42 protein-coding genes, 1 tRNA gene and 2 pseudogenes (1 of these 45 running past the window's edge) are annotated in these 57,671 nt (G+C 46.7%); 16 read left to right on the forward strand and 29 right to left on the reverse strand.

What is annotated here, in order from left to right; genetic code table 11:
* Nucleotides 1-136, forward strand: a pseudogene (locus tag ACFW2W_RS21610) (RNA-guided endonuclease TnpB family protein); the annotation flags it as partial.
* Between the two features lie 228 nt (nt 137-364).
* Here ACFW2W_RS21610 and tgt read toward each other — a convergent pair.
* Both tgt and ACFW2W_RS21620 read right to left on the reverse strand, forming a co-directional pair.
* A complete protein-coding gene (gene tgt / locus ACFW2W_RS21615; protein ID WP_378183076.1) occupies nt 365-1,468 on the reverse strand; it encodes a tRNA guanosine(34) transglycosylase Tgt in 1,104 nt (367 codons plus the stop codon).
* A gap of 113 nt (nt 1,469-1,581) precedes the next feature.
* Nucleotides 1,582-2,031: a hypothetical protein gene (locus tag ACFW2W_RS21620; protein WP_378183079.1), complete on the reverse strand. Its 450-nt coding sequence runs from the start codon at nt 2,029-2,031 to the stop codon at nt 1,582-1,584.
* A 228-nt stretch (nt 2,032-2,259) separates the two neighbouring features.
* Between ACFW2W_RS21620 and cobS the strand changes: the two genes are divergently transcribed.
* Complete coding sequence (gene cobS / locus ACFW2W_RS21625; RefSeq protein WP_378183082.1) at nt 2,260-3,060, forward strand: adenosylcobinamide-GDP ribazoletransferase; 801 nt, start codon at nt 2,260-2,262, stop codon at nt 3,058-3,060.
* A 250-nt stretch (nt 3,061-3,310) separates the two neighbouring features.
* Here cobS and ACFW2W_RS21630 read toward each other — a convergent pair.
* Together ACFW2W_RS21630 and ACFW2W_RS21635 are read right to left on the reverse strand one after the other, a co-directional pair.
* Nucleotides 3,311-3,382: transfer RNA gene (locus ACFW2W_RS21630), tRNA-Gly, on the reverse strand.
* Between the two features lie 110 nt (nt 3,383-3,492).
* Entirely contained in the window at nt 3,493-5,151 is a 1,659-nt protein-coding gene (locus ACFW2W_RS21635; RefSeq protein ID WP_378183085.1) for a DUF1565 domain-containing protein, read from the reverse strand.
* Nucleotides 5,152-5,556: 405 nt separating this feature from the next.
* Between ACFW2W_RS21635 and ACFW2W_RS21640 the strand changes: the two genes are divergently transcribed.
* A complete protein-coding gene (locus ACFW2W_RS21640) occupies nt 5,557-6,111 on the forward strand; it encodes an alpha/beta hydrolase (RefSeq protein ID WP_378183088.1) in 555 nt (184 codons plus the stop codon).
* A 49-nt stretch (nt 6,112-6,160) separates the two neighbouring features.
* Here ACFW2W_RS21640 and ACFW2W_RS21645 read toward each other — a convergent pair whose 3' ends face one another.
* The 8 genes from ACFW2W_RS21645 to ACFW2W_RS21680 all read right to left on the reverse strand — a co-directional run bounded on the left by ACFW2W_RS21645 (nt 6,161) and on the right by ACFW2W_RS21680 (nt 15,432).
* Nucleotides 6,161-6,367 carry a hypothetical protein gene (locus ACFW2W_RS21645; protein ID WP_378183090.1) on the reverse strand — a complete coding sequence of 69 codons (207 nt, stop codon included), beginning with the start codon at nt 6,365-6,367 and terminating at the stop codon, nt 6,161-6,163.
* A gap of 526 nt (nt 6,368-6,893) precedes the next feature.
* Nucleotides 6,894-7,559, reverse strand: a complete 666-nt coding sequence (locus ACFW2W_RS21650; RefSeq protein ID WP_378183093.1) for a low-complexity tail membrane protein — start codon at nt 7,557-7,559, stop codon at nt 6,894-6,896.
* A 131-nt stretch (nt 7,560-7,690) separates the two neighbouring features.
* Nucleotides 7,691-10,783, reverse strand: a complete 3,093-nt coding sequence (infB, locus tag ACFW2W_RS21655; protein WP_378183096.1) for a translation initiation factor IF-2 — start codon at nt 10,781-10,783, stop codon at nt 7,691-7,693.
* 276 nt (nt 10,784-11,059) lie between these two features.
* Entirely contained in the window at nt 11,060-11,404 is a 345-nt protein-coding gene (locus ACFW2W_RS21660) for a YlxR family protein (protein WP_378183328.1), read from the reverse strand.
* Nucleotides 11,405-11,453: 49 nt separating this feature from the next.
* Nucleotides 11,454-12,785 carry a transcription termination factor NusA gene (nusA, locus tag ACFW2W_RS21665; RefSeq protein WP_378183099.1) on the reverse strand — a complete coding sequence of 444 codons (1,332 nt, stop codon included), beginning with the start codon at nt 12,783-12,785 and terminating at the stop codon, nt 11,454-11,456.
* 120 nt (nt 12,786-12,905) lie between these two features.
* Nucleotides 12,906-13,367 carry a ribosome maturation factor RimP gene (gene rimP, locus ACFW2W_RS21670; protein ID WP_378183102.1) on the reverse strand — a complete coding sequence of 154 codons (462 nt, stop codon included), beginning with the start codon at nt 13,365-13,367 and terminating at the stop codon, nt 12,906-12,908.
* 322 nt (nt 13,368-13,689) lie between these two features.
* Complete coding sequence (locus ACFW2W_RS21675) at nt 13,690-15,105, reverse strand: hypothetical protein (RefSeq protein ID WP_378183105.1); 1,416 nt, start codon at nt 15,103-15,105, stop codon at nt 13,690-13,692.
* 129 nt (nt 15,106-15,234) lie between these two features.
* Nucleotides 15,235-15,432: a hypothetical protein gene (locus ACFW2W_RS21680; protein ID WP_378183108.1), complete on the reverse strand. Its 198-nt coding sequence runs from the start codon at nt 15,430-15,432 to the stop codon at nt 15,235-15,237.
* A gap of 73 nt (nt 15,433-15,505) precedes the next feature.
* Between ACFW2W_RS21680 and ACFW2W_RS21685 the strand changes: the two genes are divergently transcribed.
* Nucleotides 15,506-16,219, forward strand: a complete 714-nt coding sequence (locus tag ACFW2W_RS21685; protein WP_378183111.1) for a peptidoglycan-binding protein — start codon at nt 15,506-15,508, stop codon at nt 16,217-16,219.
* Nucleotides 16,220-16,478: 259 nt separating this feature from the next.
* Here ACFW2W_RS21685 and ACFW2W_RS21690 read toward each other — a convergent pair whose 3' ends face one another.
* The gene (locus tag ACFW2W_RS21690) at nt 16,479-17,369 is read right to left on the reverse strand and encodes a hypothetical protein (RefSeq protein ID WP_378183114.1); all 891 of its coding nucleotides are present in this window, start codon (nt 17,367-17,369) and stop codon (nt 16,479-16,481) included.
* Between the two features lie 177 nt (nt 17,370-17,546).
* Entirely contained in the window at nt 17,547-18,938 is a 1,392-nt protein-coding gene (locus ACFW2W_RS21695) for a malic enzyme-like NAD(P)-binding protein (RefSeq protein ID WP_378183116.1), read from the reverse strand.
* A 152-nt stretch (nt 18,939-19,090) separates the two neighbouring features.
* Between ACFW2W_RS21695 and ACFW2W_RS21700 the strand changes: the two genes are divergently transcribed.
* Entirely contained in the window at nt 19,091-19,525 is a 435-nt protein-coding gene (locus tag ACFW2W_RS21700; protein WP_378183119.1) for an SRPBCC domain-containing protein, read from the forward strand.
* 247 nt (nt 19,526-19,772) lie between these two features.
* On the opposite strand, the gene ACFW2W_RS21705 is transcribed toward ACFW2W_RS21700, so the two are convergent.
* Both ACFW2W_RS21705 and ACFW2W_RS21710 read right to left on the reverse strand, forming a co-directional pair.
* Nucleotides 19,773-19,937, reverse strand: a complete 165-nt coding sequence (locus ACFW2W_RS21705) for a hypothetical protein (RefSeq protein WP_378183122.1) — start codon at nt 19,935-19,937, stop codon at nt 19,773-19,775.
* Between the two features lie 395 nt (nt 19,938-20,332).
* Nucleotides 20,333-20,740 carry a ChuX/HutX family heme-like substrate-binding protein gene (locus ACFW2W_RS21710; protein WP_378183125.1) on the reverse strand — a complete coding sequence of 136 codons (408 nt, stop codon included), beginning with the start codon at nt 20,738-20,740 and terminating at the stop codon, nt 20,333-20,335.
* Between the two features lie 136 nt (nt 20,741-20,876).
* Between ACFW2W_RS21710 and ACFW2W_RS21715 the strand changes: the two are divergent.
* The 7 genes and pseudogenes from ACFW2W_RS21715 to ACFW2W_RS21745 form a co-directional block, all read left to right on the forward strand.
* Nucleotides 20,877-21,071, forward strand: a pseudogene (locus tag ACFW2W_RS21715) (hypothetical protein); the annotation flags it as partial.
* A gap of 657 nt (nt 21,072-21,728) precedes the next feature.
* On the forward strand, nt 21,729-24,026 hold the full coding sequence (locus ACFW2W_RS21720) for a filamentous hemagglutinin N-terminal domain-containing protein (RefSeq protein WP_378183128.1): 2,298 nt from the start codon (nt 21,729-21,731) through the stop codon (nt 24,024-24,026).
* Nucleotides 24,027-24,216: 190 nt separating this feature from the next.
* On the forward strand, nt 24,217-26,853 hold the full coding sequence (locus tag ACFW2W_RS21725; protein WP_378183131.1) for a CHAT domain-containing protein: 2,637 nt from the start codon (nt 24,217-24,219) through the stop codon (nt 26,851-26,853).
* Between the two features lie 291 nt (nt 26,854-27,144).
* Nucleotides 27,145-27,918: a DUF928 domain-containing protein gene (locus ACFW2W_RS21730; RefSeq protein ID WP_378183134.1), complete on the forward strand. Its 774-nt coding sequence runs from the start codon at nt 27,145-27,147 to the stop codon at nt 27,916-27,918.
* A 362-nt stretch (nt 27,919-28,280) separates the two neighbouring features.
* Nucleotides 28,281-33,884, forward strand: coding sequence for a PAS domain S-box protein (locus ACFW2W_RS21735; protein WP_378183138.1), 5,604 nt, complete (start codon nt 28,281-28,283; stop codon nt 33,882-33,884).
* 8 nt (nt 33,885-33,892) lie between these two features.
* A complete protein-coding gene (locus ACFW2W_RS21740; RefSeq protein WP_378183141.1) occupies nt 33,893-35,866 on the forward strand; it encodes an adenylate/guanylate cyclase domain-containing protein in 1,974 nt (657 codons plus the stop codon).
* Between the two features lie 15 nt (nt 35,867-35,881).
* Nucleotides 35,882-37,864, forward strand: coding sequence for a diguanylate cyclase domain-containing protein (locus ACFW2W_RS21745; RefSeq protein ID WP_378183144.1), 1,983 nt, complete (start codon nt 35,882-35,884; stop codon nt 37,862-37,864).
* Nucleotides 37,865-38,080: 216 nt separating this feature from the next.
* Here the strand turns inward: ACFW2W_RS21745 and ACFW2W_RS21750 are convergent, their stop codons facing one another.
* The 10 genes from ACFW2W_RS21750 to ACFW2W_RS21795 form a co-directional block, all read right to left on the reverse strand.
* Nucleotides 38,081-39,607, reverse strand: a complete 1,527-nt coding sequence (locus ACFW2W_RS21750; protein ID WP_378183147.1) for a GH3 auxin-responsive promoter family protein — start codon at nt 39,605-39,607, stop codon at nt 38,081-38,083.
* 125 nt (nt 39,608-39,732) lie between these two features.
* Nucleotides 39,733-40,341, reverse strand: coding sequence for an acyl transferase (locus ACFW2W_RS21755; protein ID WP_378183150.1), 609 nt, complete (start codon nt 40,339-40,341; stop codon nt 39,733-39,735).
* Between the two features lie 51 nt (nt 40,342-40,392).
* Nucleotides 40,393-41,121, reverse strand: a complete 729-nt coding sequence (locus ACFW2W_RS21760; RefSeq protein ID WP_378183153.1) for a sterol desaturase family protein — start codon at nt 41,119-41,121, stop codon at nt 40,393-40,395.
* 323 nt (nt 41,122-41,444) lie between these two features.
* A complete protein-coding gene (locus ACFW2W_RS21765) occupies nt 41,445-42,467 on the reverse strand; it encodes a Rieske 2Fe-2S domain-containing protein (RefSeq protein WP_378183156.1) in 1,023 nt (340 codons plus the stop codon).
* A gap of 55 nt (nt 42,468-42,522) precedes the next feature.
* Nucleotides 42,523-42,822 (reverse strand): 2Fe-2S iron-sulfur cluster-binding protein, encoded by a 300-nt coding sequence (locus tag ACFW2W_RS21770; RefSeq protein ID WP_378183159.1) that lies wholly within the window; start codon nt 42,820-42,822, stop codon nt 42,523-42,525.
* Between the two features lie 345 nt (nt 42,823-43,167).
* Nucleotides 43,168-44,217, reverse strand: coding sequence for a Rieske 2Fe-2S domain-containing protein (locus ACFW2W_RS21775; RefSeq protein WP_378183162.1), 1,050 nt, complete (start codon nt 44,215-44,217; stop codon nt 43,168-43,170).
* A 67-nt stretch (nt 44,218-44,284) separates the two neighbouring features.
* The gene (locus ACFW2W_RS21780) at nt 44,285-45,517 is read right to left on the reverse strand and encodes a P-aminobenzoate N-oxygenase AurF (RefSeq protein ID WP_378183165.1); all 1,233 of its coding nucleotides are present in this window, start codon (nt 45,515-45,517) and stop codon (nt 44,285-44,287) included.
* Nucleotides 45,518-45,673: 156 nt separating this feature from the next.
* Entirely contained in the window at nt 45,674-46,591 is a 918-nt protein-coding gene (locus tag ACFW2W_RS21785) for a ferritin-like domain-containing protein (RefSeq protein ID WP_378183168.1), read from the reverse strand.
* Complete coding sequence (locus ACFW2W_RS21790; RefSeq protein WP_378183171.1) at nt 46,588-47,436, reverse strand: SDR family oxidoreductase; 849 nt, start codon at nt 47,434-47,436, stop codon at nt 46,588-46,590. The genes ACFW2W_RS21785 and ACFW2W_RS21790 overlap by 4 nt, the downstream gene beginning before the upstream one ends.
* Nucleotides 47,433-48,575 (reverse strand): Rieske 2Fe-2S domain-containing protein, encoded by a 1,143-nt coding sequence (locus ACFW2W_RS21795; protein WP_378183174.1) that lies wholly within the window; start codon nt 48,573-48,575, stop codon nt 47,433-47,435. Before ACFW2W_RS21795 ends, ACFW2W_RS21790 begins: the two co-directional genes overlap by 4 nt.
* 553 nt (nt 48,576-49,128) lie before the next feature.
* Here ACFW2W_RS21795 and ACFW2W_RS21800 point away from each other — a divergent pair.
* Nucleotides 49,129-50,598 carry a hypothetical protein gene (locus ACFW2W_RS21800; RefSeq protein ID WP_378183177.1) on the forward strand — a complete coding sequence of 490 codons (1,470 nt, stop codon included), beginning with the start codon at nt 49,129-49,131 and terminating at the stop codon, nt 50,596-50,598.
* Nucleotides 50,599-50,830: 232 nt separating this feature from the next.
* Here ACFW2W_RS21800 and ACFW2W_RS21805 read toward each other — a convergent pair whose 3' ends face one another.
* Together ACFW2W_RS21805 and ACFW2W_RS21810 are read right to left on the reverse strand one after the other, a co-directional pair.
* Nucleotides 50,831-52,462, reverse strand: a complete 1,632-nt coding sequence (locus ACFW2W_RS21805; RefSeq protein ID WP_378183180.1) for a cyclic peptide export ABC transporter — start codon at nt 52,460-52,462, stop codon at nt 50,831-50,833.
* Nucleotides 52,463-52,568: 106 nt separating this feature from the next.
* Nucleotides 52,569-54,404 carry a DUF655 domain-containing protein gene (locus ACFW2W_RS21810; RefSeq protein WP_378183183.1) on the reverse strand — a complete coding sequence of 612 codons (1,836 nt, stop codon included), beginning with the start codon at nt 54,402-54,404 and terminating at the stop codon, nt 52,569-52,571.
* A gap of 246 nt (nt 54,405-54,650) precedes the next feature.
* Here ACFW2W_RS21810 and ACFW2W_RS21815 point away from each other — a divergent pair, with 246 nt between their 5' ends.
* From ACFW2W_RS21815 to ACFW2W_RS21825, 3 genes are all read left to right on the forward strand, one after another.
* Nucleotides 54,651-55,031: a hypothetical protein gene (locus ACFW2W_RS21815; protein ID WP_378183186.1), complete on the forward strand. Its 381-nt coding sequence runs from the start codon at nt 54,651-54,653 to the stop codon at nt 55,029-55,031.
* Nucleotides 55,032-55,097: 66 nt separating this feature from the next.
* Complete coding sequence (locus ACFW2W_RS21820; protein WP_378183188.1) at nt 55,098-56,288, forward strand: cysteine desulfurase family protein; 1,191 nt, start codon at nt 55,098-55,100, stop codon at nt 56,286-56,288.
* Nucleotides 56,289-56,505: 217 nt separating this feature from the next.
* On the forward strand, nt 56,506-57,240 hold the full coding sequence (locus tag ACFW2W_RS21825; protein ID WP_378183191.1) for a DUF1995 family protein: 735 nt from the start codon (nt 56,506-56,508) through the stop codon (nt 57,238-57,240).
* 57 nt (nt 57,241-57,297) lie between these two features.
* Here ACFW2W_RS21825 and ACFW2W_RS21830 read toward each other — a convergent pair whose 3' ends face one another.
* On the reverse strand, nt 57,298-57,671 hold the final stretch of the coding sequence (locus tag ACFW2W_RS21830; protein ID WP_378183194.1) for a diguanylate cyclase domain-containing protein. 2,137 nt of this gene lie beyond the right edge of the window; only the last 374 of its 2,511 coding nucleotides appear in the window; the start codon falls outside the window, past its right edge — the gene reads right to left on this strand; its stop codon occupies nt 57,298-57,300.

The following is a 57,671-nucleotide window of genomic DNA, read 5'->3' on the forward strand; positions in this document are numbered from 1 at the left end:
CCATGACCGGGATGTGAATGCCGCACATAACATACTCGCCGCAGGGCTTGCGGTGAAAGTCTGTGGAGCGAACGTAAGACCGGATAGGCATAAGTCTGATGGCAGTTGCATTGAAGCAGAAAAGTCTAAGAAGTGATTCTTGGAATCCCCGTACCTTTTAGGTCGGGGAGGATGTCAATGATAGGTAAATAATTAAACAGCCATTCAAGCCCTCTCGGCGGAACAATAAGTTCTGCCGGAAACTGGCTAAACATGACTGTTTCAGACATACCAAAACTAAATTTTGAAAAACGCGATCGCACTTTAACCCAAAAAATGCAGACAACGATAGAAAGATTCCGTCTTTCGGAGAGTCGGAAAGTCCTCAAACGTCCAGCCAGTGACCAAATTCCGTAACAAAGCGATCGCCTAAAATTGCCTCCCGAATTCGTTGCGTGAAGCGAATCAATTCAGTAACGTTGTGAATCGAGAGTAAAGTGTAACCGAGGATTTCCCGCGATCGCACTAAATGACACAAGTAAGCGCGGCTGAAGTTCTGGCAGGTGTAGCAAGGACAACTAGCATCAAGGGGAGTGAAATCTTCTCTGTACTGCGCGTTTTTTAGATTCCAGCGTTCTCCCTGTACCATCACAGTCCCGTGACGCGCCCAGCGGGTGGGAATCACACAGTCAAATAAATCGATACCGGATGCGATCGCTTGTGCCATTTCTCGATAAGTGCCTACACCCATCAGGTAACGAGGCTTTTCGGCAGGTAACACTGGCGCAGTCGCCCGCACAATCTGGTGAATCAGTTCCGGCGGTTCTCCCACACTGACACCGCCAATCGCGTATCCTGGCAAATTTAACCCCGCTAATGACTCAGCAGCCGCAACTCGCAAATCCAGATAAACCCCACCCTGAACAATCCCAAACAAAACTTGCTCGTCCGGACGTTGGTGAGCATTTATACACCGCTCCAGCCACCGATAAGTCCGCTCTGTTGCCGCCACGACTTCCGATCGCTCCGCTGGGTAGGGCGGGCACTCATCAAATGCCATGATGACATCCGCTCCCAGTTCGTTCTGAATTTGGATTGACCGCTCTGGCGTCAGATGAAGCATCCGCCCATCGCGGGGAGAGCGAAATGTTACACCGTCTTCAGTAATTTTCCGCAACTCGCTCAAGCTGAATACCTGGAAGCCCCCAGAATCTGTCAGCATCGGCTTCTTCCAGCCCATAAAGCGGTGCAGCCCACCCGCACCCGCCACAATCGCTTCTCCAGGTTGCAAGTGGAGGTGAAAGGTATTCGCCAGAACCATTTGGGCACCCGTTGCCTCCAGCTGATCGATTGTCAGAGATTTGACAGTCGCCAGCGTCCCTACCGGCATAAACTTAGGTGTTTCCACTAAGCCATGCGGTGTCAAAAAAGTCCCGGCTCGTGCCTGCGTATGGCGACAACGCGCCTGACATTGAAACGAAAATCCCACTTACTTTAGCTGCGAGTCTCACTAACAACAGTCTTTAGCCCTTAGTTTTTAGGTGATTAGCCGATTTTTATTGACTAATGACTGATGACTAACGACTTCCTAACAACTACTACTTAGAATAAGCAATCGTCGTCGTCAAGTTGGACATCCCACTTAGCAGACAGAACTTGTGTCACCATCGCTTCTAAAGCGGCGGCATTAATGATCGGCGTGCTTTGCTCTTGGAGTGGACTAGAAAGCGGTATCAAACGTAACTGACGATGATCTTGAATTAAGTCAAAATAAGATTCCTGTTCGCTCGACTGGTGCAGTTGCAGATAATCAAAACTATGGACGTTGAGATAGATTGCCTGGTTAGCAATCATTGTAGACCGCTGTGGCTCGGCAAATACCTCCAGCACGCATCCTTCGCCCTCGCTCTGCACTTTGCCATCGAGGGTGTGGATGTAGCGAACGCGACCTAGATCGGTCAGCAGTCGCCGCATATCTTGTTTATTAAGGATTATGCCGCTGTCAATAATACATGGAGCCGGTAAGCGGGGCGGAGATTGGTCATAAGTCATGGAAACAGCCTCTGGTTCAAACAAGCCCGATCTTGCCTGGTCGCTGCGTAGATGCAACAGAATAAATGCAATATACACTACTTAGGGAAGCAGGTAGCTTTCATAACCTAATGGCTTACGCCTTTGGCAATCGGAACTGCTACGAGACAATCTTAGCCCAACATTTCTCCCCTGTTCATACGCTAATCTGCTGAATCTGCGATCGAAAAGTCATTAAGTTTGTTGGTTGTGCAAATTTTCTCATTTTGGCAAGCATTTCTGGGCGCGATCGCCTTTTACACCTGTATCCCTATTCCATCTGGATGGGCATTAGAATTCCGGGGCATTGCTCGTTGGGCACCTTTGGTGGGTTTATTGATTGGGGGGTTACTCGCTCTTTTGGATACTTGTTTCCAACTGCTGGGTGTCCCGATGCTGACTCGTTCTGCAATGGTGGTTGTTGCTTGGATTGCCCTCACCGGGGGTCTGCATCTGGATGGGGCAATGGATACAGCAGATGGACTGGCAGTGCAGGATTTTTCTGCGGACAAGCTACGCGAACGACAGCGGCGTCTAGAGGTGATGGCAGATAGCGTCACGGGTGCCTTTGGAGCGATGGCAGCGATCGCGCTGCTGCTATTAAAAACATCTGCCCTGACTGACTTAGAATCTTATCGGTGGCTGGCACTAATGGTATCGGCGGGATGGGGGCGGTGGGGACAAGTGGTGGCGATCGCTTGCTATCCTTACCTCAAAGCGGAGGGTAAAGGTGCCTTCCACAAAGAATCGATTCGGACGCCTCAAGACATCCTGCTGGGATTGCTGTTGCTATTTGCCCTGTTGGGATTACAGATCGTTGTGTCACCGAGTCGGTGGCTGGCAGCGGTGGGAACAGCAGCCGCAGGATGCGCGATCGCGCTTTTAACAGGAGCCTGGTTTCACCGCCAGCTAGGCGGGCATACCGGCGATACCTACGGGGCAGTTGTAGAGTGGACAGAAGCTTTTTTATTGTGCGCGATCGCTAGCCTCTACTCTGACTTTTCGCGCTAAGTCTCTGTAGCAAGTTGCCAACCTTCACATAGGGATTCCAATTTCAGCCAACCGCGCCAGAAAACTTGAATCCCAATTGGCGTTTTTTTCGATATTCCAACTAGCCTTCTAAAAATGCCGCTGCCTCAACTGCCCAATCCACTGCGAATACTTTCGGCAAATTGGATGATTTAGCCTTAATGACATCACTAATTTGTCAAAGCGACATTAATCTGTCAACGATGACATTTAATTAGTCACTGTTTATAAAAGCGGGTAATCGGACTCGAACCGACGACATTCACCTTGGGAAGGTGACGTTCTACCACTGAACTATACCCGCATTTCGAGGTTAACCATCAGCAGAGTGCTGAAAGCTAACCTCTATTATACGACTTATAGAGCGCCAGCATCCAGTAGTTGGAACGCTATACATCTCACGTTGAGCCGCGATTATGGAGCCTGGACTAGATAAGGTGAAGGAATCGCCTCAGCACGACCAGCATTCACTAGCGCCTGGTAGACAAAAGCGGCGACTTCAGCCCTAGTGGCGTCACGGCTGGGATTGAGCTGAGTCAGCGTCGGATAATTCACCACCAGTTGTTTCTGAGTTGCCCCTGCGATCGCTGTACTTGCCCAGCTAGGAATCTGGGTGGCATCATTGTAAACAGACAGCACACCAGTATTGTCCGAACGCAATTTCAAACCACTTGCCAAGGAAACTAAAACTTGCAATCTGGGGATGCGCTGTTCCGGGCGAAATACCTGACCCGGATACCCAGACAAAAAGCCTCCCCGATAAGCTGTTTGGATGGCTTGATAAGCCCAATAATTGCTTTTGACATCTACAAAATTGATACCAGATTGTGTTGCTGCTGGTGTAAAAGCTTTGTTGATAATAGCCGCAAACTGAGCGCGAGTGACAGGTTCGTTGGGGCGGAAAGTGCCATCAGGGAAACCGGCAATCACATCTTTAGCAACCAAAGCTTCGATATACGCTTGCGCCCAGTTCCCTTGAACATCGGCAAAACCGCCGCTAGGTACCGACGCCGCCACAAAATCCACGCGCCCGGAAATTTTCTTAGAATCAATATCGTTGCCGACCGCGATGATAGTATTCGTGCGGGTTAGGTTGGCAACATCGAAACGAACATTGTTGCGAATCCGATTTTGCCCAGGATTTTCTTGAGTCCCTAGATTGGGTTGAGCATCCCCGCTTGCCACGACTCCATAGCGCGTGTTTGCCTCAATAATATTGTTACGCAGTACTGGGGCAGAGGAGTTGGAGGCAACGACTCCATCAATGTTTTGGACAATGCGGTTGTCTGCGATCAAAGGCGATGCCGTCTCAGTCAAGACAATCCCATTACCCGTCTCTTGAAACAGATTGTTGCGGACTTCTCCTTGAGCTGTCTTGGCGACTGAAATGCCATTCCCCTTATTTTTGGTAAAGACGTTGCTTTCAATTTTGGGGGTAGCTGTCCCGGTGACGAAAACTCCTTCCCGGTCGTTGCTCGAAAAGGTGTTGTTACTAACCGTTGCATTGGTAGATTCAATCCACAGTCCAGTTCCGCGACGATTCGGGTTGGTGATGGTCAGTCCTCTGATTTCACTGTCTTTCTCTGCCCGAATTGCAATGTTCTGACCGGAAAAGGTGGGACTAACATAGCCGCCTCCGCCAATAATCGCTACGGTCTGTCCTTTGCTTTGCTCGTCGCCGCGCAGAATGACGCCCTGTTTGACAAGGAGGGGGAAAACTTCACCCGTGTCAACCGTGTAGGAACCAGGAGCTAATTGTACTACTGTGCCAGAGTTGGCTTGCTGGAGGGCGTAGGTGATAGTGCGATAGGGTGTGGTTTCACTGGTGCCAGCACTGGCAGTATCGTTGCCCGTGGATTGGTTGACGTAGACAAGTTTCGCGCTTGCAGGAAGTTGAGCTATCTGCGTTGATGGCTCGAAAAGGGCAGCCGCAGGAAGTGCCATGACCCCTCCAGACCAAAGCAACAAAGCGCTTAGCAGGGACGCCCGGACGGGTACGACACCAGCGAGGCGTTTGGCGGAACGGATGCTAGAAAAATGGAAGGAACGAGCGGAAAAACCCTGAGGTGTCATACGTTTGCTGCTTTTGATGTGCATTATTAACTGTACGATTTAGCAACTTAGAGACTAACTAATTGGGATATTTTTTTACGCTGGAAGCTATACATACTTAGTGTATGCACTCGCGTCGCCAATATTAATATTCACAATTACGTTTGATGACAAGTTGCGAATATTATCAGTTCCCAACGTGGCAACTTGCCCATTCTAAAAAAATTTCAGGCGATGTAAAGCCTGAAATGTTCTGAGGGCTTTGGTTTTATAAATCTAAGCGCGTTAGCTGATGCTAATTCAGGCCAGAGGGATGATTCAAAAGCAGTTGTTCCTTGAGCAGGAGGATGCAACCCATTGGCATTCAGTATCGTCAAAGTAGAATAAGCACAGTTGTGCTATTTCAAAGCTGTTTTCAGGTTCCTTATGCGCTCTCTACTGCTGCGATCGCTACCTTTCGTATTTTGTTTCTTCGCTGCTGCGGGTGTTTTGCTCAGCGCCTCTCCTGCGGATGCTGCTAACTCGGTAGTGCTGAAATACCGCTTTCTACGGGAATCGGTATCTGTTCCCGAACTCACAACTTTTTCAGAAACGGGTAAACTTTCACCCGCGCTGCGTGCTTATCTGGCTCTAGCAGGAAGAAAACCTGAGGATTTGCGAAAAACCCTGACGCAAGAAGTTAAGGTGAATGCCCGGATTTTAGATCGGGTGCTAAATAGCCAGATTGGGGAAATCCTCTTGAATCAAGTCAGTGACGTGGTTCATACTCCCGGCAATGGCGCAAACATTCAGTCCTTACGGGGAGCGGTGATGACTTCGGCGCTTCCAGACAATCAGATTACCCTGATTGAACTCTTACAAAATTACCCGACCTCAGAAGTTCATGTGGAGGGCGATCGCCTTGCCGAGGTTTATGGCAAACTCAAGCGACTGGGACAGGGCTTGCCCAATCTAGGTGATTTAATCAAAATTGGTCAGTAGTGAGTTGTCATTAGTCATTAGTCCCTTGCTACTGACTAATGACTAATGACTAATAAGCAAGGGTTTCTAGAGTTTCGCGCAGATATCGGCGAACCCGATAATCAAGGTTGAACTCCTGAAGGCGGTCGTCATCCAACGGGTGTTCTATCTCCCAGCGCTGAAACCCAGAACTGGATGCGATCGCTTGTTTGAGGCTTTCCCAGATTTTGGTATTGCCGGAGAATTGGCTGGTTGATGAAGCAGGAAACCTGACCATATGCACCTTAAATAAGGGAACAAGGAGCTTTCAGCTATCAGCCTTCAGCAATTCTATTTTAGATTTTGATTTTAGATTGTGGATTTACAACCCACTCTAAAATCTAATCTCTAAATCTAATCTTTAAAATTGACTGCCCGCTGATGACTATTTAACAAATTTCTATGTCTATTCTTAGGATAACTCAGTTAGGTTGGGGGGATTTGTGCTGTCAGTAACATCTCTAGGTCAATCCGCCAAAATTTTTGGCTCTTCATTACTTGGTATGCTAAAAAGTTGATTCCAAAACTTGAAAGGCTTACCTAGCAAGGTATAACGATTTTGGACTGTATTTTCTATTTAATAAACGCTAAATTGGCTTAAATTCATGGCTAGTATAGCTTGTGGCGCTTCTTGACTATAAATTTAGCATACCAACTACGGAAGAGCCAAATTTTTTGGGTTACGCCAGTTGCTGAAAGCTTTTAACGTTAGACACCGATGTGCAGAAAAACCAGGAACCTTGAAGAAAAATCTCTTTTTTAGATTAGTCGGAGGACGCTGGCGCTTCTATTGCGGCATTTATTGGTTCTAGTGGGTTGGGCGATATAGCAGATGTCTCTGAAATTTCCGGCGGTAAGATTTGATTCACCTGTACTCCCGGAATTGTAAATTGTTGCGGAATTTGTTCTGCTGAACAGGGTTGTGTAGCAGAAAATGCTGCTTCGTTAGTGAGGAGGACTCGCGCCACGCTCAGCGGTATCTGCAAGAACAAATTGCTTGCCAGAAATGCCAGCGCCGCTATTAGCAGTCCAGCGAACCGCCACTCTGGGGGAAGCGGTGTAACAGTCGCCGCTAGCGGTGCTGCCTGATAGATTAGCCACAACACCCACAGCATGAAACCAGCTGCCAGAACGGCTACTAATTGGTTCGCGGGTGACTTGAACTGTGACAACAGGCGTCGCTGGTTAAGCGTCAGTTGACTTGGCTTCAATGCCACTGCCAGGATGCTGAAGATGTTGAAAGGACGGCTCAACTGCATCCATAGCACGGGTGCAATGCCTACAGTGGCAACCAAAAATATCTCCAACCACACCGGAAACACGGGATCGCCAACTGCCAGACCCAGCCAGCAGAGTTCCAGCCAAATGGGAACTGTCGCCAGACCGGCAAGATGAATCCACAAGAACGGTTCCAACCAAAAAGAGCGCATTGTAGAGGACTCTCAGACTGAGGACTGAAGGCGAAGTGTCGTGACAGCGCGGACTGAGTTAAAAGGACTGAGCATGAAGTCGGAAGAGATTCACTTTTCTTCTCTCAGTCCTCAGTCCTTAGCACTCAGCACTAATTTGGCGATAGAGTCCGGCGCTTGCTTACCATTTGGTAGGCTTCGATGATGTCGCCTTCTACCCAGGCATTGAAACGATCGACGCCGATGCCGCATTCGTATCCGGCATTGACTTCCTTGGCATCTTCTTTCATCCGCTTGAGGGAATCTAAGACGCCATCATGAACTACCTGACTGTTGCGGCGCACCCGCACTCGGCAATTGCGAACCACTTTACCCGACAGCACATAGCAACCGGCGACGGAGCCACGACCGACTGGGAAGACAGCCCGGACTTCCACTTGCCCCAGAGGTTCTTCCACCTGCTCTGGTTCCAAGAGACCTTCCATTGCGCCTTGAATATCATCTAGCAGTTTGTAGATGATGTTGTATTCGCGCACATCGACCCCTGCTTGATCCGCTGCTTGTCGGGCACCGCTGGCAAGGGTGGTATTAAATCCAACAATTACAGCACCACTCGCGGCGGCTAAGTCAACGTCTGTCTCGGTGACTTCGCCAGGAGCCGCTAACAGCACCCGAACTTGTACCTCATTTTGTGGCAGCTGTCCGAGGGCACCCAGAAGAGCTTCTACGGAACCTTGAACGTCTGCCTTCAGAACCAAGTTGAGTTCTTTGAGATCGCCTTCTTGAGCTTGAGCTGAGAGGGAATTCAAAGTGACTCGGCGGGATGCCATCACCTGTTGCAGGCGTGATTGGCGTTGCTCATCGGCTCTGGCACTAGCGATCGCGCGACCTTCTTTTTCGTTCGGGTAGACCTCGAACTCATCGCCAGCCGCTGGGACATCGCTCAAGCCCAGCACTTCCACCGCGAACGATGGTGCCGCCGCAGTAACTCTATCTCCCCGGTCATCGATCATCGCCCGGACTTTGCCCAATACTGAGCCAACTACCAGGACATCACCTACTCGCAACGTACCATTCTGCACCAGCAAGGTAGCAACTGGGCCTCTCGACTTATCCAGATTTGCTTCAATCACCGTACCCTTAGCGGCGCGGTCTGGGTTAGCAGATAGTTCTAAAACTTCCGCCTGGATCAAAATCATTTCCAGCAGGGTATCCAAGTTTTCCCCTTTGATGGCGCTCACGGGAACCATTATGGTATCGCCGCCCCATTCTTCGGGTTGCAGACCGTACTGGATTAATTCCTGCTTCACGCGGTCTTGCTGGGCATCCGGTTTATCAACTTTGTTGATCGCCACGACAATTGGCACCTCAGCTGCTTTCGCGTGGCTGATTGCTTCAATTGTCTGGGGTTGGACACCATCATCGGCAGCAACCACCAGAACGGCGATGTCGGTGACTCGTGTTCCCCTCGCCCGCATTGCTGTGAAGGCTTCGTGACCAGGGGTGTCTAGGAACACAACTTGCTGAGTTTTTCCTTCATATTCCACATCCACATGGTAGGCACCGATGTGCTGGGTAATTCCCCCGGCTTCTCCCTGCGCTACTTTGGTTTTGCGGATGGAATCAAGCAGAGTTGTTTTCCCGTGGTCTACGTGACCCATAATCGTTACGACTGGCGGACGACGTTGCAGGTGATCCACGTCTTCGTCGGTCACCATTATCGTTACTTTTGTAGCAGCGGCTTGTTCTTCTTGCGTCTCCACTTCCACGCCCAGTTCTTTGGCCACCATTGTGATGGTTGGGATATCTAGGGTTTGGGTGATATTGATCGCAAAGCCTTTAAAGAACAGAGTTTTGATAATCTCTGTTTCCTGGACTGCTAGGGCTGTCGCGAGTTCTTGAACGGTCATACTGCCCGTTAACACCAGATTTTCGGGACGTTCTGCCTTAGCAGCAGGTTCGCGACGGCGATCGCGATCGTTGCTTTGCCCATCGCCGCGCTGCATTTGAGGCTTCCGCTTCTCTCTTTCCGCTGCCACCACGACTGGGCTGGGTGGACGAGCCTTTTGCTGCTTGGGAGGACGAGCCACGGATAGACTCACCTGTAATGCTGCTGGCAATTCCTCTAAATCCGTTTCAAAGTCTTCGTCGTCATCAATGAGGGGTTGAACCCGACGTTTAGCTTTAGCACCTGCCTTGCCTGCTTTATCTGGGTTTTCTTCTTCCTCACTATCCTCCCACTCAGGTTTTCGCTTGTTGGGACCGACGAGACGGGGGGGATTCGGTTTTCTTGCCTCTTCTCCGAGGGTATCGGGCGTTCCCAAACCTTCATCGTTTTCGTCCCGTAGTAGCTTCGAGCGACTGGAACCTGCTTCTAGTTGCGTGTCACCGACACCGCCTGGGCGTCTGCCAACTGGCACGGAAGGTCGCACCGGTCTTTGGGGCGGCGAGTGCAGTTCTGGAACTCGTGGTGGGGCAGGGGGGGCAGGTCGCTCCGATCTGACAGGGGCGGGAGGAGCCGATGCGTTATTTCTTTCGGGTGCCCCGCTCGCTGGTCCTACTTTTTGGGGTATCGCGACTGGCGAGCTAATGCCTGTTTCTACCTTGGCACGTTTTAATACAGGCCGATCCACATTACTTGGCCCAGGACGCTCCCCTGCTTGTCGCATGGGAGGTTCAACGAGATGGGGGGCTGGTTCAACAGCTTTCGGCGCTGGGTTATGAGGAGCCTCTACCGGGTCTACCTGTAGTTTTTCTTCTACTTCTACTTCTACTTCTACTTCTACTTCTACTTCTACTTCTACTACAGGAGTAGTATCCCGCTGGTTAGGACGCACTGGTTTATTCAGGCTTGTCGGCTTCATGGGTGATGGCGTCTGCTGTCTTACTGGTGGTTGGGGAGGAATCGCCACCTGTTCTCCCGGCTGTTGTGCGTTAGAACCAGAACCAGACTTATGCTGACGAATCTCCAAAATTTGCGGCTTGTTTTCTAGCCTGGGTCGCACCGATTGAGCGGCTAGCGGTGCTGTTTTACGCTGATCGATTGGAGCCCGCGCACGTGAAGCGGGTCGGGCTGCTGCCTGTTTTTCTGCCGCCGAGCGAATACTTTCCGCCTCCGATTCAGTTATTGTGCTGCTGTGGCTCTTGACTGCAATATTGAGCCGCTCACAAATTCCTAGAATATCCTTATTATCCAAATCCAATTCCCGCGATAACTCGTAAATTCTTACTTTGCCGTTGTTCATCCAGTCTTTCCCCTCGAATCCTACCAGTTTTTACACCATAACCATCTGCTTGAACGACAACTTGTTGATCATTTGCTTACTGCCTAATGGGTGTGAAGCTTTAACTTGCTGCCTATACTTCTACTAATGATATCCAAGCTACTTATGGGAAGTCTGTTTATCACCAAGTTAACTGAACTATCCCTAAGGATAGTGAAACACTTGTATTTCTAATTTCGCACAAATCTTTACAATTTGGGGCACGTCACTTTTTTTGGACTTCTTTCCTACAATATCTCATTCGGGCGGCTGTTTTAGGTCTGATGCGGATGGTAGGCAAGGTTCTTGAGGGCTGGATTCGCTTCTTGGCAAGGAGCGATCGCAGCCTTCAAGTTTAGTAGCTAAGCGCTGCCACAGGGTTTGGTACAGTGCTTCTGGGACAGGTACTTTGAGCGCTCTGCCCAGCCTATTTTTTTTTTGAGCCGCTACCAGACAACTTTCTTGGGGACAAAGATAGGCAGATCGCCCCATCCCCCAATCTAATTGTAACTGCTGGGACGGATAGACTCTGACAATTCGCCAAAACGCCGATTTTGGCGCGACTAGGCGGCAACTCACACAACGTCGGTAGTTTGGTTCCATCTCAAGTATTTGGGAGTTTAGATTTTGGATGGAAAATTTCATCTCAAATCTAAACTTCCGTGGTTTCCACCTCATCTACTTCATCTACATCATCAAAATCGTCACCGTTCTGCTGCCAGCTAGGCACTGTTGCTGGTCTTTCCAGTTCTTCAGGCTCATCGTCTGCTTCTTCATACTCAGCTTCCTCTTGGGCTTGCCGAGCGGCTGCTAGAGCTGCCATATTCCGAGCTTCCGCTTCGTAATCGTACTTGGCAATATCTTTAATATCAATTTTCCAACCAGTCAGGCGGGCTGCTAGACGGACATTCTGACCTTCTTTACCAATTGCCAAACTCAATTGATCCTCCGCGACCAAAACATGAGCCTGACGAGCATCTGGGTTAATCAGACGCACCTCATCCACTCGTGCGGGCGACAGAGCATTGGAAATATAAGTAGATGGGTCGGGCGACCAACGAATTACATCAATTTTTTCGCCGCGTAATTCATTCACCACCACTTGAATCCGCGATCCTCTCGCACCAATACAGGCTCCCACGGGGTCTACATCGCGCTCCAGGGTATCGACGGCGATTTTAGTTCGCGGACCAACGTGACGAGAAGGGGGATTCGCTTCCCGCGCCACTGCCACAATCCGCACCACTTCATCCTCAATCTCTGGGACTTCGTTGGCAAATAGATAAACGACTAAACCGGCGGCAGCTCTAGAAACCAGCAACTGTGGTCCCCGCGCTGGGCCTTCGCGCACTTTTTTGAGAAATACCTTGAAGGTCGCATTGGCACGGTAATTGTCGTTGGGTAGCTGTTCCCGTTTCGGTAAGTCAGCTTCTACTTCTGGCTGACTAAACCCACTACTGACAGCTAGAATCACGGATTGCCGCTCAAATCTCAGTACCCGCGCCTGCAAAACGGTTCCTTCCAGTTCTTGGAACTCTTCAGCGACGATTTTGCGCTGCTGATCTCGCAGTTTTTGCGATAGCACTTGCTTGGTCTGAATTGCTGCCATACGACCGAACTCGGTTTGATCGGGGGTCACATCTAAAACCACTGTGTCGCCAACAGCCGCCTCAGGAGCGACTTTCTGCACTTCTTCTAGACCGATTTCATGGTCGCCACTACTCACCTTTTCAACGATGGTCTTGGTCGCTAAGACGCGGAAGCCTTCTTCTCCTTCTTGTTCTAGGTCGAGTTCGACTTCAAAGTTTTGAAAGTAATCTTCATCAAAATGATGCTTGTCGAGGTTTTGGGTGCGACGATATCGCTCGTATCCTTTCAATAAAGCTTCTCGTAGGGCTGCTTGAACGGCACTTTTGGGTAAATTGCGCTCTACACTAATTTTATCGATTAGCTCTTTAAGTCCGCGTAGACTAACCATTGACATAAAAAAAACCTCGCTAATTGCTATTGGTAATTGGTAACTGGTAATTGGTAATAGGTCAGTGGTCAAGAGGCAACTTCCTCACCGGACCACTGACGGCTGACTACTAAGCTCTTAGCTCAATTACCGTTTTTCATCCAGCTGCACTCGGCTCACCATTTGGCGGGGAATGGCGATCGCTCGACCCTTTTGGTTGAGGTAAACACCATCTTCATCCCGACGAATCAGTTGCCCCGTCCACTCTTGCTGCCCTTCGTAGGGTTCGGATGTTGTGACAATTACAGGAAATCCCTTGAAGGAGATGAATTCCCGATCTGTCGTCAACTGGCGCGCAATACCGGGACTAGAAATTTCTAGGACATAGGCATCAGGAATGAAATCCGCCGCATCCAAAGCAGCCTCCAATGCCCGACTCATTCGTTCGCACTCATCCAGCCCTGTGTCAGCGTTGCAATTCCGGATGTCCACGCGCAGCACGGGTGGGCGTTGGTTGGTGTGAAAAACCGCCCCGACTACTTCCAAGCCCAAGGCTTCTGCCACCGGCGCTGCTAAATCAATAATTTGTGGAATCAGGGGATGAGTCATTGGAAAACTCCAATAAAAAAAGTGGGTGCTGCCCCACTTCCTGCGAACACTATATTCCAAGAAGTTTCTGGACGAATCCTGATGGATTCGCCTTCCTAACTTTGAGTTTAACTCAAGCGGTATGCGAGTGGCGAGTCGTCAACAGAGCGCTGAGGGAACTGGCAAGAAAAGAGATTGGCACCGAGCATTGGTACTTGAAGGTCTAGGAAAATAGGACTGAAGATTGTTAGCGTAGGCGCGTGTAAGCGCGGACTGAAGACTCAGTAGAAGCACAATTTTTATTCTGGGTGGCGGCGCGATCGCTGTCGGAGAAACTATCTGGTTAGTGCTTGACAATTTGACGGATCGCTCTTGTTTCTTCTAACACTTGCTCCAAATCTTGCTCGGACAAGCGCTGGACGTAGTTGAGTTTGATTTCCTCCAACATATCTAAAAGTAAAGATTGAATTTTTTGAACGGTCTGCTGTCTTTGCACCTCCGATCCTAAGGCTTCAGTGAAGTGTTCCATCAGCTGTTTGGAAAGTTCTGCGCCAACCGGATCGTCTTCCAGAGAGGCGGTGAGGGTGTTGTAGGCTGCAAGTGAGATTTCTTTTACCAGTTTTTCAGTCATCTGCGTGGGGATGGTACCCATTCCAGGTACTTGCTGGAGTCCCCGATAGAGGGGGGATTGGCTGAGGATTTTTTCAATGTTGTGCTGTAGAATTGCTTCTAAATCCGGCTGAATTTTTGGTAACACTTGATTGACGGTTACTTTCATCAATAGGGTAGCGATCGCTTCCACTTCATTAACATTGTTGATGTCAACGTAAGGACGAGTCTCCCGTCCTGATAACCACCGAGTCAGTTCTCCAGAGCGAATCGACCCTTGCAGCTGGTTAATTACCCGGATCACGATGACTTCTGCCAATTCTTCCGCAAAGTTTGCCGCAAATCCTCGGTTAATTTGCATCCGTATTGGTTCCAAGTTTAATAATTTTGCTTGGTGCAGGCGCATCACAACTGGAATGACGCGCAGCCACCGCCAAAAAGGTAGCAGCAGGAAGATATCATACCAGCGCCACATCATTGCTTCGAGCCAAGTGAGACTATTGTGACGCCGATGAATATAGTAGGTACGAAGCAAAAACTCAATGCCGAAGGGAATGATAAACCAGAGGTCAATTTTCCAGAAGTAGTCAACGAAATTACCTGTTTCCCCAACTGGGCGAAAATAATTCCTTGCGATCAAAGGCTGAATTTCTTGGTTATAAAAGGTAATTTCTTTTTCTACGCCAGCTTGGGATAAATAAGGCAGACTCCAAAAGGTGCTGAAAGATTGTTTAGCAGAATCCTTGCCAATGTGCTGACGCATCCGATTTTTGATTTTTTCCAGAGTCCCCGTCTTATTCGCCTCTGCAAACGGATTCGTATCAATCATTTCCACACTTCGTTGGCGCAGTTCCTCCAACAAGGTTGCTACTTCTGGCGACTGCAATCCTTCTGTCTGTTGCAGCTGTGCTTTGAGTTTTTCTACTGTATCCAGATACTGCTGTGTTTCTCGATGGGGTTCAATGCCTTTGATTGGGTCATAGATTCGAGTAAGGCTGCGAAATTCCCGCAGGTAGAAATCGCGCAGAGGAACGTAACTTAAGTCGAACAGCACCAAGCCTAAGTTAGCCACCGCCAAAAGTGCCATTACACGTTCAAACCACAAGTTACGACGAGATTGGGGCGTCTTTGCCAATTTTTGAGGTGACATGGAAAGGAAGAAGAGGTAATAGGTAATGGGAAAAAAGGTAATGGGGAAAAAGGTAATGGGGAAAAAGGTAATGGGGAAAAAGCTACTACCTACTACCTACCATCCATCACAATCTTCAATTACCAATTATCAGCTTGACAGACCCTCGGAAGCTTCAGTCAGATTTGATACCACTGATTGTTCGCCAATTGCTGATGTTGCCTTAAAAACAGAAGGATTCCATTGGATATCAGCACGGTGAAAGGTCGAACCCGGCAGCACACGCCACGCGATCGCTATTGGCTGTTGTGGCGATCGCTTGCTAAAAATAAACGATAGAATGCCCAATTCAGCTTAAACTGTAACTGTTCAAATCGCTATCGCGCTTAATCAGTGAGTGAGTGAGTGAGGAGATTGAGCTATGTGGAGTAGGTTTGGAATGCCTTTGGCTGCGGTGATCACCATAACCGCCAGCTTAGTCAGTTACCAAGTAGCTATAGCCGAACGCAGCCGCGATTACACACCAAGGGAATTTCGCTCCTTGTTGCGCGGCTTTGGGTATAACGTCACGATTGGAGATACTCTGACGGATGAAGCCACTACAAGGGCTATCCGCGAGTTTCAGCAGGGATATAAGCTAACACCTGTTGATGCTACAGCGGGGCCAAAGACACAGGATTTTGCCGCAAATATAACCAAAATTCTTCAGGCAAACTTGAATCTTGTGGTTAAGCCAAATCCGCCCCTTCCCCGCAACCAGTTTTATGGCCCGCGCACTGAAGATGCCATCAGGCAGTTTCAGAGACAATTTAATTTGCCGGTAACTGGCATCGCTACGTTACCAGTACGTCAGAGACTCGACCAAGAGGCAAGAAGAATCCTGGGACTTGAAGAGCAAGCGCCAGCGTCAACGCCAACACCAGAATCAGCGCCAGAACCAACACTAGCGCCAACACCAACGCCAACACCCCGCGCCACCCCAACACCGAGTCCCACGCCAACGCCACAGGTGAGTCCATCGCCAAGACCGACACCGAGTCCCAGTCCATCGCCAAGACCGACACCGAGTCCCAGTCCCAGTCCCAGTCCCAGTCCATCACCGACTCCCAGCCCCAGTCCATCGCCGTCAAGCTGATAAATTCAGGACTTACGCAAAGCTTATACACATAGGGTTTTTTCGGGTTCAATCCCCCTGTGGTTGCCCTCAGATGTGGTGATATTTGTGTAAGTCCTAAAATTTTTAAGCAGCTGTGGGTCTAAATTGCATAGCGATCGCGCTGCGTTGGTAATGGATAATTAGTCAGAAGTTAGTAGTCAGGAGTCAGTAGCAAAGCATTACTGACTCCTGACGATTACCAGCCTCAACTACTCAGCAATTTAAATCTCACGGTAGCTTAAAACTTAGCATTCTCTGGTAAAGGTCTGCCCTTAGGGGTCGGTGGTAATGCTGGGGGACGTTCGTAGGGCATGGGAATGTACTGCACGCTAGGACGTCCGCCTTGGGGCTGCGGGTAGAAATCCATCAGGTTATAGATTGACATTGGCAGCCCCACTGTAATCGGAAAACCGAGTTCCGTGGCTTCCTCGACCGTGATCGGATAGTCATGAGTGACTCGCCCCGTAGTGATAGCTTCCACAATCCGTTCGATGTTTTCGGGAGCAATTTTCGGTTGGGGAATATTGTCTTTCAGGAGGGTTCGGACAAACCGCTGTACCTGATCCATCGCTTTGCGCGACAGGTCTGCCATGATGATCGTGTTGTCGTCGATTTCGCTAATGGGCTTCTGTTCGATGACTTTGAGGATACTCGCCGCTGCCATATTTCCCAACTGGGGATCGACTGGCCCCAAGACGGCGTTGGCATCCATGACGATTTCATCAGATGCTAAAGCTAACATGGTGCCGCCGCTCATGGCGTAGTGAGGTACAAAGACGGTGACTTTAGAAGGGTGGCGAATCAATGCTCTGGCAATCTGCTCAGTTGCCAGCACCAAACCACCTGGGGTATGCAAGATCAGATCGATGGGAACGTCGGGGGGCGTGAGGCGAATTGCCCGCAGCACCTGTTCTGAATCTTCAATGGTAATGTAGCGCGAGATGGGAATTCCTAAGAAACTAATCGATTCTTGCCGGTGAATTAGCAAAATCACTCGACTATTGCGCGATCGCTCGAAATTCCGCAAAGCTTGGACTCGCTGAAATGCCAACCGACGTTGTTGGAAGGCAGGCAAGAGCGAACTGAGAGCCAGAAATACCCAGAAGATGTCAAAGAAACTAAAGCTCATTATTCCCTAGCAAGAATGCAGTATTCCCCCTTATTCTTCCAATATCTAGAAAATTGAAACTCTATCTGTAGAGCAAACTATTTCAGGAATGAAAATGGGGAATTGATAATTGGTAGCTTCCCCACTTCCCGGTTCCAGACGCGATAGATTGCGCCTAGAACCAGCTACTTTGCTCGCTTAGTGGCGGGCGATGCCCTCTTGACGGGCGGCGGCTTGCACGGCACCGGCGACGGCATTGACTACGCGCGGGTCAAACACGGAGGGAATGATATGTTCCCGGTCGAGGTCGGAGGGTTTGACTAAAGAAGCGATCGCGTAAGCGGCTTCTAGATACATCGTGGTCGTAATAGTAGTCGCACGACAATCGAGTGCCCCGCGAAAGACGCCAGGGAAGGCGAGGACGTTGTTAATTTGATTCGGGTAATCGCTGCGTCCGGTTGCCATAACGGCGACATCTTCTGTGACTAATTCTGGCTGAATTTCCGGAATGGGATTCGCCATTGCAAATACAATCGGATCTTTTGCCATCGAACGCACCATTTCCGGCGTCACCACTCCGGGCGCACTGACGCCTAAAAAGACATCGGCTGTCTGCATAGCATCTGCCAAGTTACCGCTGGCTTCTACGGCAAATTCTCGCTTTTCTGGGGTTAAATCGGCGCGTTGGCTGGAGAGAATACCTTTGGAATCGCACATCAAGATGGATTCTGCACCGGCTTTCTTGAGCAAACGAGCGATCGCTACCCCAGCAGCACCCGCCCCATTAATCACAATTCGCACATCCGCTAAGGATTTTTTCACTAACTTGAGGGCGTTAATCAAGGCAGCAAGGCTAACAATCGCGGTGCCGTGTTGATCGTCGTGAAACACGGGAATATCGAGTTCCTGCCGCAGTCGCGCTTCAATCTCGAAACAACGGGGGGCGGCAATATCTTCCAGGTTAACGCCGCCGAAAACTGGGGCAATATTTTTTACCGTGCGGATAATTTCATCCGTGTCTTGGGTATCCAGGCAAATGGGAAAGGCATCAATCCCAGCAAATTCTTTAAATAACATCGCTTTGCCTTCCATCACTGGCAACGATGCGGCTGCCCCCAAGTTGCCCAATCCCAGTACGGCACTGCCATCGGTAACAATAGCGACCGTGTTTTGTTTAATCGTTAGAGTGTGAACCTGTTCGGGGTCAGATGCGATCGCCATACAAATACGACCAACGCCGGGAGTATAAGCCATTGCTAGATCGGCTTGATTTTTCAGCGGAATCTTACTCTGCATCATGATTTTGCCGCTGCGGTGCAAGTTAAAGGTGCAGTCGTAGACATCAATCACCTTGACATCTGGCAACGCTTTCACGGCTTGGACAATTTGTTCGGCGTGTTCCGTACTGGCGGCATCGACGGTGATTTCTCGCACCACAATGTTGCGAGTCCGCTCGATTAAACTAATTTGACCCATATTACCGCCGACACTAGCGATCGCTGTGGTGACGCTTGCTAACATCCCAGCGCGATTGGGAATCTGGAGGCGAATCGTTAAACTGAAGCTAGAGTTGGGTGTTAGGTTTACCATGCTGAGTAAAGATTTTAGATTTAAGATGATAGATTTTGGATTGGGAATCTAAAATCCTTTCCTCCAAAATCCAAAATTGTACGCTCCTAGCCTAAAGGAGCTGCAAGTTTCCAATTGTACCCAGTTACACTACCGGATTAGCTGCCGCGATAATGGCGAGTCTCTATACCGAAATTGAAATTAATGCTCCTAAGCAGGAAGTTTGGCAGGTTCTGTTGAAAAAAGAAAAGTGGTATAAGTGGAACACTTTTTTATTTGACCTCGATCCAACGATGCCATTTAAGCAGGGGGAAGAGGTTTTACTCTCTGTGCGGCGCGTGCCGGGTGAGGAGGAAACTGAGTTTCAGCCGTTGATTACTAGAGTGCAGTCTGGACTTTGTCTCGCTTGGGTTTCCTCGATTCCTGGCTTTAAGAATGAGTATGTCTTTGAGTTGCAAGAGATTGGCTTTGGACGGACTAAATACTTCCACCGCAACACGTTCTCAGGGGTGCTGACTCGTGTATTTATGCCCTTCATTCGGGATGATGAGCAGCAAGGCATCAAGCGGATGGCGCGGGAGTTGAAGCGGTATGTGGAACGGATGTGAATTCTGGGGACGCCATGCCTTGGCAATTAGAAATCGCGGCTAAACAAACTAAGTCCGCCGCTGCGGATTCATGAAATTAAAACCCGCGCACCATCCGGGTTTCGTCTGTATAGCCGCGACTTCCACTCACCAAGGCAATTCGGTTACAAAAACTGTTACCAGCCCTTTTCTACAAGTTGCTGCCGAATAAGATTGTTTTAAGATAAGACTCCTTCAGAAGCCGTGGAACTCCAACTCCCACGGTTTTTCATTTTATATAGGTGCAGACTTCTCGATAAGGGAGAACTAGGGCTAGATTAAGTGAGAAATTGTCTAGCTTGCTTGTGGAGTCGTCTACCCATGCACCTGCGCCTGAAATCCCGTAGAGACGCGATAACTGCAAGTCTTCTACAATCGCTGCAACACTGCTCATTTGCCTGAGTTCTTCGATTCATGGGCGCTCATCGCATCCCTATGCGCCCTTAGAGGATGTTTGAGAAGTAACCGATCCCCCCTAGCCCCCCTTAAAAAGGGGGAAACAAGAGCCTCAAAGTCCCCCAATTTATCGGGGGATGCAAGGGGGATCTCCAAAGGGTTGGTGTATTGTCAGCAACTTTTCAAACATCCTCTTACCAACATTACTCACAGGCACATGGCAAAAGTTGTAGTCGATAGCGATAAAGTGCAACGGGTTGATCCCAAAAGACTCATAAGATCGCGGTAGGCGTGGGTTTGTTTGGAGATTTAGATTGCTTTTACACACAGAAATATCCTCAATTTACCCGGTTCTAACGCAGCAAAAAATTCGGCGGGATTTTGCTTTTTCGACTACACCGAATCAATGGGTGCTGGTTCCCAAACTTCTCCATATTTCTCCTGAAGAGACTGCCATGCTTCTACTTGCCCTGGTTCGTATTCTCCTGGTTTGCCCCACTGGAGAAATGCGCTCAATGCTGGTTCATTTTTGTCATCCAGGAAGCGAATTGCATAGGTAGTAAAGTTACCCCGTTTTGATTCGCCTGTTTCAAATTTTACCTGCTTGATAGCATCCATATTTAGGTGAAACTCGAATATATCGGCGTGCATATTAGCGTACTTACCTTTGGGTAATTCTGCATAAAACAGCTTTCTAATTGGGCCGCGTACTTCCAAAACAGCAGCACTGCTGGTAACAATCAGACGCAGTGTTCCTAAATTTTCGCAGGCTTCTAAAAATTCTTTCAGATTAGCGCTCATGGTGAATTTAAATGTTGAGAAAACTAAAGTTTGGTTGACATTAAGGTTAAACTAGGATAACCGATTGTCTAAGTAATCTTGGAATTTCGGGCACAAGATTCATGGCTGAAAAATAAATTTTTCCTCATGTTAAAGCATACAAAATCATCCATGCATCAAATTAGCTATCTCTACTGGCGGTACTCTTTCAGGCGATAAGGCGAATCTCTTCCACAGTTTCAGCTAATTCGGTCTTAGCCAGAACCAAATTGCCAATCTCTCTAATCCGTCTATTGAGAATATCTTAGGGCAAGTCAGCGGTGGCGATCGCTCGTTAACAGACTCATCCATATAGCAATCCTATTTTAGTTGTGAGATGCCAGCGCTTCAGCTCCCCGACTTCGTAAGAGTTGCCCTAGGATCTCGACTTCACGTTCACAGCAACTCAGCCAGGTTACTCGGCGGCACAGTCTAGTCTGTTAGTACAGGACAATTGTCAGCGCCAGCGGGTACTCTAACCTTAGCAGCGGTGCCTTGGGGCTGATGACAAGCTTCTACGAGTAATTATGTAACCATCGACTCCCAGGCGACGGCTCTTACATCCATGACGCATTTGGGCATCTTCAATCGCAATGCGCTGGTATGACTACTCCCTAGCGCATTTTCTAACAGCTGCGAAATCCACATTTATGCACGAGCTAACCATCAGTTTATTGTTTACTGATTCAAACAATTTATTCTCTGGAGCTATTTATCATTTAATTAACACAACTTAAACATCTCTATCGAAATCCCCGTTCTTGCACTCTTTGACCACAAATGACTTTTTTCAACAGGTCATCTAGGCAGGAAAACACGGCAATGATAAACTATTCCATAGGAACCATCCGTCCGACCTCTTCTTCTATTACAATCAACTTTTCCCTAGAAGCCTAGGGTGAGATTTTCCCTAGGGAAAATTGCACATCACGTATACTGTAGACAAGCGTTATCTTTGAGTTTAAAAACTGTGAGCCAGCCTGGTCGCTTCCTCTGGGTTACTGGTACGATTTTCCTTTTATGGGTAAGTAATTCTAGTCGCACCTTAGCACAAATTATTCCGGATGCTACGCTGCCAAATAATACCATTGCTATCCCAGAAGGCAACGCCATCCGCATTGAGGGCGGCACGCAAGTAGGCGGCAATCTATTTCACAGCTTTACAGAATTTTCCATTCCTATAAACACTGAAGCTTTCTTCAACAACGCCCTAGACACTCAAAATATCTTCAATCGCATTACAGGTAGCAATCTTTCTCATATTGATGGATTGATTCGAGCTAACGGTAAAGCTAGTTTATTTCTACTCAATCCCAATGGCATTATTTTTGGTCAAAATGCCAAACTCAATATAGGTGGTTCGTTCCTCGCCTCGACTGCTAACAGCATTCAATTTAGCAATGGAACTGAGTTCAGCGCTACCAATCCCAGCGCTTCCCCATTGCTAACGATAAATCTTCCGATTGGTTTACAATTCAATGGGTCAAATGCGGGAGTAATTCGCGTCCAAGGGTCGGGTCACAATTTCAGGTTCGGACAGACAGGCGGACTAGAGCCGAATACGACAACCGATGGTCTAGCGGTGCAAGCTGGTAAAACTTTAGCTTTAGTCGGGGGAGAAATCGCCTTAGAGGGCGGTAATTTAAAGGCTGAATCGGGAGCGATCGCACTTTGGTCAGTTACTCGTGGCTTATTGCCAATGCAAGTCAGCAGCGAACAAATCAGCTTCAACAATGAGCAAAAACTTGCAGAATTAGGCAATATCAACTTGTCTGGTGCTGCTTCAGTAGATAGCAGCGGCGCACAGGGAGGTTCGTTTCAGATACAAAGCCGAAATCTGAAACTAGAACAAGGTTCGCTCATCGTATCCCTCACACAAGGATCTCAACCGGGGAGAAGCGCCACCATCAATGCTTTGGATACGGTGGAACTGATTGGGAGAACAGCCGATGGTAGAATCGGTAGCGGCTTTTTTGTGCAGACGAATGGTCAGGGAAAAGGCGGCGATTTAACAATTACAACAGATCGGTTGCTGCTGCGAAATGGAGCATCCATTGGTATGGGAACTAATAGTTCTGGGAATTCTGGTGCTTTAAAGGTGCAAGCGAGGGATGTGCAACTGGGGGGTCTTTCAGCGAATGGATCGCGTCTGACGGGTATTTTTTCTAATCCTACTGGTGGCTCAACTGGAGTTGGCGGTGATGTGATTATTGATGCTAAACAACTATCCCTTGAAAATGGAGCTGTGATCTCTGTGTCTACCTTTGGCGCAGGTCAAAGTGGCAATATCATAGTTCGAGCCAATCAGGTACAAATACGAGGAACTTCTGCAACCGGGAGAATTGGTAGCGGTTTTTATGCCCGGACTAGCTTAAGCAATCTTGCGAGTTCTCCACCGCCGTTGACGGGAAATGCTGGCAATGTAACCGTAATTGCTGACAGATTGATCTTTCGGGATCGGGCAACAATTAATGTTGCTAATTTTGGGAAAGGTAATGCTGGTAACATTAATATTCGCGCTACCACAGTTGAGCTAGATAATAACTCGATTATTAGAGCGACTCAGCGGCAGGCGGAACAGGGAAATATTACGATTGAATCCCAAGATTTGCGATTGCGGCACAACAGCCTGATTACTACTAATGCCAGCAACATCATCTTGTTTGATACGGGTCAGACGATCGCCAATAATGATATGAGTACCAATGGCGGCAACATCATTATTAATACAAAAACGTTGGTCGCTTTAGAAAATAGCGACATTACTGCCAATGCTCAGCAAGGCTTTGGGGGTCAAGTAAGAATTAATGCTAGCGGCATCTTTAAAACTTCAAACAGCGATATCACCGCCACCTCTAGTCTGGGAACTCAGTTCAGCGGCATTGTCCAAATCAATACTGCCGATGTTAACCCTTCTACTGGCTTAGTCGCATTGCCAGAAAATTTGACTGACATCAGCGATCAAATTGCCCAAGGTTGTTCGGCTTCTAGGGGTAATAGTTTTGTTGTTACCGGACGCGGCGGTTTGCCCGCAGACCCCAATGAAACTTTATTAGGAAGTACTGTTTGGCGGGATTTGCGTCCCCGTATGGGTAATGCCTCGATCCCCGTCCCCGTTTCCCAGACTGCCTCCGCACGTACTCTAATGGTCGAGGCAACTGGATGGGTAAAAAATGCTAATGGTGAGGTAGAACTGGTCGCCAAATCTATCAATAGTGTGCCCCAAATTCCCTCTGATAAAATTGCTAATTGCAGCGTTTCTCAGTAATATAGCCATCTTCAATCATTCATAAAATATTCCGTTTCTCTTCTTTCTCTTCCTTAGCGCTATGCAGCGTTCTTGGCGGTTCATTAAATCTAAAAACTAATTTTAGATTGCTAGAGATTTCTGGAAAGAAGGATATTGATTTTTAGCCGCAGATAAATAGGAATAATTATTCAGTTTTGCCAAAGGTTTAATGTTAAAAATTCGTTTGCTCCAAAAAAGTATTCATTACACCATCTGGCTAGGCTTGCTGACACTGTTTTTGGTGACAACAGTTTTCCCAGCACTAGCGCAGACTAATCCTAAATTTTCTTATTCCGATTCTCAATTGGTATCTATTGTTAAAAATATTCCGGATTCTGACGATCGTTCAGAATCTAAAATTCAGAATGATGCCTTTGTACTAGAACAAGGTAGAAACCTTTATGAAGCAGGACGATTTGATGAAGCGATCGCGTTCTGGCAACAAGCGATTAAAAACCTTGAGGCGCAGGGAGATCGGCTCCAAGTTGCGATCGCTTTCAGTTATTTGTCGAACGCTTATCAAGAATTGGGACAATGGGAGCAAGCGAAAAGCGCGATCGCCCAAAGTCTCAATTTATTGCAAACCCAACCCGATACAGCCACTCTTGCCCAAGTTTTGAATACTCAAGGCAGTCTCCAGCTAGCAATGGGACAAACTGAAGCGGCTTTAGATACCTGGAAACAAGCTGAAAAAGCTTACGGTTCAGCAGGCGATGACGTTGGAAAATTGGGCAGTTTGATAAACCAAGCTCAAGCTTTGCAAGCATTGGGACTCTACCGACAAGCTAAAACAAACTTAGAACAATTAAATACCCAGTTGCAAAGTTTGCCAGATTCCTCGCTTAAAGTATCGGGATTGCGAAGTCTGGGAGTTACCTTGCAAGTAGTGGGAGATTTAACTCAGTCCCAGGAGATTTTAGAACAAAGTTTGTCGCTCGCCCAAAGGCTAAACTTGCCCTTAGAAACTAATGCCAGTTTATTTAGTTTGGGAAATACTCTTAGAACTTTACAAAAACCGAAAGAAGCGCTGGAAATCTACCAAAAGATAGTAGAGAATTCTCCCAATTCTTTAGTTATAGAAGCCCAACTGAACCGATTAAGCCTTCTAGTAGAAACTGAACAACCAGCCGCAGCCCAAGCATTATTACCCCAAATCCAGTCTCAATTAGAGAGTATATTACCCAGTCGCGCCGCTGTCTACAGTCGAGTCAACTTGGCTAGAACTCTCATAAAATTGGGAGATCGGGAAGAGCGATCGCAGATGGTCAATTCTCAAGAAATTGCCCAGATATTAGCAAAAGCTGTCGAACAAGCGAGAATGCTTAAAGACTCGCGTGCTGAATCTTACGCGCTGGGTCAACTCGGATACCTGTACGAACAAACGCAGCAGTGGGAACCAGCCGAGGCTCTGACGAGACAAGCACTAGCGATCGCGCAAGAAATTAATGCTTTTAGTATTATTGCTCGTTGGCAAGGGCAACTCGGCAAACTTCTCAAACAGCAAGGCGATATTCCGAATGCGATCGCTGCTTACACCAAAGCCGTTAATACCTTACAATCCCTCCGCAGTGACTTGATAGCCCTTAATCCTGACGTTCAACTTTCCTTCCGCGAAAACGTCGAACCCATTTACCGTGAGTTAGTGGAGTTACTGTTAGAATCTAATCCCAGTCAAACAAATATCAAACAAGCTCGTGAAGTCATTGAAGCGCTACATTTAGCAGAATTAGATAACTTTTTTCGAGAAGCTTGTTTAGATGTTAAACCCCAGCAAATTGATCAACTCGATCCTCAAGCAGCAGTCATCTACCCCATTATTTTGTCAAATCGTTTAGAGGTAATCTTATCTTTACCCGGAAAACCTCTCAGCCATTACACGACTAAGTTGCTGCAAAATGATATAGAAAAAACGCTGGAGCAGTTATTAGAATCTCTTAATTTATTTTTTTCAAGTGAAGTTCGTTTGCGCCTGTCTCAACAAGTTTATAGCTGGTTAATCCAACCTGCTGAAACAGAGTTAACCAAAAGTAATATCGCCACTTTAGTATTTGTGCTAGACGGTTCGTTGCGAAATTTACCAATGGCAGCGCTGTACGATGGCAAACAATATCTCATTGAAAAGTACAATATTGTAGTGGCTCCGGGTTTACAGATAGTTGCATCACGAGTGGGAAATGCGCCGTTAAGTCAGTTACTTGCCCAAAAGCGAACCAAAATTTTAGCAGGCGGAATTACCGAAGCTCGCCAAGGTTTTTCAGCATTGCCAGGAGTAGTATCTGAAGTTAGTCAAATCGCATCCGAAGTTCCGTCTAAAGTATTTCTAAATCAGAATTTCACCGAAACTAACTTACAGAAACATCTGAATACAAATTCTTTTTCTATTGTTCATTTAGCTACTCACGGTCAGTTTAGTTCTAGCTCAGATTCTACATTTATTCTGACGTGGAATGGCAGAATAAATGTCAAAGATTTTGAGAACTTATTACGTTCTAGAGAGCCGGGTACTTTTAATCCGATTGAACTATTAGTTCTGAGTGCTTGCCAAACTGCAACTGGCGATAAGCGAGCGGTATTAGGATTAGCAGGAGTAGCCGTGCGGTCTGGCGCACGCAGTACTTTAGCAACTCTCTGGTCAGTACAAGATGAATCCACTGCTAAGCTTATGGGCGAATTTTACCAGCAACTATTACAAGGAGAAAGCAAAGTTAAAGCTCTTCGTCAGGCACAGATAGCTCTGCTCAAACAGCCAAAATATGCTCATCCTTTTTACTGGGCATCATTCATTCTAGTAGGAAGTTGGCTTTGAATAGGCAGAAGTTTTCGGTCTAGTGACTTGGCACTCTGTGGAACTTTCGCTCCCATAAAGCCAACAGAGAGTTACCCAAATGTCTCAAGAGTTCATATCTGTGTGAAACTACGGAAATTTTGGGTTGTAAATAGCCAAATAGCATAGAAATTATAAAAGTCCATAAACATGATTACTGTTCTCGGAGGAGCTTTTTACAACAAGTAAGTATTTTCACGGAAGAAATCTACGTCTTATCCAGTAATAATTAAGTATAAACTCAGTAAAATCCTTTTTTTAGGATGTAAGAAAATGACACAGCAAAAATATTTTAGCGCTCTAACGCTAGTTGCATTTTTTCTATCACTAGGACTCATTATTGTTCCTAGCTTTTTAACCAAAGTGAGCGCCCAATCTGAGCCGGTTAACCAATCTCAAACTCTACCCGGTACTTCGATAGTTCGCGTAACTTTTGAGCCTCCAGGAAGTGGACAACCAGATGACACGGCAGGAGGTGCATCTCGTGGCGATGAATGTTCTCAAGCGGTAATCGCTATCGGTGGATGTGTTACTCCGCTGGTGCCAGCAACTACAACCAGGTTAACAATAGCAGAGCATCCAACATTCTTGGTTTATGTACCTCCAACTTCTGCTAAGGAAATATTTTTTGGATTAATAGACGAAAATAATAATTTTCATTACCAAGCAAAAATCCCGATTTCTAGTCAAGAAGGCATTCTTAGTTTCAAACTCCCGGATAATGCGCCACCTCTAGAAATTGACAAGAACTATCGGTGGACTTTTATCATCGTTGGCGAACAAGGACTCAGACCTGGTATCCCAGGCGTACAAGGAGAAATTCGACGAGTTAGACTCACCTCCGAGCTAATGAGCCAGATCCAGAATCAACCTCTACTAGAGCGTGCTGCTGTGTATGGAAAAAATGGGCTTTGGTACGATACCGTAGCTAGCTTAGCTGAAGCTAGACGCTTAGAGCCGAGTGAAGCAACCTTGGCTTCAACGTGGCAGGAATTGTTAAACTCGGTTGGGCTACAAGCGATCGCAACCAAGCCACTTTTAAACTAGGGTAAAGGAATGGAGATGAAAATTGAAAGTTTTGAGGATTTAACCTGAAAGACTATCCAAAACTCCTGAAACATGAATAAAAATCGTAGGTTGGGTAGAGTGTAAGCGAAACCCAACAAAGCCACTTTTAAACTAGGGTAACGGGTAAAGGAATGGAGATGAAAATTGAAAGTTTTGAGGATTTAAGCTGAAAGACTATCCAAAACTCCTGAAACATGAATAAAAATCGTAGGTTGGATAGAGTGTAAGCGAAACCCAACAAAGCCACTTTTAAACTAGGGTAACGGGTAAAGGGGAAGGGGCAAAGAAGCCTTTCCCCTTTTCCCTTTCCCCCTTCACCTTATTTTTGATACTAAAAATTAATGGTACAAAAACTTAAAAAGCAAATTTGGCAATGGCGCGGGCTACTGATTACAGTTCCTATTGTGGCTTGCACAGTCATTGCTACAAGTTCTTTAGGCTTACTGCAAATATTTGACTGGGCTATATTGGATCAATTTTTTCGCTGGCGACCTCCCGAACCAATCGATCCGCGTATTGTAATTATTACTATTGATGAATCAGATATCGGAAAAGTAGGACGATGGCCTATTTCTGATGCTGTGTTAGCTGAAGCGATCGCGAAACTAAAAATTCAGCAACCCAGAGCCATTGGCTTGGATATTTACCGAGATTTGCCAGTCCCCCCCAGTCATCAAGCACTGGTTAAAGTATTTGAATCTACGCCTAACCTAGTGGGTGTCGAAAAAGCGGTAGGAAATCCGGTTGCACCACCCCCAACGTTGAATCGTCTGAACCAAGTGGGACTCGCCGATTTGGTGTTAGATGCAGATGGCAAAGTACGTCGAGGGTTGCTGTCTGTCAGAACATCCGATGGTAAAACCCACCTGAGCTTAGGCGCAAAGCTGGCTTTAATGTATCTGGAAAAAGAAGGGATTGTCCTCAAGAGCGTTGGTGCCAATAAATTGCGATTAGGTAAAGCTGTATTTGCCCCATTTACGGGAAATGAAGGCGGTTACGTTCGTGCCAATTCTGGTGGCTACCAGATTTTGTTGAACTACCGGGGGATGTTAGAAAATTTCTCCACCGTATCGCTGACGGATGTTCTAGAGAACCGCATCCCGCCGAATATTTTACGCGATCGCATTGTCTTAATCGGCGCAATCGGCTCTAGCTTCAATGACCTTTCCTTCACCCCTTATAGTAGTAGTCTCTTTGCAACTCCCAAACGATTACCGGGCGTAGTCATTCATGCCAATTTAACCAGTCAAATTTTGAGTGCTGCTTTAGATGGTCGTCCTTTCATCCATGTTTGGTCTGAACCAAAAGAAGCCTTATGGATTTTGGTTTGGTGTTTGATTGGCGGTGGAGTGAGTTGGACGTTACTTAGCTTCAACCCCTTCAGAAATAATCTTGCTGCCAGATGGATCGTCTATGGGGTTAGCATTTGCCTAATCGGGGGAATTCTCACGGGTGGCAGTTACCTAGCTTTTTTAGCAAGCTGGTGGCTACCTGTCGTTTCCCCGCTAATCGCCATGACTGGCTCTGCCATTGCGCTTATCGCTTATCGCAGTCTGGAATACCAGCACATAGCCAACTTGGAGCGCAAACAAGCCTTATCCGCGCTGCGGGAAAGTGAAGCGAAGTTTCGCCATCTCGCGGAAAATGTACCGGGTGTCATTTATCGATACATACTTCATCCAGACGGCAGCCTTGAGTTTACCTACATGAGTTCTGGCGCTCGTGAAATCTATGGATATGAACCAGAAGCGATCGTCCAAAATCCTCAAATTGCTTGGGACGCGGTGCATCCCGATGACCTGCCTTTGCTAAATGAAACCATCCTGGTTTCTGCTAGAGACTTGCAGCCTTGGTACTGGGAAGGTCGCATTACCTCGCCTTCCGGTCACTTGAAATGGGTGCAAGCCACTTCCCGCCCAGAAAAGCAAGCCAACGGCGATATTATTTGGGATGGCTTGCTGGTTGACATCACCTCGCGCAAGCAAGCAGAACATCTGCTAGCCGACTACAACCGTACTTTAGAAAGCCAAGTACAAGAGCGCACTGCTAAACTAGCCCAAACCAATGCCCAGCTAGAGCAGGAGATTGCCGAACGCAAGCAGGTAGAAGCAGCCTTGCATCAGAATGACGAACGAATGCAGGCGCTTTTGAGCGCGATTCCCGATGCAATGTTCCGGCACCGAATAGACGGCACTTATTTAGACGTAAAAACAGGCGAAGAAGCCTTGCTGATGCCGCCTGAAGCTTTAATTGGCAGAAACTTACGGGATTTACCGATGTCCGAACAGGTTAAAAATGACCTGCTGGAGCGTTTTCGGGTAGCAGTTGAAACCGGAGAGCGACAAACCTACGAACACGACTTGGAAAAACCCGATGGCATTCACAACTACGAGGCACGCATTGTGAAAAGCGGTGCTGATGAAGTGGTTTGTATCGTGCGGGATGTCACAGAACGCAAGCTTGCAGAAGTTGCCTTACAAGAAAGCGAAGAACGCTATCGTTCAGTCGTGACAACGATGGCAGAGGGCATTGTTTTGCAAGATAGGAGCGGCGTTATCCGCACCTGTAACGCTAGTGCTAAACGAATTCTCGGCTTGTCCCGCAAGCAAATAATGGGGCGATCTTCTATCGATCCCATCTGGCAAGCCATTCGTGAAGATGGTTCGCCCTTTCCAGGGGAGGAGCATCCGGCAATGGTGACGCTACGAACTGGTGAACCTTGCTCTGATGTAGTGATGGGAGTTTACAAGCCAGATGGTAGCTTAACCTGGATTTCTATTAACGCCCAACCTCTATTTCGGGCTGGCGAATCTCTGCCGTATGCAGTGGTATCTTCATTCGCGAATATTACGGCTCGCAAACAGGCAGAACTCGCCTTAAAAGAAAGCGAAGCCCGTTTTCATGGGTTCATGGATAACAGCCCAGCGGCTTCTTGGATCACGGATGAAAATGGGCGAATTGTTTTCTTCAGCAAAACCTACTCCCAGATGTTCCAAATCCCAGAAGGCTATGTAGTTGGCAAAACTGTAACACAGCTTTATGCTGATGAATTCGCGCAACAGTATCTGCAAAACATTCGGAAAGTCATCCAAACGAATCAGTCAGTAGAGGCGATCGAACAAGCTCCCAGACAGGACGGCACAATCGGGGATTTTCTGGTGTACAAGTTTCCGCTGGCGAACCTCTCTGGAGAACGCCTTGTAGGAGGTGTGGCGATTGACATCACCGAGCGCAAACGTGCAGAGCAAGCGCTCAAAGAGAGCAACGAACGTTTTCTGCTAGCGGCATCGGCAATTAAAGGATATGTTTACGACTGGGATCTGAAGCAGGATATGGTTCTGCGGACGCAGGGACTCTATGAAACGAGCGGATACCGTCCCGAAGAAGCTGGACTAACGGGTAAGTGGTGGGTTGAGCGCGTCCATCCGGAGGATTTGCCGCAGGTTTCGCTAACGTTTTCCGAGGCGATCGCTAGTCAAAATGATTATATGTTTGAATATCGGTTCCGTCACCGAGAAGATCGCTACACTCATGTGTTGGATTATGGGGTGGTTGTGCGAGATGCAGACGGACAAGCACTTCGAGTCGTCGGTCATGCCATCGATATTAGCGATCGCAAACGCATAGAAGAAGCTTTACGGGAGAACGAAGCTCGCTTGCGGGGTCTTGCCGATAACCTTCCCGGCGCGGTTTTCACCTACATTTACTATGCCGAGGGCAGACATTTTCTAGACTACATCAGCGAAGGGTGTGGCGAACTTTTAGGTATTTCCGCTCAAGAGGCGATGGGGAATTTCTCAGTCCTCCTAGATCGATACTACTCAGAAGACCTCCCTGGTTACAACGCCGCTCTAAAACTCAGCCTCAACAATTTAACGCCTTTCTATTATGAGTGGCGCTATCTCCACCCAGATGGTAGCACTCGTTGGCTGGCAGCCAGCTCTCGTCCGGAATCCCAAGCTGCTGGCAGCATAATTTGGCGGGGGGTACTTTTGGATATTAGCGATCGCAAAATTGCTGAAGAAGCTCTCCGACAGCAACAAGAGTTCCTGCGAAAGGTAATTGATAATGACCCCAACAGTATTTTTGTGAAAGACTGGGAAGGACGGTTTGTGCTACTTAACAAAGCTGCTGCCAAGCTCTACAACACGACTGTAGAAGAACTGGTGGGTAAACGGGATGTAGACTTTCATCCATTCTTAGAGGATGTTGAGCATTTCCTCGAAGAAACCCGCTCTATCATTGAAACGGGTCAACCCTTATTTGTTCCCGAAGAAAAAGTGACAGGCGCAAGTAACCAGGATAAATGGTTTCAATGGCAAAAAATTCCTCTGCATCCACCTGCAAGCGTTCAAGTCTGCGTTTTGGGAATCGGAGTCGATATTACCACTCGTAAAATAGTAGAAGCTGAACTTGAACGAGCCAAAGAAGCCGCTGAGGCTGCTAACCGCGCCAAAAGCATCTTTCTCGCCAACATGAGTCACGAACTCCGAACCCCCCTCAACGCCATCTTAGGCTTTTCCCACCTCATGAGTCGTGCCCCTAATCTTTCAACAGAACAGCAAGAAAATCTCAGTATCATTCGTCGCAGTGGAGAACACCTGCTTACACTGATTAACCAAGTCCTCGATCTCTCCAAAATTGAAGCTGGACGCATGACGCTCAATGAAAATAACTTCGACCTCTACAGCTTGCTAAATGATGTCGAAGCGATGTTTTCTTTGAAAGCTAAAGAAAAGGGCTTAAACCTAAAATTTGACTGTGCTACCAATGTTCCCCAATACCTCCGCACTGATGAAGTCAAGTTGCGTCAAGTGCTAATTAACCTGCTGGGTAACGCCGTTAAATTTACCGCTTCCGGAACGGTATTAGTTAAAGTGAAACAGGGGATAACAAATTCCGAATCCCCTTCTATTTCTCCCCTTTCCTCAATTATCTTTGAAGTTTCAGATACGGGAGCCGGTATTGCTACCGACGAACTCGACAAGGTATTCAAACCTTTCGTGCAAACAGCAGCCGGTCAACAAGTGCAAGAAGGAACTGGCTTAGGATTGACAATTAGCCGTCAATTTGTCCATTTAATGGGAGGTGAAATGACCCTCATCAGTGGCGGCAAAGCTTTCACCCCCGGAACTCCTATTAGGGAATTTAATGACAACACAAGCACGTTATTTCCACAAGGTACAACATTCAAATTTGACATTCAAGCGAGTATTATAACTGCAAGCGAGATTGCAATCCCGCTCCAAAACCGCCGGATCATTGCACTCGCTCCCCAGCAACCTCGCTATCAAATGCTTATCGCAGATGATAGCGATTTTAATCGCCAATTGCTGCTCAAACTCCTCCAGCCCCTTGGCTTTGAATTACACGAAGCTTCTAATGGGAAAGAGGCATTAGACATCTGGGAACGTAGTTCACCTCATTTAGTTTGGATGGATATACGAATGCCGATAATGGACGGCTATGAAGCCACTAAACAGATTAGAAAGCTGGAGCATCAGAAACCTTCATTTCAGAAGAGATTACCAAATTCTCGTACCGCGATTATTGCTCTGACCGCCAGCTCCTTAAATGAAGATAAAGCAGCTGTTATTGAAGCTGGCTGTGATGACTTTATCCGCAAGCCTTTCCGAGAAGAAGATATTTTTAATGCTGTCCAGAGACATTTAGGTGTCTCCTTTACTTATGAGGAAATTACTGCTGCATCTGAAAAAAAATTACCGGAACCGCTATCCTTAAATACCGCCGATCTTGCTGATTTACCTAAGGATTGGTTAGAAAATTTAGCTCAGGCTCTTGTTGAGGGTGATTTAGAAATAATCACTACACTAATTGAGCAAGTGCATCCACAAAATGAAATATTGTCAAAAGCTCTAATGGCATTGGCTAATCAATACGAGTTTGAGCAATTATTGACCTTAATTCAATCTGTAAATGGCTGATAATCCCAATGGAAGCGCCTATATCTAAAACTAATATATTGGTAGTTGATGATAATCCTGCAAATTTAAAACTGCTCTTTCAAATGTTATCTCAACATGGGTATAAAGTGCGGGTTGCGCTCAGCGGTAAACTCGCAATCAGCTCTTGCAATTCAAATCCTCCTGACTTGATGTTGCTCGATGTTAATATGCCAGAAATGAATGGATATGAAGTTTGCAAATATCTAAAAGCTTCAGAGAATACTCGCGAGATCCCGGTTATTTTTATTAGTGCTTTAGATGAAACGATTAACAAAATAAACGCTTTTACAGTTGGTGGAGTTGACTATATCACAAAACCTTTTGAATCTTTAGAAGTTTTAGCACGAATTGAGAATCAGCTACGCATTCGCGAACTAAAACTGCAACTAACAGAGCAAAATAAATTACTGCAAAAACACCTAGAATCACGGCGACAAGCAGAAGTTGAACTCCGTCTTTTATTAGCAACAACTCAAGCAATTAGTCGCAAAAATGACGTTCATTCTGTGTTAAAAGCTGTATTGCACTTAGTTGGCATGACAATTCAATGGGATTATGGCGAAGCTTGGTTGCCCACTGAAGATAATAATATCTTAGAATGCAGTCAAAATTGGTCTTCTAGCCACGCTAGTTTTTTAGATTTTAAAAATAAAAGTATAACAGTTACCTTGGCTCCTAATCTTGGGTTGCCCGGTAAAATATTTGTTTCTAAAAAGCCAGAATGGGAACAAGATATTCTACAAGTAAAAGATTCCTTAATTCTACACGAGCAAATAGTAACTGCTGGTTTAGTCTCTGCTTTTGGAGTTCCAATTATATTAAACGAACGAGTATTAGCGATTCTAGTTTTTTATAAAAAGACTTCAGTTCCTATGAATTTACATACAATTAATTTAGTAACCGCAGTGGCTACCCAATTAGGTCCTTTGATTCATCACAAGCAAACTGAAGAAATCCTCAGAATTACTCAAGAACGTTACCACAGTATTGTTGAAAATGCAGTAGAAGGAATTTATCAAACTACACCTTCTGGGCGTTATTTGAGCGCCAATTTAGCACTAACGAAGATTTATGGTTATGAATCTCCAGAAGAATTGATAACCAGTATTCAAAATATTGAACGCCAACTTTATGTTAACTCGAATCGACGGCGCGAATTTATAGAGGAAATGGAATCTAATCATGCTGTAATTGGATTTGAGTCTCAAGTTTTCCGCAAGGATGGGACAATTATTTGTATTTCTGAAAACGCGCGTGCAGTCCGCGATTCTAAGGGAAAAATTCTCTACTACGAAGGAACTGTTTCTGATATTACAGCGCAAAAACTCGCTCAAAAACAAACCGAAGAACTCTTATTAAATATATTGCCTAAACCAATTGCTGAGCGCTTACAAAAAAATCAGCAAGTTATTGCCGATAGTTTTTCTGATGTTAGTGTTTTATTTGCTGATTTAGTAGGATTTACTAATTTTGCATCCAGAAAGACTCCAACTGAACTTGTAGAAATTCTCAATCAAATTTTTAGTGAATTTGACCAGTTGTCTAAACAACATGGTCTAGAAAAAATAAAAACAATTGGGGATGCCTATATGGTAGTAGGAGGACTACCAATACCGAGATCGGATCATGCCTCATCAATTGCCCAAATGGGACTGGATATGCAAAATTTTATAGCTAGATTCAATACGGAAATTAATGAAAGCTTCCGTCTCCGTATAGGGATTAATATTGGGCCTGTAGTCGCTGGAGTAATTGGTTTAACCAAATTTAGCTATGACTTATGGGGAGATACAGTGAATGTGGCTTCCCGGATGGAGTCAAGTGGGATTCCTGGTCAGACTCAGGTAACGGCTGCCGTTTACGAACGTTTAAAGGAACGGTTTCTTTTCCAAGAACGAGGGACTATTTTAATAAAAGGTAAGGGGGAGATGATGACTTATCTTCTTCTCGGTCAAAAATAACTATAAAACCACTTTATGCATCGGCGTCAAGATTTGACATTAAAAGAAAAAATACTGGTAGTTGACGATACACCAGCAAATGTTAGTTTGTTAACTCAAATTTTGTCAACTCATGGATATAAAGTGCGTGTTGCACTGAGTGGTAAGCTAGCGCTGCAATCGGTTCAGGCAAGCCCTGCCGATTTGATTTTGCTTGATATCAAAATGCCGGACATGGATGGGTATGAAGTTTGCCGACAATTGAAAGCCTCAGACCAAACCTGTAGCATCCCGGTTATTTTCATCAGTGCTTTGGATGCAGCCTTTGATAAGGTGAATGCTTTTACAGTAGGGGGAGTAGATTTCATCACAAAACCGATTGAGCCACTTGAGGTTTTGGTGCGAATTGAACATCAATTGCGGCTGCGTCGGTTTCAGTTGCAGCTGCAAACTCAGAATACACAGTTACAACTCTTACTGACTACGACTCAAGCAATTAGTTCTGCTGCTGATGTAGAAGAAGCATTAGAAGTGATTTTGAGCAATATTTGTCAAAACCTCGGTTGGGAGCTGGGTGAAGCGTGGATGCCTTCCTCGGAGGGGACTTTACTTGAATATCGTCGATGTTGGTACGGGGACGTCCGTTTTGATAAATTTCGACGCCAGAGTGAGGCGTTTCGCTTTGCTCTGGGGGAGGGATTGGCGGGACGAGTTTGGGTGTCCCAACAAGTGGAATGGATTGCAGACATGACGCAGGAGAACTCGACCGTTGTTGTTCGCGCTCAAATTGCCGCACAAATGGGACTTAAAGGGATCTTAGGAATTCCGATTACATTCGACCATCAAGTGCTGGCAGTTTTGATATTTTTCCATAAACAGGAAATGAAACCGGATGAGCGATCGCTCCAACTCGTTAATGCAGTCGCTACCCAATTAGGGTCGATGATTCAGCGCAAAAAAACAGAGGAAGTGCTGCGACAACAGGCAGCACAGGAACGGCTAATTGCCGAAGTTACTCAACAAATTCGCCAATCGCTGAATTTAGACGAGATTCTGGATGTAACAGTCAACAACATTCGACACTGTTTGCTTTCGGATCGGGTGGCTATCTACCAGTTCGGAGCTAACGGTAACGGCACCTTCGTGGCAGAATCAGTCGGTAAAAACTACCCTCAAATGTTAGGACAAACTGCGAATCCATTTTGGATGCAAGAATGTTTTAGCGCTTTTTCTCAGGGATTACCGATAGTTTTGTACGACATTGAAAAGTTTAATTTTACAGCCGATGCGATTGAGTTTTTACAACGCTATCAGGTCAAAGCTGCTGTAGCAATGCCGGTTTTGAAAGAAGATCGTCTGTGGGGGTTACTGATTGCTCACCAGTGTGCTGCTCCTCGTGAGTGGCAGGCATTTGAAGTGAATTTATTGCATCAGTTGGCAAATCAGGTGGCGATCGCGATTCATCAATCCCAACTCTACCAATATGTGCAGTCTGCCAATCGGGAACTCCGGCAACTCGCTAACCTAGACGGCTTAACTCAGATTGCGAATCGTCGCCGATTTGATGAGTGTCTGAATACTAATTGGAAGCGCCTAAAACGCGAACAAGCGCCGCTGTCTTTGATTTTGTTAGATGTAGATTTTTTCAAACGCTACAACGATGCTTACGGTCATCTGGCAGGGGATGATTGTTTGCGCCAGGTGGCTAGTGCGATTAAAAGTGTTGTCCGGCGTCCAGCAGATTTAGTCGCGCGATATGGTGGGGAGGAATTTGCCGTAATTCTGCCCAATACTGATATCCAAGGAGCTGTTTTCGTAGCGGAGGCGATTCGACAGGCAATCAGTAACTTGGCGATTCCCCACAGCCAGTCTAATGTGTGCGGCTATGTAACTGTCAGTTTAGGCGTAGCTGGTAGTGTACCCAATTTAAAATTGTCGCCGCAACATCTGATTAATGCGGCTGATGCAGCACTTTATGCAGCCAAAAGAGAGGGGCGCGATCGCGTAGCGCATGTATAAGTACTCGGTTTTTCCTCTCTTTGTATGGACTCGCCGCACATCACCACATCTGAGGGCAACCACAGGGGGATTGCCCCTACAAAACGCTATATGTATAAGCTTTGCGTAAGTCCTGTTTGTATGGAACTACTGACTCAAAATATTTAGAGAAGATGTCAGTTCTGGTGAAATTGTTAGCGCTTCGGAACCGATAATAAGTCAGCGAAAACAACTGTTCTAAGAGACTTTTTCTAGCTCGGCGAGCAATTCTTCCTCAAGGGGTGCGATCGCTAACAGGGGATGTTTTAAGTCTCCCCATTTCTTGCCAGCTCTCATCCCGTATAGGGTGAGAATTTCCGGGATTTGTCTTGACACCAACACCCGCGCCGGAGACAACTGTCCTAAGAGTCGAGCTTGGCGATAGTGGTGCGATCGCATCAAAGCATCATCTAATCGTTGCGCGATCGCATCAGGTGACTCCTTGGCTGTATCGAGCAAAAGGATATAACGATCCACTGGCTTTCTGGAAGGCACCAAACTTTTGAAAAACGTTCCTTCTAGCGCCAAATCCTCAATGACAGAGCGCACGAACTCAGAATGCAGCTTCTCACCCACCAGATCGCTTGTCGCCTGATTTCTTCCCAAAAATTCCAGACATGGCGTTCCTTTATAAAAGTGGCTGACGCGCACGCGATCGCCAATTCGGTAGCGGTACAATCCCCCTTTCTGAGAAATAATTATCTCGTAGTCAATCCCCGCCACAATCTCGTGGAGTCGGTGAATTTTCCCGTCTCCATCCTCCAACTCAAAGAACACCTCATCGAGCATCGGGACGCATCCCTGTGCCTCGATCAGGGGAATTGTCATCGGTGCTTCGGTAGCGAGAAGTCCTTTTCCCTGCACCATGACACCGGGAAAGAGCGATCGCAAAAACCCTGCACCATCCGCCGCATTAGCACTATCCCAGCAAGAAATTAGCTTCAATTCTTGCCAAAGCAGCGTCCACGGAATCTCTGGCTCTAAGAGAAGTTTAGAACGTTTAGCTGACATTTTGTTTTTGAGTTCTTTCCACAATCGCACCCGATGCGTCTGGATGTAGTCGAGTTGTACGCGGAGGAAACTCGGACTCCAAATTGAGATAACTTCCAGATTTTCTTCGAGTAAAAGCGCTTGGGAAAGTTTATCTTTGAATTCCTCTGCATTGCGAAGGCGATTCAATCCCGGAGGAGAAACCAGAAAGGGACGAAGAAATAACATTAACCATTCGTCCAGATACTCCGAATCATCCTCCAATCCGGCTGGAATGCTATTTGTACTTGCAGCATCAAGCCGGGGAGAGATGCAGAAGTATATCTTACCAGTAGAAAACCCTGGGCCATGCTGAATCAGGTCATGCGCCCAAACACAGAACATCTGGTTAAAGGTAGCTCGAAGAGATTTCGTGTAAGGAATCAACTTTGCTACTCCGCTACTTCCGGAAGTCTTCTCGTAAAAGAGAATAGATTCTGGCGTCAGGATTGGCTGCTGGGTTGTCTTCTGCCTGTCGATCCACTCTTTAAGGTTGTCGTAGTTGACAATCGGAATGCGATGCCAATCTGCAACCGAGTGTATGCCCAAAAATTTGCCATACTCGCTTTTAGCAAGGTGGCATACAATTTCCTCCTGAACAGATTGCTGCGTTCTTTGGGGATTTTCTAGTGCTTGAAAGAAGCGATTGGCGTAAGGAGAAAGAAGTTGTCCGAAAAGCTTGACAAAAGGGCGCATTATATCAAATCTGTTTGGATGATCATTTGGAACCTCACCCCCAACCCCTCTCCGAAAAGCGGAGAGGGGAGCCGGAAGTAAACAGAGGAGCCGGAGGCGGGGTGTTAGTTTTCTTCGGTTGGATATTACTTGAATTTTTTGTTGGGATAAATGTGTGTAGCAACAGGAACGTAGGTTCCTTCCTCAACTACAACTCCGGGGCCAATGTGGTTCCAGGCTCCTAGGAAGACGTTGCTGCCAATTTTCACCTTCTTGACATACAGCATCAAGTCGTGTTTTCTGGGTTTGATAATGTGGGAGTAGATGCCAATCCCGTGACCGAAAACTGCGCGATCGCCTATCTCGATTAATCCGCGATCGGCAATTTCTAACTGCGGTGTCCAGTAGACGCCTTTACCAACCTTGGCTCCCCACAGTCTCAGCCATAAGGAAAAAGCACCGGGAATCAGGCGTAACAACGTTTCTAGCGCTGGAAACGCAATGTAAATAACTTGGATTTGGTAACTTCCCCACCAGGGTGAATACTCTTTGCTGCCTAGATAGCTGATACCTTCCTCGACTGGGTAAAAACGCTCGTGGATGCGATACACCAAGAGGGGAAACCCGTACAGAGAAAGGAAAAAAGCCGAGATGCTAAAGATTCCTGGTGAAACGCATATCCAGAGGAAGGACGCGATCGCTATCAGGATAACTAAGGCGGGAAAACAAGAGAGGATTATGCTGAAGAAAGTCATAGTCAAATTAAAAATGCAAAATTAAAAAATTGGGTTCTTCATTTTTAATTTTTAATTCTTCCAAGGCCATACTAGCTTTTGAGTTAAGGTGAGGTTGATTTTGACACCCAAAGAATCAGGGAAGCGATCGCTTTTGTAATACGTTCCGTGCATCCGATCCCAAAGCTTAAAATTCGCTCCGTAGTTACCGCAAACTGAGCTGCTCGCATGGTGCCAAGCATGATCTTGGGGTACTATCAGCAAAGTCGATAGCCAGCGATACAGCCAGGAGTTTGGTATCGGAGTTATGGTGCTGTGACGCCACAAGTCTAGAGCTGAGCTAAGACTAACACCGGCGATGTACCAAGTGGGATCTTGCAGCAGATAAATAAATAGAGCGTGAACCCACAAGTAAATAATCAAAAAACTCGTCCACAGAGTATTTCTGGAAGTAGACAAGACATTCATTTCCGTGCTGGTATGATGAACTACGTGGAGACGCCAGAGCCACCGACTATGTAGCAGGCGATGGTTCCAGTAGTAGATGTAATCCACAAACACGAAGCTCAGAAAGAATGCCACAACTGGAGGCACAAGCAAGGCGCGATCGCTTGGTAAAAGATAGTGGCAAAGTTGGTAGACCACTGTGAGCTGAAGAATCGGGATGAGAACACCCTGAAAAAATAGACCAACAGCATCTAAAATCCAGTCCTCGTAGGTTCTCGTTTGCAAAGCAGCAAAACTGCGGTCATTTGCCACAGTCAGTGTCATTAAGATCGCAAAAGTGAAGAATACTCCCATCGCTAATAGCTCAATTTAGGGAATGTTGCCTGATATTGAATTCGTTTGAATCGTCATCATTTAGAACCTCACCCCCAACCCCTCTCCGTTAACGGAGAGGGGGGAAGGAAGGCGGGGAGAGGTTCTTCTGTAATTGGGTGTCATCAACCGAATTTGATATGATTTCCGAAGAAAGTCACTTACTTTCTAATAGTTCCCAATCCAAAATCCAAAATCCTTAGTGCGATCGGTTATTCGCCACCTAGATTTTGACTTCTCCCCCTTCCCTCGCAGGGAAGGGGGTTAGGGGGTTAGGTCATTTAAAACCAAAATCCAAAATCGAATTAAACCCAGAAGGTTACTTGAACAGACTGATCGCAGAGAGTTCTAGGATCTTCTCCTGCTTCAATCTTGCTCCGAATAGATTCAACCAGGACGTGGATTGTGTCAGCTGGTGTATTGGCAAACTGGGTACCGTACTTTTCAATTACCTCCTGTTGGATACCAAGCGCCTCCACATCCTGGTGGATAATATATTGGGCAGTCCAGCGAACAAACGGACGCGCCATCTTGTTCCAAATGCCGTAGTTAAAAGTTACGTCGGTATAAACGAGAGTAGAGTCCTCCGCTTCCGGAATCGATTGGCTAGTAATAAAAAGCCTTCTTTTGGTTGCCATATCGTATTCCACGCTGGTAACGTTGGGCATATGAAAGCTATCCGTGTGCCGGATCTCGTAACCTTTCCGATTCAGAAAGCAGGTGTACCAGCCGAGGTTTGTCGTTTCGTTGCGGTATTCTGCGAAAACTGAGCCATTTCGCCTCTCAACCGTCATTTCCAGCTTTTGCTTGCGAGAAGTGCGGAATACCCCAGGATGAACCGAGGCGGTGTGAGGAATGTCAATAAAGTTTTCCGCACAGTTGGTAACGTTGTTCCGGAAACGGTTGATGACTCGCACCGTCTCCCATCCAGGCTTTCCGTAGTAAGGCATTTTAAAAGGCTCAAACTCCTCACTCGGCTTTTCCGCCAGCCTCACATACACGTAGCCATCCTGCTCTCTAGTGTCATAATGCTTAGTGCGACGAGCATGAGTCGCCTTAAAGTCTTCTCCCTCGGCGGGGACAGCCACCACCTTCCCAGTTTTGTCGTAAACCCAACCGTGGTAAGGACACTGGAGTGTTCCCCGACAGACTTTTCCTTTAGAGAGACGGCTGTTTCTGTGCATACAGCGATCGCGCAACGCCACCGGCTTTCCGTCGTCTCCTCGAAAAACTGCCAGCCATTCCCCCAAAACCGTGCGTTCTAGCACAGTATTCGGCTTCAGATGTTCGCTGAGTGCCACAACATACCAGAAATCTTCAAATTTCACTAATCCTCCGCAATAAATTAAAAATTAAGAATAAGAAATAGAAGATTTTTTGGCTTCATTCTTCATTATCAAAAGCAGCAATTTCAATGTCGCTGCTGAGATCCAACTGACAAGCTAACCTCACTTGATTATTTCCTGACGCTAGAGTTTCCAATACCTCTTTTTCATCTTCACTGGGAGGAGGAATATTACCTTTTACAACTACAAGACACGTCCCACAAATTCCGGTACGGCATCCAAAGAGTACCGGAGAATTTTGTACCGTCAGATGCTCCGAAAGATTAGAGTGCTTCTCCAGGGTTAGGGTAGAATAATCAGTCCCTGGAAACGAGACGACACAGCATTGCTCATTCATATTTAATTAAAAACTTGTAATTAAAAATCCAGCAACAAAAAACTTTTGTTAAAGATTTCAAAACTCATTCAATTTGTAGGTTGGGTTGAACAAAGTGAAACCCAACGCTTGCCGATTGCTGACAATGTTGGGTTTCGTGCCTCAACCCAACCTACACCTCTTCTTCCTCTTTCTTCGCGTACTTTGCGTCCTTGGCGGTTCGTAAAAAAATCTTATTCAATTTGTAGGTTGGGTTGAACAAAGTGAAACCCAACGCTTGCCGATTGCTGACAATGTTGGGTTTCGTGCCTCAACCCAACCTACACATAGAGCATTTTTTTCATTACTAAAATAGAACTTTTATATCTATTTTGTATTATTAAACTCCTTAGACCATACAGAAAGTTCAAGTTGATTCACATAATGCATATACTTAACTAATGGCGTATCAATACTCAGAATTGCAATGGGATTATAGCGAATATTGTCATAAATTTGTCCATCTTCCCCTTTCAAAGCATAATATCCCAGTCGAGTGAATAAAAGTAATAGTTGCGTCACCAACCACCCAAACATTCCTTTTCTTTTCTCTGCTACATAAATCGGTTGGATGCGGGTTCTTCCAAGTGCAACCGGAGTATAGGCATAAATCATGTGCAGTGAAGGAAGAAGCCGAACATTCTTCATCATAGTCAAAAGTCCCATGCAGCCATCGGCATACCTCATAGAATACTCATAAGTATCGCCGAGAATTTTTCGTCCAAGCCGTTCTCTACGAGTAGTTTTAGGAAACTCGCCTTGAAGAGTAAAATCTATCACATTGCCAGATTGATTCTGACGCAATGATAGATTCATATTGATGTCTACTTTGTGAACAGTTTGCAAATGTTGAGCATCAATGCCATTCATCATACAAATGTGATGATGACAACTCCGCTCAAATGCTTTGTCGTGTATTGTTACAATTGATTTGCCTTTAAGTTCATCAAATTCTGCCACACCTTCCGGTGCTTTTGAATCTGGATACACCCAAATAAAATCGTATTTTTCATCAGTAGCGTAAGATTGAAGGCGAGCTTTTTCGGGTATTGCTGATTGGCAAGGAATATCTTGACAATTCCCTTCTCCATCAAATGCCCAATGATGGAAAAAACAGCGCATAAGATTTCCATCCACTCGCCCAATTCCTAAATCGGTTCCTAGGTGAGGACAATAAGCATCTAAAGCGCGAACTTTTCCATCTTGTCCGCGAAAGATAACAATTTTTTGTCCGCAGATTTCCAAAGATTTTGCCTTACCTTGAGGAACTTCTCGGCTAGGACAAGCAATATACCAGCCTTTGGCAACAACATCCCAATTATTAAATATTTTCATTTTTAATAGGGGTTGCGTGTTTTGATTTTGGAACTGGTTCATATCAAAAATTAGAAAGTATGCACTGTTATTTGTCAAGTCAGTAATAGGGAATAGCTAATGGTTTTTTCTAGCCCCAATTACCTATTGCCTTATTTTGAGTAGCAAGGTATTGAGGAATAGAATTAGCAGCCATGATGGACATTTGCCGGTTACTTACCCAAGCGTAGTCAACTTTTTCGAGGTAAACTTTGTATGACTCCATCGCTTCTGTACGGGTTTTGTAGCTATGGTGCAGTCCTTCGGATTCCTCGGTGAAGCACAGTCGCATCATTTCTTTGGCATCGCGATCGCTCATTTCAAAAATAGGCGATCGCAATACCTCGTAAATTGCCGAATAGAGGGCGGGGTCGTACCAAAAAATCCCGTTAATCGCGACTGAAAAGTGATAGTGATCTCGCTGACAGCCGCTTATCCCCAAGTTTGCCACTAGCTTCTCGAAAGCGGTTGGCGGTTTCAGGCACTTCACCACATCATGGGAGAGAATCGTAGAGCTGTTAAAGTGAAAGCTCTCATCCATGAAGTGATAAAAGGAAATTTTTGAGGGAATCGGGGCGTTTTCTGGGTTGGGATGCTTTTGGTAGTAGTTGCTAAGCTTATGCTGCACTAATTTACCGTTTAGCGTCCGGATACCCCGAACAGTGAAGTATTGGCAGGCGAGAAAAGTATTCCCTGCTGACAGCATTCCAAAGCTTTGCAGTTGGAGCTTTTTCCACCACGTCTTGAGGGCGTTGGTGTCAGCAAAAATCATTGTTTCTGCAAACGGCCCGCGCATGGGATAGCTGAAGACGCGCTTGCCAAAAAGCTGTGCTTCCACCTCGCTAGAGACTTTTCTGAAGGCGCTGATATGTGCCCTTTCCTGAGCAGATTCTAAGTCGAGCGTATCGCAAACTAGGCGGAAGTCCTCCTGGGCGTAAAGTCCAGCGGCGCTAGTCTGATTAAAGTAAATCGTGGCAATTTCTGCGGAAACGATCTGCGAATAGTAAGCCACCCAGTATAGTTGGTTTAAGATTATCCTTTGACTTGGGCTAGCTTGTTCCCACAGCGGAGTTCCGTAGAGTAACGAAAATTCTTCCGGGTTCCAATACTCATCTTTGCAGTCTTCATATCGGAAAGATGCGGCGGCTTCATCGAGCAGTTGGGTATGATCTTGCTGTTTATTGCGCGTGTGGTTGATCTGAAGCTTGCGGTAGACTTTCTGGTTTTCTAGAAGCGTATTGCCTTTGGGTTCGTTAATCTGAAGTTGCTGATAAACCTTCGGGTTTTCTAGAAGCGTGTTGTCATTAATTGTTTCATTCATCATCAAATTACCTTAAAGACCTAACCCCCCAGCCCCCTTCCCTACGAGGGAAGGGGGAGCCGGATGTTGCTTTGTGCTGTTTGTCCACTTCCCGCTGTTTCTCCCCTCCTCTGGTAGGGAAGGGGTTGGGGGAGAGGTTTCTTCGTTCAAAAGCTGAGTTCATACGCATTTTTGTGCGGGGAAAGGCTGAAACGCCCCCCGATCTTCTAGTTCTTGAACGATAATTCCCGCTGCTTCTCCCCGCATCAGGGAACGCAGGAGATTGAGACGAGTTCCGCTATGAATTTCTGTGTCGAGTTCCTCGAAGATGCTTACCTTCTGCTGGCGGGACAAATGACCCTTCACTTGCTCGATGGCGGAAACGACGCTCTGAGGTCCTACCCGAACCATCTGCAAAAATAGGGCTAGGGTTTCGATGATGGTTGCTCGGCTTGCTTGGGAGACGGACATCTGGTTGAACAGAGTGACTCCGGTGCCGTGGTGACGGCTCTCGTCTTGCAAAAATCCTTCAAATAGCGAACTCAACTGAGGATTCAGGCAGTCTTTGGCGAGGTTTCTATAATGGCTCAGTCCCCAACCCTCTAGCACTATCTGAAGCACAAATAGCAGGACTGTTTTATCCTGGGTTTCCACCAAATCTGCCAGGAAGCGCAAGAAAGGGTCTTCCGTCCCCACGAGGTCTTTTTCAGGCAAAAAGCGACTAATCTGGGCAAGGTGAGCCACTTCGTCGGAGCTGAAGAGTGCGTAAAGCATCCGCTCCTCAGTGGTTTCTGCCAGCAGCACCATTTTTGCCATGTAACCGACTCCAGCTTTTTCGATGAAATAGGCTTCTTCTATGAGTCCGCCACTGCAAAGGCGCAGGATTTCTCCTTGCTCTTGTTGGCTGGAATCTTGGAAAACCTGCACCTTCTCAAGATTGAAATGAGCGGCGTCCCAATAGCGATCGCTCATAAATTCTGGGGAAACAGGATCGTTACCCAGCCGACTCTTCAAGGCTGAGGAGAGTACGCGACGCAGCTTGTCGTCAGATTGGATGTGGGGTAAATCGAAGCCTGCTGTTTTTTGGTATTGATTCATCGGCTTTTGCTCCCGATAAACAGCCGTCGATAGATCATTTTTGATAAAGGCAGGCGCAATCTATCTGGCAAGATTTGTTGATAAATATGGGTAAAATGGGCGTCCCAACCGACCCGAAATCGAAGGAAGCGATCGCTTGCTTCGGCAATGTCTGCAACCCGTTTGGCGACAAGAAGCGTATTATCCTGAGCCGTTGATATAATTTGCTGATTCAGCCTGCGATAGTTGTCCGTCTGAATTCGATAAGTTTCAGAGTTTCCTTCCCCCCAGCTCATATTCTTGCCATTGTTCGTCGTCTTGCTGGCTCCAGGTTCTACCAAGGCGACACGAACCCCGTGGGACTCAAGCTCGTAATAAAGACTCTCTGCCAAGCCTTCCAAAGCATACTTGCTGGCACAATGAGCCGAGGTTAAGGGAAAGCCAGTGAAGCCGAAAGTGGAGGAGATAAAAATTAGGGTTCCCTGCGCTTCCCGAATCAACGGAAGCAAAGCGCGAGTCAGGAACACCGCACCGAAGAAATTCACCTCAAATTGACGGCGGATTTGCTCCTCGCTAAGATCCTCCAAAGCGCCGTAGAACCTGTAGCCTGCATTATTTACCAAACAATCCAGCCGACCTTTTTTCCGAACTGCTTCAACTACGGCATCTCGTTGGCTGGGTTCGGTAATTTCTAGACTCAGAATAGTCAGGCGATCTCTATACTTTTCTAACGACTCTGCGAGGATCTCCCGTCGCTGTTGTGCGTTCCGCATCGTACCGATGACGTGCCAACCTCGCTTGAGAAACTCATCAACCATACCCCGACCGAAGCCGGACGAACAGCCTGCGATCAATACAGACTTCATCTCGCCTCCGTGGTTAGGGAGGAAGAGGGAGTGCTGGATGGCACAGCAGAGATCCCTAGCTCAGGGCGGGCACAAGACCCGCCCCTACCGCTGCTTTCCGGTTCGTCCGGCAAAGCCATCTGCCAAGTTCCCCAGGCGATCGCTTTCTGTTTCTCGACGTGCTGAATGAACTGGATAATCGACTTGTCCTCTTTAGTTGGAGTCTGAAAGTCAAACTTAATCGTTTGGAAAACTTGGGTATCTCCTTTAGCAAAATAATTTCCCACCATCTTCGTCAGCCAAAGCACGATTCGGTTAAAGATCCAGCCGAGAACACCGGGACGCTTCTTAGTAATTAATAAAGTCTGTCCTTCAGTTTTTCCGGCTTCGGTGAGGCGAAGGGCAAACATGATGTAGAAGTGCAGGAAGTCTGGCCCAACGGTTACTGTGCCAGTGCTGCCGTACCAATAGCACATACTATAAGTGACTTCATTTTTGTATAAGGGGCGGATTAGTTTTACAAACAGGGAATCTTCCCCTCCCCGCGTGGTGTTGCTGAAGGCGATCGCGTTTTCGTCGATTTCCTGCTTCTCAAACACAATTTTGAGCGGCAGATTGTGAACGGTATTGAAGTGTTGGGCGTCGATAGCGTTGATCATCACCACGTTGGGGTGACAGTTCTTCACGAAGCGAGACGCGATCGCCCCGTCGCATTCTTCGTCTTTGAGTTCCGGCGGACACGGCAAAGGCTGTCGTGGCGTTTCTCCCGTCCAAACCCATACCATCCCGTACTTTTCCGCCGTGGGCCAACTTTGCACCTTAGCTGGAAGCGGCTTTTCCAAACACGGAATATCGATACATTTTCCCGCTTGGTCATACTTCCAGTTGTGGAAAAAACAGCGAATTCCGTTGCCTTCGACTTTTCCTTCGGCAAGGTGTGCGCCCATGTGGGGGCAATATGCATCGAGAGCGATCGCTTTCCCGTCCTCACCCCGATAAATCGCCAGTTCCCTCCCCAAAAGGGTTACAGGCTTAACCTCCCCCACCTTAAGATTGCGAGAAGCGATCGCCCAATACCACCCCTCAATGAAACGATCGGGATTGTTAAAAGTCTTGGTTTTCCGAAGAGAATGAGACGCTTGCAAATTAAAATTCACCATAACTTATATACTAATAGCGTTCAAAATTTCCTACCTGAGTGAATATGCCGATCCAGAAAGCTTGACACAGGGAACTTTTCCCACATCCATCCCACCCTAAAATCAGTTTGGGGCTACTATTTCTCTCTTACACTAAGAATTTGCCAACTTCTAGCATCTATAACTTAATTTAGTAAATTTTTGTTTTAATTCAATTTATGCAATCTTTTATTTATCAACCACTAAAAATTTGTTCAACCTTTAGCGGGTTTTATAGCAATCTACGTTTAGCATTGCAAATTGAAAAAATAAGCGGTTTTCCATTGCCTAAAAGTCTTAAGCGAAAAAAAACAGGACTTACGCAAAGCTTATACATATAGCGTTCTTGTCGGTTCAATCCCCCTGTGGTTGCCCTCAGATGTGGTGATGTTGCGTAAGTCCTGAAAAATATAAAATAATTACAAATCCAATACTTCTTATAGACTCTTCTTCCCTCTTCTCTCTTCTTTCTTTCCTTCGTGTACTTCGCGCCTTCGCGGTTCCTAAAAAAATACAACTTACTTAGCATTACCCTATGCAAGATCGCTCATTCCTAAAAAACTCTTTAGGTTCAAAAAGAATAGCCGAAAACGTATATAAACGTGCCCAACGAAACGTACCTGCTTACAAACAATTTTTAGAAACCCAAGGAACTAAAGCGCAAGTTCCATTTAACCAGCTACCTTTGTCAGACAAAAAATCCTACGCCTTAGTTTATTCATTTGAGGAATTGTTGGCATATGATGCCGATAAAATTTATGCGATCGCTCGTTCTTCCGGTTCATCCGGAAACTCCTTCTATTGGCCTATTTTAAAATCAACCAGCCGTTTTGTCGGTCTTAAAACCCGAATATTTCTGGAACGAACCTTTGCGGTACACCAGAAAAAAACATTAGCAATTGTCGGACTTAGCTTAGGAAGTTCTCTAGGAGGAGTGTCTTTTTCCGGCGCGTTAAATAATATGGCAGCGAATACGCCTTATCCTTTTTGGGTATTTTGTCCGGGCGTCCAGCACGATGATATTATCGAGATGATCTGCAAGATGAACCCATTCGTGGATCAGATTATTTTATTTATTGTACCATCCGCGATCGCGCATCTTCATCTAAAGGCAAATGAATTCAAGCGATCGCTGCCATTGGAAAAATTAAGATACATCGTAATTGGTGAACCTTTTCCAGAAAGTATCCGCAATTCTTTGCAAAATCGTGCGGGGATAGCAGAAGATACTCCATTTATGTTTTCCATGTACGCCAGCGCCGATACAGGAGGACTTGGAACTGAATCTCTAGCTTCTGTCGCCTTACGAAAATTGCTTTATCGCAACCAGACACTTGCTAATTCGCTAGGTATAAAATCTCCAATTCCTCACTTCTTTCATTTTATTGCTTCTAACACTTTTGTGGAAGTTGTTGATGGTCACTTTTGCGTGACCCGTTGGCAAGGAATTCCGCTAGTGCGCTACATTCTCTACGATCTTGTTGATTTATATAGTTGGCGGAAATTAAGAAAAGCAATTCTTACCTCAGATAACCTAGATTCTCAGGATGAAGCTTTAGTCCAGATTATTGCAAAATCTAGCGCTTGGCTTCCGGATATTTTAGCAGTCACGGGTCGTTCGGATAGTTGTTTAATTCTTTTAGGTACTAATCTTACGGAATATATGTTAGACGAAGCGGTAAAATGCGAAGAACTACACGATATTCTCACCGGACTATACCGCGCCCGAATTGTTTACGAAGAAGACCAACAGTATCTAGAATTCAAGCTGGAACTTCGGCAAGGTGTCACACCCGATGAAGCAGTAAGCGGTAGCGTCTATTACTCTTTAGTGAAAATTTTGGGGCGAGTTCAGCCTGAATTTCTTGATGATTGGAAGCGTGTTTTTAGCGCTTGGGATAACGTTCCTGGTAAGCGTATTTTGCAGCTTAATTTCTTACCTTGGCCCGCTTTATCTCAGGCAACGGAAAAAGCTATAAAACAACGAGGAATAGTCAGTCCTTAATTGCTATCGTTTCTCGTCCCCAGTTAGTGTAGGTTGGGTTGAGGTACGAAACCCAACAAAACCTAACTCTTTGTTGGGTTTCGTACCTCAACCCAACCTACCAGCTGTAAACGAGGATAAAGGATGCTTCTCTCGGTTGGTTTACGAGAAGGGTTGGAGTGAGGTTCTGGATAGAAAGTCATGTTTTTACTTGCATTAAAATCAACCCATTACCCGCCTCAAAAAAGTAGTATTAATAATGCAAATCCTTATCATATTCCACTTTCCCGTAGTCTAATTTCACAATCCTATCGGCAACTTCAAAATATCGGTCATCATGACTAACAACCAGAACAGTTTTACCTCTACTTTTTAACTCTGGTAACAGTTGAGTGTAAAAAACTTCTTTGAATACAGGGTCTTGGTCTGACGCCCATTCATCAAATATATAAATAGGACGATCTTCCAAATACGCCGTTAATAAAGCAAGGCGTTTACGCTGTCCTTGCGATAAAGCAGTAGTGGAAAGAACACCATCTTTTACCTGCACTTTATGGTCTAATTCCAGCTTTTCTAGGTACTTTTGGGTTCGGTTAGTCAATGCTGGAGTGTCTAATCCTAAAAGACGATCGAAGAGATAGAAATCAGAGAAAACGACTGAAAACTGCTGACGATACCAGTCGCGATTTTTATCCGTAATCGGCTTATTGTCAAACTTAATTTCTCCCGATTCCGGGATATATAGCCCAACCAGCAGCTTCACAAGAGTAGATTTGCCACTGCCATTACCACCAACAATAAACACTAATTCTCCAGGATTAAAAGTTAGGTCAAGCGGTCCTAAAATGAAGCGATGTTCTTCCCGTTCCCCACGGTAAGCATGAGTTACACCCACTAATTCTAAAGACTGCCAGTCTAGCTTTGAATCAATAGGAAGCGTTAACTCCGGCTCAGTTCTTTGGGCTACTAAAGATAAGCCAAGCGATTCAATCTTATCTAAAGCAACGTTAGCTCTGCTTAAATCGGGAAGGCTGTTTAAAAGACCGCGCAACGGAGTAATCATAAAGATGATCGTTAAGGCATAGCCGGATAGAACAGAAACAGGGATATTTCTTAGCAGGGGTAAACCAAAAATCAGCAACCCAATGGGAACGAAGAACAACAGTAGCCCCCAACTTGCAGCAAAAGCGAAAATACTCATCGCCGCAACTCGATAATGGCGCGAAGACGCAGCGGCTGACTGGAGGTCTTGGGAGAGAAAAGCTTGGCGTCTAGAGTGGTGCAGCTTGAGTTCCTTAGTCCCCTCCGTGGTAGTCCGGAAATGCTCGTATAACCTGTCTTGCACTTCACGGGAAAGTTTGAAAGAATCCCTGCCTTTAGTCACCAGTAGAGTGTGACTAAAGATTCCCAACACCATGAAGCCCAGGATGAAAAAGAAGACAGGCACAGATAGCCAGCTCAAATAGAGCAGGCACGCTACTAAAATGGCGACATTTACAAACAGTCCGGAAACGGAAATAGAGGCACTAGAAATTGCCTCAATATCTTCTGTGAGGGTAGCTAGAAGCCGGGAGGAACCTATTTCTTCTAGGTGACGCAAGGGGCAAGCCAGGATGCGTTGGTTTAAGAGCATTCGCAGATTGAAGATGACCTCCTCTGCTAACCGGGCAATCAGCACTTGAGAAGCAGTCGTAGTCACAAACATAAGCAAGCACAAACCAACAAAGCTCCAAGCAAGGGTATTTGTTGGTAATGGAATATCTCTTAATGTGAGGTTAATTAAGGCAATTAGACCTGCACTGCTACCACCGCTGAGAAGACCCGTCAATGCAGCCAGAATGACTGTTACCCAAGAATTGTTGAGGAGAAGGCGGATCAGCTTCATGTAATAACACCCCAGTAGATAAAGACCAGCACTATCCTGTCAGATGCTAGTCCTGTTTGTCGTTAGCGTCAGCAAATTGTCGCTATCCGGAAAGAAGAAGCAGTTGCTACCAAGTCACGCGATCGCTTAATTTTTTTAGCAAGCTGGGGCCAACTCCTGGCACTTTGTCAAGGTCTTGTAACGACGTAAAGGGTTTCTGCTGACGCGCCTCAATAATCCGCTGAGCTAATTTTGGCCCAACTCCGGGCAATGCCTCGATTTCTTCTTTAGTTGCAGTGTTGAGGTTGACCGCATCAGAATTGGACTGAGGGCTAGGGACGGAGGACAGAGGAGATTTAGAGAGATTTTTAGGGTTTGGTTGCGCCTTTGGGATCGGAAGTTTGGTTTTTGGATTGGCAGTTGAGGTGGTTTGGGAGGGTTGAGAAGCTGTTGTTAGCTGGGGACATTGTTTCTGCTGTGCCTGTATTTTCTGCCCAATCCCATCAGGAACACCCAAAATGGCATTCTCATAAAGGCGGTCAAATTCCCGCTCATAATGGGCAGCAACAGTCGGACTTTCAATGACTAATAGCGTCTCATCATTGCCGCTATTGGCGGCTTCTGACCAGTTGTGGGAGCCAGTGATGACGTTTTTTTTATCCAATACCCCAAATTTGTGATGCAATAAATCGCCCTTTGGCAGCAGAGGCACGCCAACTGTAGTAATCGGTTCTTGCCAAGGGCGGTTATCGGCTTCATACTTGCATTGATTGCCCAAGGCAAGCCCCATCATGTCCAAAGCTTCACTGTAGGGGCGATAGACAAAATCGGGGTCAATTAAAGCCCGTATCTGCACGCCCTGTTGATGGTCGGTTTCCAGAATATTCGCTAAATGCTGATCGGAGAAGACAAACAACGCTAAATTGACACTTTGGGCAGCGGTACTCAAAGTTTTGCCAATTAAGCCGTTACTACTTTGATTCCAGGGTTGGGTTGTGGATGTTGGGGAAAACTGGACGGTGACGGTGGTCTTGACGAGGTTGACTTGCTGTGCGGGTCGATAGGGCTTTTTGATGCCAAATTTACTATCAGGTTTGCCTCCTGGCCCATCGCCCCACATCGCGTTAAACTCTTGGGTGAAAAGGGTTGCCAACTCCGGACTATCTATTTTCAGCAAGTTATTGGCATTGCCCAAGCTGGTAGGCTTGGCAAAATCACCGTGAATATCGGACGTAGTGAAGTTAGCGGAAGTTACGAGAAGTTTTGCGTTATCGACGATAACAAATTTGTGATGCATCAGGCTGCTACCTTTGGAACCGTCAGCCGTATCGTCGATTGTAGGGATACCCGCGTTGCGTAACATTACCAAGGCATCTCCTTGGTTAATTTCCGCTGGACTGAGCTGATTATCGCCGTTGCGGTCTACTAATTTGAGAAATTCTTGATAGCGATCGCGTTCTCGTTGCGGCAGTTTCGCTAACTCTGCTGAAGCAATCGCACTTAGAGGACGAGTGTAGGTATTTTCTAAAATTACCCGGACTTTTACCCCAGCTTTCTGGCGATCTACCAGCGCCGTGGCAATCTTCGGTAAGCGCAACTCTTGCACCGCCACATCGACGGTAGATTTAGCAGAAGCGATCGCATCGACAATCTGTTGCTCTAAATCATCTCCCTGCCGTCGTTGCTGGCGGTAAGGCTCAGTATATTCTGACGTTTGGGCGTGGTTGAAGTATACCTGAACAAAAGGATCTTGAGGCAGAAGCGTGAGACGGGAATTGTGCGACTGCACCAAAGGATCTTGAGGCAGCGTGAGACGGGAATTCTGCGACTGCACCCGCTGACACGCGCCGAGAGTTAGCGCCAGCAGTAACGTGAAGCCCAGACGGATTGCAGGTGGGGAAAAAAGAAGATGCACGGGAAGTTGGATTCGCTGATAGATAGAGAGGATAGGCGAACTAGCCATCCCTTTTTTACGTCATCGAAGCATAAATTTCTTTCATCACCCACACGATAACCTGATGGATTAGCGGTGTCATCACCAATTTTTCGTCAGCAAGCGAAAACGATTCTCAAAGACTTGTCCCTCTTGCATTAACATAAACTGCAAGCGGACAAAATTTTGATCTTGTCCAACCGCCCACGGCGGAGAGTTTCCACAGGATAAAAGCTTTGTGGGGGTGGGAGGCACCAAGCCACACCACTATTTTTTATGCCAACCAGAAAAAAAACGTTTTCGTGCGGTCACAAAGGCTATGGTCAAACTTGCCATCGCTGCGTTCAAGAACGCGCCACCTGGATTCAAAGAAAACAGGAAAAACAGGAGTGGGAAGATTCTTTTTCACTCGATCCGATTAATTTAAGACATCTTCCCGCTCATTTGGTGGTCAAGGCGCGAACCATCATCGCTAGGTTAGAGGGTAGCAGAAACTATATAGAATTTCGGGGCAAGCGGATGCGCCACAACCGCTTGATTATTAGTATCCCCTTGAGCCGCGACTACCGGATGATTTGCCGCGACTGCGGGACTAAGCTGGTGCCAGAAGAAGTCATGTCTCACGAAGAATATAACGTCTGCAAACCGGGTGGTTAGGCGAGAGACTCTCTAGCGAGAGGCGCTATATGCTGAAAGAAGAGACAGCCTGTCGCTTAATCAACCATGCAAATTTATCTGGATTATAGTGCTACTACGCCCACTCGCCCAGAAGCGATCGCACTCATGCAAGCCGTTCTCACCCAGCAGTGGGGGAATCCTTCCAGTTTGCACGAGTGGGGGCAACGGGCTGCAACGGTTCTGGAACTGGCAAGAATTCAGGTGGCTGGACTCATTAACGCACCGGCTGAGTCGATTATCTTCACTTCTGGCGGCACCGAGGCAGACAATCTGGCGATTATGGGGGTTGCCCGCAGCTACAGGACGCCCCAGCATCTAATTATCTCCAGCGTCGAGCATTCAGCCGTGTCAGAACCGGCGCGTTTATTGGAGTTGTGGGGTTGGCAGGTGACGCGGTTGCCTGTAGATACTAAAGGTAGGGTGAATCCCACCGATTTAGAAAAGGCGCTGCAACCGAATACAGTCTTAGTTTCGATTATTTATGGGCAAAGCGAAGTCGGCACGCTGCAACCGATTGAGGAATTGGGCAAGATTGCCCACTCCCACGGGGTGTTGTTTCACACCGATGCCGTCCAAGTCGCTGGACGCTTGCCGATTGACGTGCAGCAGCTGCCGGTGGATATGCTATCTCTTTCCAGCCACAAAATCTATGGCATTCAGGGTGCGGGTGCCCTTTATCTCCGCCCTGGTGTGGAGTTAGCGCCCTTATTGTGCGGGGGAGGGCAAGAATTGAAGCTGCGTTCTGGGACTCAGGCTGTTCCTGTCATTGCTGGTTTTGGCGTGGCGGCTGAGTTGGCGGCGCAAGAATTGGTAACAGAGACACCGAGATTGATAAAATTGCGCGATCGCCTGTTTTCCCATTTAGCGAATGTTCCCCACCTCATCCCCACCGGCGACAGGCAGCATCGGCTACCCCACCACGTCAGTTTCAGTGTCATCGGTGAGAGTGAAAAAGTCACCGGAAAAACCATTGTGCGGCAGATGAACCTGGCTGGAATTGCCATCAGTGCTGGTTCAGCCTGTCACAGCGGTAAACTCAGCCCCAGCCCCATCTTGCTGGCAATGGGGTATAGCGATGCACTTGCCTTGGGAGGCATTCGCTTCACCCTGGGACGGGACACGGAGGAAGCCGATGTAGACTGGGCGGCAATGGTGCTGAAGCAAGTTTTGGAACGATTGATGCCTGTTTCCAGGATTAGTTTTCAGCCGGAGCGAGTTTTGAGTTTAGAATTTTGAATGCTAACAACTCACAGTAATAAGTAGATGGGAATCATCAACTACAACATTAAACCTAATCCCCAACCTCGTTGCATGGTAGGGAAGGGGGCAATTTCCCTTACAGATTAAAACATTCTTTCTCTTGTTCCCTCTCCTCTTAGGAGAGGGTTAGGGAGAGGTTTTTTAATGAATTTGACATTTTGGTTTAATCCACTTAAATTCAACAATTTTCCAGATGGCAGAACTTCCCAAATCACTAGAAGAAGCGATCGCGCAATCGGGCAAAGCTACCCAAGCCGCGATCGCAGATGGTTACACCCGAATCAAGGTCGAATTAGTCTTCCCAGAACTCAAACCGATGCCTGTCGCCTTGCAATTCATCGAAGTCTTTGAGGAGATGGCATCGGAGTTGAAAGTTTTCTTCCCCGACGCCGGGGCAGCTGCCCTTGCCCGCCGCGACTGGGGACAGGTACCATTTAAAATTACAGATATTGGCAGTAGCCGATCGTCCGTAGATGAGAAAATTCACCCAGACGACAGAGTTTTCTTGCTCGTTGAACCTTCTGCTGTAGAAGTTTTGCAAGTCGAAAAACTGTGCGAAGCCGCAGGCGATCGCCCGGTTGTTCTGCTCAACCCTCAACTGGAAGATGCCGCCATTATTGGCATTGGCTACGCGGGACGACAATTACGCGATCGCTTCCTGACTACCCTAGAATCCAGCTACTATCTCAGACCCCTCGACGGTGCTGCGGTGCTGCGCTGCTACCCGTCCCCCTGGCAAGTTTGGCAGGAAACAAACGACCACTATCAGCTAATTGCCGAAGTTCCCAAAAAACCAGTGGGCGAAGAACTTGACAAAATCCTGGCAGGAACAACTCAGACTACCGACACCTTCCTCGACACCCCAACGCCGAAAAAACCGGGATTGTTCACCAATTTACAACGGTTCATCCGTACCCTGAGCCGTTAAATTAAAAATCCAAAATTAAAAATGGTACATTCTTCCTTCATTTTTAATTTTTAATTTTTAATTGTGTGCATAACAGCGATCGCGCCCTGCTGCTTTTGCCTGATAGAGGGCGGTGTCTGCTGCGGAAATTAGCATTGCTGGTGAGGATTCTGAAGTCGGAATCACACTGGCAATGCCCAAACTGAGAGTGATCTGCTGACTTGTTGGAGAATTAACGTGAGCGATCGCTAACGCCTTCACTTCAGCGCGAATTTTCTCAGCAACTTGGATTGCTCCCTCAGCCATCGTATTTGGCAAAATAACCGCAAATTCTTCTCCCCCATAACGAGCCACTAAATCCGCCGAACGCTTCACTGCACGCTCAATGGCACTCGCCACTGCCCTTAAACATTCATCTCCCGCTTGATGACCGTAAGTATCGTTGTAGAGTT

Origin of the sequence: Coleofasciculus sp. H7-2 (genome assembly GCF_042747725.1) — a bacterium.
GTDB lineage: Bacteria > Cyanobacteriota > Cyanobacteriia > Cyanobacteriales > FACHB-T130 > FACHB-T130.

Coding starts and splice junctions, on each gene's coding strand:
- ACFW2W_RS21745 (WP_378183144.1), top strand. CDS start 35,882: ATGCATCGGCGTCAAGATTTGACATTAAAAGAAAAAATACTGGTAGTT.
- ACFW2W_RS21690 (WP_378183114.1), bottom strand. CDS start 17,369: ATGAGCTTTAGTTTCTTTGACATCTTCTGGGTATTTCTGGCTCTCAGT.
- ACFW2W_RS21780 (WP_378183165.1), bottom strand. CDS start 45,517: ATGATGAATGAAACAATTAATGACAACACGCTTCTAGAAAACCCGAAG.
- ACFW2W_RS21740 (WP_378183141.1), top strand. CDS start 33,893: ATGGAAGCGCCTATATCTAAAACTAATATATTGGTAGTTGATGATAAT.
- ACFW2W_RS21815 (WP_378183186.1), top strand. CDS start 54,651: ATGCCAACCAGAAAAAAAACGTTTTCGTGCGGTCACAAAGGCTATGGT.
- ACFW2W_RS21800 (WP_378183177.1), top strand. CDS start 49,129: ATGCAAGATCGCTCATTCCTAAAAAACTCTTTAGGTTCAAAAAGAATA.
- ACFW2W_RS21785 (WP_378183168.1), bottom strand. CDS start 46,591: ATGAATCAATACCAAAAAACAGCAGGCTTCGATTTACCCCACATCCAA.
- ACFW2W_RS21695 (WP_378183116.1), bottom strand. CDS start 18,938: ATGGTAAACCTAACACCCAACTCTAGCTTCAGTTTAACGATTCGCCTC.
- ACFW2W_RS21705 (WP_378183122.1), bottom strand. CDS start 19,937: ATGAGCAGTGTTGCAGCGATTGTAGAAGACTTGCAGTTATCGCGTCTC.
- ACFW2W_RS21755 (WP_378183150.1), bottom strand. CDS start 40,341: ATGACTTTCTTCAGCATAATCCTCTCTTGTTTTCCCGCCTTAGTTATC.
- ACFW2W_RS21710 (WP_378183125.1), bottom strand. CDS start 20,740: ATGAGCGCTAATCTGAAAGAATTTTTAGAAGCCTGCGAAAATTTAGGA.
- ACFW2W_RS21770 (WP_378183159.1), bottom strand. CDS start 42,822: ATGAATGAGCAATGCTGTGTCGTCTCGTTTCCAGGGACTGATTATTCT.
- infB (WP_378183096.1), bottom strand. CDS start 10,783: ATGAACAACGGCAAAGTAAGAATTTACGAGTTATCGCGGGAATTGGAT.
- ACFW2W_RS21700 (WP_378183119.1), top strand. CDS start 19,091: ATGGCGAGTCTCTATACCGAAATTGAAATTAATGCTCCTAAGCAGGAA.
- ACFW2W_RS21640 (WP_378183088.1), top strand. CDS start 5,557: ATGCGCTCTCTACTGCTGCGATCGCTACCTTTCGTATTTTGTTTCTTC.
- ACFW2W_RS21660 (WP_378183328.1), bottom strand. CDS start 11,404: ATGGAACCAAACTACCGACGTTGTGTGAGTTGCCGCCTAGTCGCGCCA.
- ACFW2W_RS21760 (WP_378183153.1), bottom strand. CDS start 41,121: ATGGGAGTATTCTTCACTTTTGCGATCTTAATGACACTGACTGTGGCA.
- ACFW2W_RS21730 (WP_378183134.1), top strand. CDS start 27,145: ATGACACAGCAAAAATATTTTAGCGCTCTAACGCTAGTTGCATTTTTT.
- ACFW2W_RS21750 (WP_378183147.1), bottom strand. CDS start 39,607: ATGCGCCCTTTTGTCAAGCTTTTCGGACAACTTCTTTCTCCTTACGCC.
- ACFW2W_RS21725 (WP_378183131.1), top strand. CDS start 24,217: ATGTTAAAAATTCGTTTGCTCCAAAAAAGTATTCATTACACCATCTGG.
- ACFW2W_RS21685 (WP_378183111.1), top strand. CDS start 15,506: ATGTGGAGTAGGTTTGGAATGCCTTTGGCTGCGGTGATCACCATAACC.
- ACFW2W_RS21790 (WP_378183171.1), bottom strand. CDS start 47,436: ATGAAGTCTGTATTGATCGCAGGCTGTTCGTCCGGCTTCGGTCGGGGT.
- ACFW2W_RS21795 (WP_378183174.1), bottom strand. CDS start 48,575: ATGGTGAATTTTAATTTGCAAGCGTCTCATTCTCTTCGGAAAACCAAG.
- ACFW2W_RS21735 (WP_378183138.1), top strand. CDS start 28,281: ATGGTACAAAAACTTAAAAAGCAAATTTGGCAATGGCGCGGGCTACTG.
- ACFW2W_RS21825 (WP_378183191.1), top strand. CDS start 56,506: ATGGCAGAACTTCCCAAATCACTAGAAGAAGCGATCGCGCAATCGGGC.
- ACFW2W_RS21810 (WP_378183183.1), bottom strand. CDS start 54,404: ATGGCTAGTTCGCCTATCCTCTCTATCTATCAGCGAATCCAACTTCCC.
- rimP (WP_378183102.1), bottom strand. CDS start 13,367: ATGACTCATCCCCTGATTCCACAAATTATTGATTTAGCAGCGCCGGTG.
- ACFW2W_RS21805 (WP_378183180.1), bottom strand. CDS start 52,462: ATGAAGCTGATCCGCCTTCTCCTCAACAATTCTTGGGTAACAGTCATT.
- ACFW2W_RS21675 (WP_378183105.1), bottom strand. CDS start 15,105: ATGTCACCTCAAAAATTGGCAAAGACGCCCCAATCTCGTCGTAACTTG.
- nusA (WP_378183099.1), bottom strand. CDS start 12,785: ATGTCAATGGTTAGTCTACGCGGACTTAAAGAGCTAATCGATAAAATT.
- ACFW2W_RS21620 (WP_378183079.1), bottom strand. CDS start 2,031: ATGACTTATGACCAATCTCCGCCCCGCTTACCGGCTCCATGTATTATT.
- ACFW2W_RS21650 (WP_378183093.1), bottom strand. CDS start 7,559: ATGCGCTCTTTTTGGTTGGAACCGTTCTTGTGGATTCATCTTGCCGGT.
- ACFW2W_RS21635 (WP_378183085.1), bottom strand. CDS start 5,151: ATGACACCTCAGGGTTTTTCCGCTCGTTCCTTCCATTTTTCTAGCATC.
- ACFW2W_RS21645 (WP_378183090.1), bottom strand. CDS start 6,367: ATGGTCAGGTTTCCTGCTTCATCAACCAGCCAATTCTCCGGCAATACC.
- ACFW2W_RS21820 (WP_378183188.1), top strand. CDS start 55,098: ATGCAAATTTATCTGGATTATAGTGCTACTACGCCCACTCGCCCAGAA.
- ACFW2W_RS21775 (WP_378183162.1), bottom strand. CDS start 44,217: ATGAACCAGTTCCAAAATCAAAACACGCAACCCCTATTAAAAATGAAA.